Annotated in this window: 54 protein-coding genes (1 of these 54 running past the window's edge); 28 read left to right on the forward strand and 26 right to left on the reverse strand. The window is 59.7% G+C overall.

All coding sequences use genetic code 11. The features are described 5' to 3' along the window. The first annotated feature begins 236 nt into the window (after positions 1-236). The 4 genes from PMI11_RS04145 to PMI11_RS04160 all read left to right on the forward strand — a co-directional run bounded on the left by PMI11_RS04145 (position 237) and on the right by PMI11_RS04160 (position 5,728). Positions 237-1,184, forward strand: a complete 948-nt coding sequence (locus tag PMI11_RS04145; protein ID WP_007813694.1) for an ornithine cyclodeaminase family protein — start codon at positions 237-239, stop codon at positions 1,182-1,184. Next, entirely contained in the window at positions 1,181-3,646 is a 2,466-nt protein-coding gene (gene hrpB, locus PMI11_RS04150; protein WP_007813695.1) for an ATP-dependent helicase HrpB, read from the forward strand. The genes PMI11_RS04145 and hrpB overlap by 4 nt, the downstream gene beginning before the upstream one ends. 125 nt (positions 3,647-3,771) lie before the next feature. Then, complete coding sequence (locus PMI11_RS04155; RefSeq protein ID WP_007813698.1) at positions 3,772-5,082, forward strand: ActS/PrrB/RegB family redox-sensitive histidine kinase; 1,311 nt, start codon at positions 3,772-3,774, stop codon at positions 5,080-5,082. A 67-nt stretch (positions 5,083-5,149) separates the two neighbouring features. Beyond that, positions 5,150-5,728 carry an ActR/PrrA/RegA family redox response regulator transcription factor gene (locus PMI11_RS04160; protein ID WP_007813699.1) on the forward strand — a complete coding sequence of 193 codons (579 nt, stop codon included), beginning with the start codon at positions 5,150-5,152 and terminating at the stop codon, positions 5,726-5,728. On the opposite strand, the gene PMI11_RS04165 is transcribed toward PMI11_RS04160, so the two are convergent. Both PMI11_RS04165 and PMI11_RS37220 read right to left on the reverse strand, forming a co-directional pair. Continuing rightward, positions 5,729-6,223, reverse strand: a complete 495-nt coding sequence (locus PMI11_RS04165) for an MmcB family DNA repair protein (RefSeq protein WP_037070647.1) — start codon at positions 6,221-6,223, stop codon at positions 5,729-5,731. It lies immediately after the preceding gene. Between the two features lie 9 nt (positions 6,224-6,232). Then, positions 6,233-6,403, reverse strand: a complete 171-nt coding sequence (locus PMI11_RS37220) for a hypothetical protein (protein WP_157179592.1) — start codon at positions 6,401-6,403, stop codon at positions 6,233-6,235. A 2-nt stretch (positions 6,404-6,405) separates the two neighbouring features. Here PMI11_RS37220 and PMI11_RS04170 point away from each other — a divergent pair, with 2 nt between their 5' ends. Continuing rightward, positions 6,406-7,089, forward strand: coding sequence for a L,D-transpeptidase (locus PMI11_RS04170; protein ID WP_007813704.1), 684 nt, complete (start codon positions 6,406-6,408; stop codon positions 7,087-7,089). Positions 7,090-7,168: 79 nt separating this feature from the next. On the opposite strand, the gene PMI11_RS04175 is transcribed toward PMI11_RS04170, so the two are convergent. The 6 genes from PMI11_RS04175 to hslV all read right to left on the reverse strand — a co-directional run bounded on the left by PMI11_RS04175 (position 7,169) and on the right by hslV (position 14,355). Further along, positions 7,169-9,340, reverse strand: a complete 2,172-nt coding sequence (locus PMI11_RS04175) for a malate synthase G (protein WP_007813707.1) — start codon at positions 9,338-9,340, stop codon at positions 7,169-7,171. A gap of 89 nt (positions 9,341-9,429) precedes the next feature. Next, positions 9,430-10,842, reverse strand: coding sequence for a cytochrome P450 (locus tag PMI11_RS04180; RefSeq protein ID WP_037070662.1), 1,413 nt, complete (start codon positions 10,840-10,842; stop codon positions 9,430-9,432). A 47-nt stretch (positions 10,843-10,889) separates the two neighbouring features. Further along, positions 10,890-11,837: a DUF1402 family protein gene (locus PMI11_RS04185; protein WP_037070663.1), complete on the reverse strand. Its 948-nt coding sequence runs from the start codon at positions 11,835-11,837 to the stop codon at positions 10,890-10,892. A gap of 189 nt (positions 11,838-12,026) precedes the next feature. After that, complete coding sequence (gene hslU, locus PMI11_RS04190; protein WP_007813711.1) at positions 12,027-13,334, reverse strand: ATP-dependent protease ATPase subunit HslU; 1,308 nt, start codon at positions 13,332-13,334, stop codon at positions 12,027-12,029. Continuing rightward, positions 13,331-13,834: a GNAT family N-acetyltransferase gene (locus PMI11_RS04195; RefSeq protein WP_007813713.1), complete on the reverse strand. Its 504-nt coding sequence runs from the start codon at positions 13,832-13,834 to the stop codon at positions 13,331-13,333. The genes hslU and PMI11_RS04195 overlap by 4 nt, the downstream gene beginning before the upstream one ends. Then, entirely contained in the window at positions 13,831-14,355 is a 525-nt protein-coding gene (gene hslV / locus PMI11_RS04200) for an ATP-dependent protease subunit HslV (RefSeq protein WP_007813715.1), read from the reverse strand. The genes PMI11_RS04195 and hslV overlap by 4 nt, the downstream gene beginning before the upstream one ends. A 176-nt stretch (positions 14,356-14,531) precedes the next feature. Here hslV and hisB point away from each other — a divergent pair, with 176 nt between their 5' ends. From hisB to coaA, 9 genes are all read left to right on the forward strand, one after another. After that, positions 14,532-15,140, forward strand: coding sequence for an imidazoleglycerol-phosphate dehydratase HisB (hisB, locus tag PMI11_RS04205; RefSeq protein WP_007813716.1), 609 nt, complete (start codon positions 14,532-14,534; stop codon positions 15,138-15,140). Positions 15,141-15,160: 20 nt separating this feature from the next. Then, positions 15,161-15,631, forward strand: a complete 471-nt coding sequence (locus PMI11_RS04210; protein ID WP_007813719.1) for a DUF2628 domain-containing protein — start codon at positions 15,161-15,163, stop codon at positions 15,629-15,631. Continuing rightward, entirely contained in the window at positions 15,631-16,281 is a 651-nt protein-coding gene (hisH, locus tag PMI11_RS04215) for an imidazole glycerol phosphate synthase subunit HisH (protein WP_007813721.1), read from the forward strand. Before PMI11_RS04210 ends, hisH begins: the two co-directional genes overlap by 1 nt. Positions 16,282-16,350: 69 nt before the next feature. Continuing rightward, the gene (locus PMI11_RS04220; protein WP_007813723.1) at positions 16,351-16,533 is read left to right on the forward strand and encodes a hypothetical protein; all 183 of its coding nucleotides are present in this window, start codon (positions 16,351-16,353) and stop codon (positions 16,531-16,533) included. Beyond that, complete coding sequence (locus PMI11_RS04225; protein WP_037070649.1) at positions 16,530-17,087, forward strand: hypothetical protein; 558 nt, start codon at positions 16,530-16,532, stop codon at positions 17,085-17,087. Before PMI11_RS04220 ends, PMI11_RS04225 begins: the two co-directional genes overlap by 4 nt. A gap of 5 nt (positions 17,088-17,092) precedes the next feature. Next, entirely contained in the window at positions 17,093-17,839 is a 747-nt protein-coding gene (gene hisA, locus PMI11_RS04230) for a 1-(5-phosphoribosyl)-5-[(5-phosphoribosylamino)methylideneamino]imidazole-4-carboxamide isomerase (protein ID WP_007813727.1), read from the forward strand. Continuing rightward, a complete protein-coding gene (hisF, locus tag PMI11_RS04235; protein ID WP_007813729.1) occupies positions 17,839-18,627 on the forward strand; it encodes an imidazole glycerol phosphate synthase subunit HisF in 789 nt (262 codons plus the stop codon). Before hisA ends, hisF begins: the two co-directional genes overlap by 1 nt. Positions 18,628-18,643: 16 nt before the next feature. Then, positions 18,644-18,967: a phosphoribosyl-ATP diphosphatase gene (locus tag PMI11_RS04240; RefSeq protein ID WP_007813731.1), complete on the forward strand. Its 324-nt coding sequence runs from the start codon at positions 18,644-18,646 to the stop codon at positions 18,965-18,967. Beyond that, positions 18,964-19,959 (forward strand): type I pantothenate kinase, encoded by a 996-nt coding sequence (gene coaA, locus PMI11_RS04245; RefSeq protein WP_007813734.1) that lies wholly within the window; start codon positions 18,964-18,966, stop codon positions 19,957-19,959. Before PMI11_RS04240 ends, coaA begins: the two co-directional genes overlap by 4 nt. A gap of 9 nt (positions 19,960-19,968) precedes the next feature. Here the strand turns inward: coaA and PMI11_RS04250 are convergent, their stop codons facing one another. From PMI11_RS04250 to PMI11_RS04260, 3 genes are all read right to left on the reverse strand, one after another. After that, entirely contained in the window at positions 19,969-20,580 is a 612-nt protein-coding gene (locus PMI11_RS04250) for an alpha-ketoglutarate-dependent dioxygenase AlkB family protein (RefSeq protein WP_007813736.1), read from the reverse strand. Between the two features lies 1 nt (position 20,581). Then, complete coding sequence (gene arfB / locus PMI11_RS04255) at positions 20,582-21,019, reverse strand: alternative ribosome rescue aminoacyl-tRNA hydrolase ArfB (RefSeq protein ID WP_007813737.1); 438 nt, start codon at positions 21,017-21,019, stop codon at positions 20,582-20,584. A 99-nt stretch (positions 21,020-21,118) separates the two neighbouring features. Beyond that, complete coding sequence (locus PMI11_RS04260; RefSeq protein ID WP_007813738.1) at positions 21,119-22,729, reverse strand: phosphoenolpyruvate carboxykinase; 1,611 nt, start codon at positions 22,727-22,729, stop codon at positions 21,119-21,121. Positions 22,730-23,066: 337 nt separating this feature from the next. Between PMI11_RS04260 and PMI11_RS04265 the strand changes: the two genes are divergently transcribed. From PMI11_RS04265 to trxA, 12 genes are all read left to right on the forward strand, one after another. Next, complete coding sequence (locus PMI11_RS04265; RefSeq protein ID WP_007813739.1) at positions 23,067-23,804, forward strand: response regulator transcription factor; 738 nt, start codon at positions 23,067-23,069, stop codon at positions 23,802-23,804. Positions 23,805-23,879: 75 nt separating this feature from the next. After that, positions 23,880-25,670 (forward strand): sensor histidine kinase, encoded by a 1,791-nt coding sequence (locus PMI11_RS04270; protein ID WP_007813741.1) that lies wholly within the window; start codon positions 23,880-23,882, stop codon positions 25,668-25,670. Next, on the forward strand, positions 25,667-26,107 hold the full coding sequence (locus PMI11_RS04275) for an HPr kinase/phosphorylase (protein WP_007813743.1): 441 nt from the start codon (positions 25,667-25,669) through the stop codon (positions 26,105-26,107). The genes PMI11_RS04270 and PMI11_RS04275 overlap by 4 nt, the downstream gene beginning before the upstream one ends. A gap of 153 nt (positions 26,108-26,260) precedes the next feature. Beyond that, entirely contained in the window at positions 26,261-26,662 is a 402-nt protein-coding gene (locus PMI11_RS04280; protein ID WP_007813746.1) for a PTS sugar transporter subunit IIA, read from the forward strand. Between the two features lie 9 nt (positions 26,663-26,671). Next, positions 26,672-26,947 carry an HPr family phosphocarrier protein gene (locus tag PMI11_RS04285; protein WP_007813748.1) on the forward strand — a complete coding sequence of 92 codons (276 nt, stop codon included), beginning with the start codon at positions 26,672-26,674 and terminating at the stop codon, positions 26,945-26,947. Between the two features lie 168 nt (positions 26,948-27,115). Next, a complete protein-coding gene (gene ahcY, locus PMI11_RS04290) occupies positions 27,116-28,516 on the forward strand; it encodes an adenosylhomocysteinase (RefSeq protein ID WP_007813750.1) in 1,401 nt (466 codons plus the stop codon). Positions 28,517-28,718: 202 nt separating this feature from the next. Then, positions 28,719-31,304: a sensor histidine kinase gene (locus tag PMI11_RS04295; RefSeq protein ID WP_037070652.1), complete on the forward strand. Its 2,586-nt coding sequence runs from the start codon at positions 28,719-28,721 to the stop codon at positions 31,302-31,304. Further along, positions 31,301-32,812 (forward strand): bifunctional tRNA (adenosine(37)-N6)-threonylcarbamoyltransferase complex ATPase subunit type 1 TsaE/phosphotransferase, encoded by a 1,512-nt coding sequence (locus PMI11_RS04300; protein ID WP_007813754.1) that lies wholly within the window; start codon positions 31,301-31,303, stop codon positions 32,810-32,812. The genes PMI11_RS04295 and PMI11_RS04300 overlap by 4 nt, the downstream gene beginning before the upstream one ends. A 12-nt stretch (positions 32,813-32,824) precedes the next feature. After that, positions 32,825-33,556 (forward strand): nucleotidyltransferase family protein, encoded by a 732-nt coding sequence (locus PMI11_RS04305; RefSeq protein ID WP_007813756.1) that lies wholly within the window; start codon positions 32,825-32,827, stop codon positions 33,554-33,556. Between the two features lie 3 nt (positions 33,557-33,559). Continuing rightward, positions 33,560-36,739, forward strand: a complete 3,180-nt coding sequence (addB, locus tag PMI11_RS04310) for a double-strand break repair protein AddB (protein ID WP_007813757.1) — start codon at positions 33,560-33,562, stop codon at positions 36,737-36,739. Then, a complete protein-coding gene (gene addA, locus PMI11_RS04315; protein ID WP_007813759.1) occupies positions 36,732-40,277 on the forward strand; it encodes a double-strand break repair helicase AddA in 3,546 nt (1,181 codons plus the stop codon). The genes addB and addA overlap by 8 nt, the downstream gene beginning before the upstream one ends. 75 nt (positions 40,278-40,352) lie before the next feature. Then, positions 40,353-40,673, forward strand: a complete 321-nt coding sequence (gene trxA, locus PMI11_RS04320; protein ID WP_007813761.1) for a thioredoxin — start codon at positions 40,353-40,355, stop codon at positions 40,671-40,673. A gap of 47 nt (positions 40,674-40,720) precedes the next feature. On the opposite strand, the gene PMI11_RS04325 is transcribed toward trxA, so the two are convergent. The 10 genes from PMI11_RS04325 to PMI11_RS04370 all read right to left on the reverse strand — a co-directional run bounded on the left by PMI11_RS04325 (position 40,721) and on the right by PMI11_RS04370 (position 50,654). Continuing rightward, a complete protein-coding gene (locus PMI11_RS04325) occupies positions 40,721-42,073 on the reverse strand; it encodes a bifunctional folylpolyglutamate synthase/dihydrofolate synthase (RefSeq protein WP_007813763.1) in 1,353 nt (450 codons plus the stop codon). 30 nt (positions 42,074-42,103) lie between these two features. Continuing rightward, positions 42,104-43,006 (reverse strand): acetyl-CoA carboxylase, carboxyltransferase subunit beta, encoded by a 903-nt coding sequence (accD, locus tag PMI11_RS04330; RefSeq protein WP_007813765.1) that lies wholly within the window; start codon positions 43,004-43,006, stop codon positions 42,104-42,106. Between the two features lie 39 nt (positions 43,007-43,045). Continuing rightward, positions 43,046-43,885 (reverse strand): tryptophan synthase subunit alpha, encoded by an 840-nt coding sequence (gene trpA / locus PMI11_RS04335; protein WP_007813767.1) that lies wholly within the window; start codon positions 43,883-43,885, stop codon positions 43,046-43,048. Between the two features lie 6 nt (positions 43,886-43,891). Continuing rightward, positions 43,892-45,112, reverse strand: coding sequence for a tryptophan synthase subunit beta (gene trpB / locus PMI11_RS04340; protein WP_007813770.1), 1,221 nt, complete (start codon positions 45,110-45,112; stop codon positions 43,892-43,894). Continuing rightward, entirely contained in the window at positions 45,109-45,783 is a 675-nt protein-coding gene (locus PMI11_RS04345) for a phosphoribosylanthranilate isomerase (protein ID WP_007813772.1), read from the reverse strand. Before PMI11_RS04345 ends, trpB begins: the two co-directional genes overlap by 4 nt. Positions 45,784-45,855: 72 nt before the next feature. Further along, positions 45,856-46,614 carry a M48 family metallopeptidase gene (locus PMI11_RS04350; protein ID WP_007813775.1) on the reverse strand — a complete coding sequence of 253 codons (759 nt, stop codon included), beginning with the start codon at positions 46,612-46,614 and terminating at the stop codon, positions 45,856-45,858. 90 nt (positions 46,615-46,704) lie between these two features. Continuing rightward, positions 46,705-47,139 carry a DUF2852 domain-containing protein gene (locus tag PMI11_RS04355; protein WP_007813776.1) on the reverse strand — a complete coding sequence of 145 codons (435 nt, stop codon included), beginning with the start codon at positions 47,137-47,139 and terminating at the stop codon, positions 46,705-46,707. A 144-nt stretch (positions 47,140-47,283) separates the two neighbouring features. Beyond that, positions 47,284-48,558 (reverse strand): polyhydroxyalkanoate depolymerase, encoded by a 1,275-nt coding sequence (gene phaZ / locus PMI11_RS04360; protein ID WP_007813779.1) that lies wholly within the window; start codon positions 48,556-48,558, stop codon positions 47,284-47,286. A gap of 207 nt (positions 48,559-48,765) precedes the next feature. Beyond that, positions 48,766-49,608 carry a fumarylacetoacetate hydrolase family protein gene (locus PMI11_RS04365; RefSeq protein ID WP_007813781.1) on the reverse strand — a complete coding sequence of 281 codons (843 nt, stop codon included), beginning with the start codon at positions 49,606-49,608 and terminating at the stop codon, positions 48,766-48,768. A 92-nt stretch (positions 49,609-49,700) separates the two neighbouring features. After that, positions 49,701-50,654, reverse strand: coding sequence for a glutathione S-transferase family protein (locus PMI11_RS04370; protein WP_007813783.1), 954 nt, complete (start codon positions 50,652-50,654; stop codon positions 49,701-49,703). A gap of 195 nt (positions 50,655-50,849) precedes the next feature. On the opposite strand from PMI11_RS04370, the gene PMI11_RS04375 reads away from it, so the two are divergent. Beyond that, positions 50,850-51,446 carry a nitroreductase family protein gene (locus PMI11_RS04375; RefSeq protein WP_007813786.1) on the forward strand — a complete coding sequence of 199 codons (597 nt, stop codon included), beginning with the start codon at positions 50,850-50,852 and terminating at the stop codon, positions 51,444-51,446. 62 nt (positions 51,447-51,508) lie between these two features. Here PMI11_RS04375 and gyrB read toward each other — a convergent pair whose 3' ends face one another. From gyrB to PMI11_RS04400, 5 genes are all read right to left on the reverse strand, one after another. Next, on the reverse strand, positions 51,509-53,944 hold the full coding sequence (gene gyrB / locus PMI11_RS04380) for a DNA topoisomerase (ATP-hydrolyzing) subunit B (RefSeq protein ID WP_007813787.1): 2,436 nt from the start codon (positions 53,942-53,944) through the stop codon (positions 51,509-51,511). Between the two features lie 133 nt (positions 53,945-54,077). Further along, complete coding sequence (locus PMI11_RS04385) at positions 54,078-54,455, reverse strand: helix-turn-helix domain-containing protein (protein WP_007813789.1); 378 nt, start codon at positions 54,453-54,455, stop codon at positions 54,078-54,080. Beyond that, entirely contained in the window at positions 54,452-55,021 is a 570-nt protein-coding gene (locus tag PMI11_RS04390) for a Smr/MutS family protein (protein WP_007813791.1), read from the reverse strand. Before PMI11_RS04390 ends, PMI11_RS04385 begins: the two co-directional genes overlap by 4 nt. Further along, on the reverse strand, positions 55,021-56,136 hold the full coding sequence (locus PMI11_RS04395) for a murein transglycosylase A (RefSeq protein WP_007813793.1): 1,116 nt from the start codon (positions 56,134-56,136) through the stop codon (positions 55,021-55,023). The genes PMI11_RS04390 and PMI11_RS04395 overlap by 1 nt, the downstream gene beginning before the upstream one ends. Beyond that, a complete protein-coding gene (locus tag PMI11_RS04400) occupies positions 56,129-56,833 on the reverse strand; it encodes a Tim44/TimA family putative adaptor protein (protein WP_037070656.1) in 705 nt (234 codons plus the stop codon). Before PMI11_RS04400 ends, PMI11_RS04395 begins: the two co-directional genes overlap by 8 nt. A 126-nt stretch (positions 56,834-56,959) precedes the next feature. Here PMI11_RS04400 and PMI11_RS04405 point away from each other — a divergent pair, with 126 nt between their 5' ends. Continuing rightward, on the forward strand, positions 56,960-57,083 hold the 5' portion of the coding sequence (locus PMI11_RS04405; protein WP_037070658.1) for an FxsA family protein. It continues 395 nt past the right edge of the window; 124 of the gene's 519 nt are visible here — the first part of the coding sequence; it begins with the start codon at positions 56,960-56,962; its stop codon lies off the right edge, out of view.

The following is a 57,083-nucleotide window of genomic DNA, read 5'->3' on the forward strand; positions in this document are numbered from 1 at the left end:
ACATTTTTGTAACAGGTTGATTTTGTTGACAGTTTTACGGCATCCGGTCGAAGGGAGGAATTTTCCCGTCAAATCACCCCGTTTCGGATTGACTTTCGCCGATTCCGGCCAATCAGCGTCGGCTTCGTGTGCTGCCTTTATATGGGCCGGCGTGCAGGTGATTTCCAGGACGCTTGCCTCAACCGTCCCGATCGGTAGTTTGACACGGATATATCCATGCCTTTGGGGAGTTCGGAATGCTTGTCCTCGATGAAGACCAGACGCGGTCAGCGCTGCCTTGGGTGCAGCTCATCGATGCAATCGAAGCGATGTTTCGAAGTGATTGCGTCATGCCCGTCCGCCATCATCACGACATGGAGGTTCCAGGAGAAGAGAATGCCACCCTGCTGCTCATGCCGGCCTGGCTTCCCGGACAATATACGGGCATCAAGACGGTTTCGGTGTTTCCCGGCAATGTTCGTCGCAGCCTGCCTGCGATCTTCGGGAGCTATCTGCTTTCTTCTGCGGCAACCGGACAGATGCTGGCCGTCATCGAGGGCGGAGAATTGACGGCGCGGCGGACGGCAGCGACCTCGGCCTTGGCATCGCGCTATCTTTCCCGGACAGATGCAGAAGAAATGCTGGTCTGCGGCACCGGCCGACTTTCACTTAACCTCATGCAGGCACACGGGACAGTCAGGTCGATCCGGCGCTACCGTATCTGGGGACGCAATAGCGAGGCGGCGGAGAGGGCGGCGGAGGAAGCGCGGGCTCTTGGGCTACGGGCCGAGGCGGTGAGCGATATTGAAGCGGCCGCAAGAACAGCTGATATCATTTCCTGTGCGACACTCTCCAGTGAGCCACTTGTTCGTGGCGAATGGCTGAGGCCCGGCGCCCATCTCGATCTGGTCGGCGCCTTTAAGCCCAGCATGCGGGAGAGCGACGATGCGGCCGTGCTGCGCTCCGCCGTCTATGTTGACACGAGGGCAGGTGCGCTGAGCGAAGGCGGCGACATCGTCCAACCTTTGAGGAGCGGGCTGCTGAAAGAGAGCGATATACGCGGTGAACTGGCAGAGCTGATATCGGGTGCCTGTGACAGGCGGAAAGATGATCAGGAGATCACGCTCTTCAAATCCGTCGGTGCAGCGCTCGAGGATCTGGCTGCTGCCATCCTTGCCTATGAAATGGTGACGGGCCGAAAGTGAAGACGACGCCTTCTTTGCCGGAGCTTCCGGTTTCGCATGTGCTGCCTGATATCAGCGCGGCGCTTGGCAAGGAGAAGCGAGCCGTGCTTTCGGCTCCTCCAGGCGCCGGCAAAACGACGCTCGTGCCGCTTCATCTGCTTGGCCAGGCCTGGCGCGACGACGGGAAGATCATCCTGCTGGAGCCGCGCCGGCTGGCGGCGCGCGCCGCGGCGAGCCGCATGGCGTCCCTGCTTGGCGAGCAGGTGGGCGAAACGGTCGGCTACCGCATGCGCCTGGACAACAGGATATCGGCCAGGACGCGGATTGAGGTTGTCACCGAGGGCGTCTTCGCCCGCATGATTCTTGATGATCCCGAACTCTCCGGAGTCTCCACCGTCATCTTCGACGAATTCCACGAGCGGTCGCTGGATGCCGATTTCGGCCTTGCGCTGGCGCTCGACGTTCAATCGGCGCTTCGCGAGGACCTGCGTATCCTTGTCATGTCGGCCACGCTCGACATCGAACGGGTCGCTGCGCTGCTTAATCATCCGCCCGTCATCGAGAGTACGGGGCGAAGCTTTCCGGTTGATATCCACTATCAGGACCGGCCGGGCGGCGAGCGCATTGAAGACGCGATGGTGCGGGCGATCATCAGTTTTCATGCGAGCGAATCCGGATCGATTCTCGCCTTCCTCCCTGGCCAGGCGGAGATCACCCGGACGGCAGAGCGGCTCGAGGGGCGGTTCGGCGCCGAGACGCTGATTGCGCCGCTCTACGGCAATCTCAGCCAGAAGGAGCAGGATGCGGCGATCCGCCCTGCGGCACCGGGCACGCGCAAAATCGTGCTTGCGACTTCGATTGCCGAAACTTCGATCACTATCGACGGCGTACGGATCGTGATCGACAGCGGGCTGCAGCGACTACCGGTCTTCGAGGCATCGACGGGCATCACGCGGCTGGAAACCGTGCGGGTGTCGCGCGCTTCGGCCGACCAGCGCGCCGGCCGCGCGGGAAGGACAGAACCTGGCATCACAATCCGCCTGTGGCATCAGGGCCAGACGGCGGCACTTCCGGCCTTCACGCCACCACAGATTCTTTCGAGCGATCTTTCCGGTCTCGTGCTCGACCTCGCCCATTGGGGCGTACAGGATACGAAATCGCTCGCCTTTGTCGATCAGCCGCCGGAGACGACAATCAAAGAGGCACGCGCGCTATTGGTGCAGCTTGGCGCGCTGGACAAAGACGGCGCGTTGACCCCGCGAGGGAAGGTGATGCGCGACCTCGCCCTGCCGCCGCGGCTGGCTGCCATGGTGGTCTCGGCTGGCGAATCGGGTCATGCCAAGGATGCGGCGCTGATATCCGTGCTGCTGACCGAGCAGGGGCTCGGCGGCACCAGCATCGATCTGGAAGAGCGTCTGCGGCGGTTCAAAGGTGAAAAAGGCGAAAGGGCCGAGGCTTCGAGACGGCTCGCAGGAAGGCTCTCAGAAGGTTTCAATCGGGTTTCGAGCGCTGAACCTGCGCTCGCAGGAAGGCTTCTGCTGCATGCGTTCCCGGATCGAATCGCACTTCAGCGCGGGGCGCGCGGGCGGTATGTCATGGCGAACGGCCGAGGCGCCGAGCTTGCAGAGACCGAGCGGCTGGCCGGCAGCCAAATGCTGGTAATCGCCGATCTGACGGGTCGGGCCGCGCAGGGAAGAATTCTGGCAGCAGCGGACGTCTCCCGCGCCGACATCGAAGCCGAGCTGCCGGGCGAAATCCGGACGGACGATCAGACCTTTTTCGACAGGCAGAGCCGGCAGGTGCGGGCACGCCGGGCCACAAGACTCGGCGCGATCGTTTTCGAGGAAGCGCCGCTTCCACGCCCCTCGGGCGAGGCGGTAGTACGGGCGCTTGCGCAAGGATTGCAGGAGCTGGGGCTCGATCAGCTTCCCTTTTCCAAGGAGGCTCTGCAGCTTCGGGAGCGGATCGGCTTCCTGCACCGGACGATCGGTGAACCATGGCCCGATATGAGCGACGAAGCACTGCTTGACCGCATGGAAGACTGGTTCATCCCTTTCCAGATGGACGCGCGAGGGCTTTCGGATATTTCCGCCTCTGGGCTCTCCAGCGGACTGATGGCACTCGTGCCACACGACCTGCAGCGTGATCTCGCACGGCTCGCACCAACGCATTTCGAGGCGCCGACGGGGCAACGCCATCCGATACAATACGACGGCGAAGAGCCGACGCTGACGATCCGGGTACAGGAGCTCTTCGGTCTCAAGCAGCATCCGGCGGTCGCCGGTGGACGATTGCCTTTGCTGCTGGAGCTTACTTCGCCAGCCCACAGGCCGATCCAGACGACCCGCGACCTGCCAGGTTTCTGGGCGGGCTCGTGGAAGGATGTGCGCGCGGATATGCGGGGGCGCTATCCAAGACATCCCTGGCCGGAAAAGCCTGATGAAGCGGTGCCGACGACAAGGGCAAAGCCCCGTGGTACATAATCCGCCGGTGTTGGAGCGCCCTGCGTCCATTCGGACGCGCAAAGGACGCTCTAACTCTTTGAATCTACGCATCAGGCTTTCTGAAAATCGATTCTGATTTTCGGGCGATGCTGTAGGAGTGTGGCGTGATTGAGAAGACCGAAATCCAGACACGGGAAGACAGGCTAAGCAGCCGCAGGCTACGCCTGCAGACTTTGGTGCGATTACGATGGCTGGCGGTCACCGGCCAGGCGGTAACAGTCTTCATCGTCGCGTTCCTGTTGAAATTTCCCCTGCCGCTGGTTGCCAGCTGCTCGCTGATTGCGGCACTCGCCGCGGTGAATTTCTATCTGACGATTCGTTATCCGCCGACTCACCGGCTTGAGCCGCGTGCCGCTTTCGCGCTTTTGGGTTTCGACCTTCTACAGCTCTGCGCGCTGCTCTTCATTACTGGCGGCCTTGCCAATCCCTTTGCGGCATTGGTCTGCGTTCCCGTCATCATTTCCTTCGCCTCACAGCCGATCCGTTACAGTACGCCATTGATCGGCTTTGCAATGGTCTGCATTACCGTGCTTGCCTTCTCCCCTTTTCCGCTTCCGTGGTTCGACGGGATGGAAATCAACGTCCACAATGTCATGCAGTTCGGCGTCTGGTGTTCGATCGCCTCGACCATGGCCTTTGCCGCTTTCTATGCCTATCGGGTGTCGATGGAAGCGAGCCAGCTTGCCGACGCGCTGGCGGCGACAGAGCTGGTGCTGCAGCGGGAGAAGCATCTATCCCAGCTCGACGGGCTTGCAGCCGCTGCGGCCCATGAGCTCGGCACGCCGCTTGCCACGATCAGCGTCGTTGCCAAGGAGATGGAGCGCGAGCTCAAGAATGACGACCGGTTCCGCGAGGATGTGCAGCTTCTGCGTAGCCAGAGCGAGCGCTGCCGCGATATCCTTCGCCGGCTGACGACGCTCTCTGCCGAGGGCGAGGCGCATCTGCGGCGGCTACCCCTCTCCTCGATGATGGAAGAAATCGTGGCGCCACATCGGGAATTCGGCATCAAGCTGGAATTGGTAGAGAAGAGCCCGCGCAGGGGCGAGCCTGTTACCGACCGCAATGCCGGCATCATGTATGGGCTCGGCAACCTCGTCGAGAACGCTATCGACTATGCGCGGGAGAAGGTGACGGTCACGGTCGAGCACGATCACGAAAAGGTGCTCATCGTCATCGAGGACGACGGTAACGGCTACGCGCCCGATATTCTGACACGGATCGGCGAACCCTACGTCACCAAACGGCAGAGGGAAGATACGGCTGGAGGCCTGGGACTGGGGCTTTTCATCGCCAAAACGCTGCTGGAGCGATCCGGCGCATCTTTGATTTTCGAAAACCGCGATCCGGAAAACGCCGGCGCTCGCATTCGAATCGAATGGCCGCGCGTATTGATAGACGCAAATTCGACAAAATGACTTTGTGGGCATAAACAGAATAGAAGCGGTTGACGCATTCGGACATTCAACCGCCGGGACCGTAGCGATGACAGATCAGAACCACGAGATTTCCGCCGGCTCCAACGAGGAGCATATCGGGCCCGACCCGAGCCTGCTGATCGTCGACGATGACGGCCCCTTTCTGCGTCGTTTAGCACGGGCCATGGAGGCACGCGGCTTTCATGTGGAAACGGCCGAATCGGTGGCGGAAGGTGTGGCGAAGTCCCGGGGGCGGCCGCCGAAATATGCAGTGGTCGACTTAAGACTCGGTGACGGAAACGGTCTCGATGTCATCGAGGCGATTCGCCAGCGCCGCGACGACACGCGAATCATCGTGCTGACGGGCTACGGCAATATTGCCACTGCGGTGACGGCAGTGAAGCTCGGAGCTGTGGATTACCTGGCGAAGCCTGCCGACGCAGATGATGTGTTTGCGGCGCTCACGCAACGACCTGGGGAGAAGGCGGAACTGCCTGAGAACCCCATGTCGGCGGATCGCGTGCGCTGGGAGCATATCCAGCGTGTCTACGAAATGTGTGAGCGCAACGTGTCTGAGACGGCACGCCGGCTCAACATGCACCGCCGCACGCTGCAGCGCATCCTCGCCAAACGCGCGCCGAAATAGTCAGACATCATCCACGTTGAACGGCTTGCCGTTTGCCCATTCGGCCATCATCAGCCGCTGCGCGGCTGCGCGCGAAAAGTTGAGCGTTACAGCCTTGCGGGTCGCCGGCGGCAGACGGTGTTCAGGTGCCTCGCGCAGCATATGCGCCCCGTAACCATCTGAAAGAAAAAGGCCGCACTCCTCTGGGAAGATATCGACAGGCACATCCTTGTGTGTTGCAAAGAATAGCCGGTCGCAATGCAGACGGTAATCCGGCCATTTGCGATCGACCTTGAAGTCCTCGATCGACGTCTTGATCTCGATGATCCAGACCTCTCCCTTTTCAGAGATCGTAATCAGATCGGCCCGGCGGCCGCTCGCCAGCGGCAGTTCCGGCAGCACCGCATGGCGCATATCGTGGAGCAAAATCTGCATGCCACGGCGCACCATCATGGCCCTGTCCGATTGCCGGCCATCGATTAACGGATTGTTATTATAAACGCTCAAAATCGTCATGGATAAGTGTCAGGGGGCCTTGGTTATTGTTGCAAAAAAGCCATGCGCTTTTAATTTGCGGCGCAGATGGATTTTGTCGCACCGCAGCAGCCTTGCAAAGGCAAAGTTAATCGAAAATAAACCATAAGCAACGATGGTCGAAAGACTATCCTCCCTTGCCCCAAAACCTTCACGAGTCATCCATGCGCATCCGCAATGCATTCCCTGTATTTGGCCTGCTGGCGACCCTGGCACTGGCCGGCTGCTCCACGACGTCCGAATCCGCGTCCGTCGATGAAAAGGGCGCAGGTCCGACCGTTCAGACGGCACAAATCTTCAATGACGCCTACGGCGTAACCTCGGATGCCGGATACTCCCTGCCGGCAATTCCGATCGACCGCGTCAAGCCGGAATTCCGCCGACAGATCGTCAGCTACCAGAGCGACGAGCGTCCGGGCACGATCATCGTCAACACGCGCGAGCGTCACCTCTATTACATCCTGCCCAACGGCAAAGCCGTCCGTTACGGGATCGGCGTCGGCAAGCAGGGCTTCGCATGGTCCGGCACGGCCTATGTTGCCTGGAAGCAGGAATGGCCAAACTGGCATCCGCCGAAGGAAATGGCCGTCCGTCGTCCTGAAATCGCCAAGTATGTCGAAGACGGCATGGGTCCGGGCCTCACCAACCCGCTCGGCGCACGCGCCATGTATCTCTTCAACGAGAAGGGCCAGGACACGCTCTTCCGCCTGCATGGTACCCCGGAATGGGCCTCGATCGGCACTGCCGCTTCGTCGGGCTGCATCCGCCTGATGAACCAGGACGTGATCGATCTCTACAGCCGCGTCCGTCCGGGCAAGACCACTTCCAAGGTCATTGTTATCCAGTAAGCTAAAAGCTGAATTCGGTATAAAAAAGGCCGCCGGACTTTTGGGTCCGGCGTCCTTTTTGTATCTGGCATGCTCAGGCTCAGGCGGTCAGCTTTGCCTTGAGTTCGATGCGGCGGCGATGCAGGACCGGCTCGGTGTAGCCATTCGGCTGTTCCCTGCCCTTCAGGACCAGATCGAGTGCTGCCTGGAAGGCGATCGAATCATCGAAATTTCCGGCCATCTGGATATAGGCCGAATCGCCGGCATTCTGCTGGTCGACGACGGCGGCCATACGCTTCATCGTTTCGACGACCTGCTCCTTCGTGACGATTTTGTGGTGCAGCCAGTTCGCCATGTGCTGGGCGGAAATCCGCAGTGTCGCGCGGTCTTCCATGAGGCCGACATTGTTGATGTCTGGCACTTTCGAGCAGCCGATGCCCTGGTCGACCCAGCGTACGACGTAACCCAGAATGCCCTGGGCATTGTTGTCGAGTTCGCGCTGGACCTCTTCCGGCGTCCAGTTCGGCCGCACAACGACCGGCACCGAGAGAATATCGGAGAGCTTGGCGCGAGTACGATCCTTCAGGCCTTCCTGCACCTTGGCGACATTGATCTGGTGATAATGCGTGGCATGCAGAGTGGCGGCCGTCGGCGACGGCACCCAGGCGGTGTTAGCCCCGGCCTTCGGATGGGCGATCTTCTGCTCCAGCATTGCGGCCATCAGATCGGGCATGGCCCACATGCCCTTGCCGATCTGCGCATGGCGGGAGAGGCCGCATTCGAGGCCGATATCGACGTTCCAGTTTTCGTAGGCTCCAATCCAGGCGGCCTGCTTCATGTCGCCTTTACGGATCATCGGGCCGGCTTCCATCGAGGTATGGATTTCATCGCCTGTGCGATCGAGGAAGCCCGTGTTGATGAAGACGACCCGTTCGCGGGCAGCGCGGATGCACTCCTTGAGATTGACCGTCGTGCGGCGCTCCTCGTCCATGATGCCCATCTTCATGGTGTTGCGCGCCATGCCGAGGACATCCTCGACGCGCGAGAAGATCTCTACTGCGAAGGCGACCTCTTCGGGGCCATGCATCTTCGGCTTGACGACATACATGGAGCCGGCATGCGAATTCTTGCGGCGTCCGGATGGGCCGATGTCGTAGAGCGCTATCAGGCCGGTGATCACGGCATCCATGATGCCTTCCGGAACCTCGTTGCCATCGCGATCGACGATCGCCGGATTGGTCATGAGGTGGCCGACATTGCGCACCAGCATCAGCGAGCGGCGATGCAGTTCGAAGCTTTGCCCGCCGGGCGCCGTGTAGGCGATATCCGGATTGAGCTTGCGAACGAATGTCGAACCGGCCTTGGCCACTTCCTCCTGCAGGTCGCCCTTCATCAGGCCGAGCCAATTGCGGTAGACGACGACCTTGTCCTCGGCGTCGACGGCGGCAATGGAATCTTCGCAGTCCATGATCGTGGTGATGGCCGATTCCAGCCAGACGTCGGAAATATGGGCCGGATCGGTCTTGCCGATCGCGGTCGAGGCATCGAGCACGATTTCGATATGGACGCCATTATTCTTCAGGAGAATATGGGACGGCGCATTGGCATCGCCGCGATAGCCGGCCAAATGTCCGGCATCTTTCAGCGCCATTGCTTTGCCATCGACGGCAGCAATCGCCAGAACACCATTCTTGACGGCGAAGGAGCCGACATTCTTCCAGGAGCTGCCATCGAGGGGAACGGCGGAATCGAGGAAATTGCGTACCCAGGCAATGACCCTTTCGCCGCGCTTGGGGTTGTAACCCTTGCCCTTTTCGGCACCGTCCGTTTCCGGGATGGCATCGGTGCCATAGAGCGCGTCATAGAGCGAGCCCCAGCGGGCATTGGCGGCATTCAGCGCGTAGCGGGCGTTCATGACGGGAACCACGAGCTGCGGGCCGGCAAGAGAGGCGATCTCGGCATCGACATTGGCAGTCGAAACCTGAAAATCCGGCCCCTCGGGCAGGAGATAGCCGATCTCTTTCAGGAAGGACTGATAGGCGTCCATATCCGTCGGTGCGCCATTTTGGCGATACCAGTCGTCGATCCTTGCCTGCAGCTGGTCGCGCTTCAAAAGCAGCGCGCGGTTCTTCGGCGCCAGATCATGTACGATCGCCGAGAAATCGGCGAAGAACTTGTCCGCATCGATTGCGAGGCCCGGCAATGCCTCCTTCACGAGGAAATCATGAAGGACGGCTTCGATGAAGAGACCATTCTTTTCAATGCGGCTCATGCGGTGTCTCCCTTGCAGTGGCAGCTTTTTTCATGCTGCCACTTTGCCCGGCTTTCATTCACAGTCAATTCAGCAACAATTCGAAAGATTTATGCAGGCTTGGAAACAGTCCGGCGGGTCACGCGCATCGGAAGGCCGTTTTGCGGCTGCGTCGTCAGCTTCTGTACCGGCCAGGGATTCGTCTGATCGGTCGAATCGAAACGGTGGCGCTGCATCAGGACGGCCAGCGCGATAACGGCCTCCTGAAGCGCAAAGGTAGCGCCGATGCAGACGCGCGGACCGGCGCCGAACGGCAGGAACTGGAAACGGCCGATGGAAGCACGGTTTTCCGGCAGGAATCGTTCCGGCATATAGGCGCGCGGCCGATCCCAATGGAGCTCGTGGCGATGCAGCGTCCAGGGCATGACGAGCACGGTGACGCCGGCCTCGATCTCGACACGCTCGCCCTTGGGGCTGGTCCAGGAATCATCTGCAATGGCAGCGCGATTGATCGAAGGAGCTGGCGGATAAAGGCGGAGTGCCTCCTCGAAGGCGGCGCGGGTCTGCGGCATCAGATCCGGCCATTCGACCGGTTCCGCGCCTGACGCGAGGATCCTGTCGATCTCCTCTTCCATCGCCTCGCGGATATGCGGGCTGTTGGAGACACAATAGAGCGTCCAGGCGAGCGCGCGGGCGGTTGTCTCGTGACCCGCACCGATGAAGGTCAGGATATTGTCCTCGATCTCCTCCTTCGTCAGGCCATCGGGACCGGCCTGCTCCAACAGCAGGGTCAGGAAATCGTTCGGCGCCGTGCTGCGGTCGGCTTTCATCTTGGCGAGCCGCATATCCATGGTGTTGCGGACGATGGCGCGGAATTTCTCCAGGACCTTCTGGCCGCCGATGCGTGTCACACGTGGAACCCAGGACGGGGCCCGCAGCAGATCCATCGGATCGACGCGGCCCATGCGATGCAGCAGCTCGTTGACATCATCGGCGAAGTGGCCGCTCGATGTGACGATCTCACCGGAAAACAACGTATCTGCGAGAATGGCGAAGGTCAGTTCCGTCATGTCGGTGCTGATATCGAAAATCGTGCCGGCGTCGCCGACATCTGCATATTTGCGGGCATAGTCTTCCGACTGACGCAGCATCTGGCTGGCAAAGCCCTTGGCATGCCGAGGCGTGAAGACAGGGGCGACAGCCTTGCGCGAGCGCTTCCAGACGGGGCCTTCCGCGGTCAGAAGCCCATCGCGCAGGATCGGGCGCAGGACGAGCTGACGGACATCGGACATGCGGTAGTTGTTGGCGTTATCGACCAGCACATGTTTGATAAGGCCGGGATCGTTGACGATCAGCGTTCTCTGACCGAAGAAATTGGTGCGGATCCAGGGCAGCGTATAGGACTGTTCGCCCCAGAGCTCGAGCGGGTTGCGGAAAATCGTCCTGATGATCTCGAGCCGCGACGGCGGCACGGTGCGCGGCAGCGGTGCCGGCGGTACGAATGGTTCCGGACGCATGTCCATCAGCATAGCCTTTCCCGGGAGATATCGTCTTCCCGGCAGGCCTGAAGTTAGAGCAGGCCCTTGAGCTGGTCCAGTTTGTCGTTGATCAGCCAGCCGTAATAATTCTCTTCCGGCCAAACCGCCGTGCCGGAGGAACGATTCTTGGCGGCAAGGGCTGCGGCGCGCTGGCGGGAATTGCCGACATTATAAAGCGTGGCTGTCACCCCTGGATTGCCGGAGATATCCATGCCGGCGATCTCCTTGTAGTCGTCGATCGACCTGCGGATCGAGGCGGCGACGAAGGCGAGCGAGATGTCTGGGTCCATGATTGCCTTGTAAACCGAGCCGGCATTCTTCTCGTTCAGCTTCGGATAGCCGGAAACGCGGGATACGAGGTCAGACAGCATCAACGCCGTCAGCGGATTGACCTGGCCAAGGCCGAAGGTCTGGCCTGCATAGAAGGGCTGGAAGAAGACGGCGCTGAAGCGGTTGTTCGGGAAGCTCTTGCCACCGACGGTCTTTCCACGAAAATCACTTTCCCAGACATCCTCGCGGCAAGTCCAGAGCGTGTAGGAATCGCTCTTGCCGTTGCAGGCGGCAAATTGCGGCCGGTCGACAAAATCGTCGACGTTCTCGCCATCATAGGCAAAGCGGAAGCTCTCACCGGCATAGGAAGCGGCCTTCACGTAATAGGCCTGCAGGCGGTCATAGGCATCGACATTATAAGTATGTTCGCCAACGATCGCGCCGATCACATGAATGGGATTGATGCCGTAAGCGTTTGAGACCTTCTTTATCTTGCCCAGGAGCTCGTGGTCGGTCGACAGGAGGTCGTACACCTTCTCATATTTGATATCGAAGGTCGTCTTGGTGCCCTTGGTGCGGCGGACCGAAGCGCCTGGAATATCCGGCTGCTCGGCATGACGGTTGCCGGGCGGAACGACCTGCGCCGCAAAGGCAGGTACCGAGCCCGCAAGGGTCATGGCAATCACAAGGCTTGTCAAAAGGCGTCGCACGATCTGCTTTCCCGTCTTTCCCTGTCGTCTTTGTGTCGCGGCTGACTGGACCAGAATCTTGTCCGAATAAAGCCGTACAAAAAACAAAGCAGGCCTTTCACTAAAAAGTAAAAGGCCTGCTGTCGAGAGTTCAGATCGTCAAAGTTTTTGCATTATCTGCGCAAAGACAGGAAACGATGTTTCCCCCTATCACAGGATGAAGCGCGACAGGTCGGTATTCTGCGCGAGATCGCCGACATGCTCACGCACGTAAGCGGCGTCGATCTTCACATCCGTGCCGGCGCGATCCGGTGCGTTATAAGAGATGTCGTCCAGGACCCGCTCCATGACCGTCTGCAGGCGGCGCGCGCCGATATTTTCGACGGAGGAGTTCAGATGGACAGCGACATCGGCGAGTGCATCGATCGCGTCATCGGTGAAATCGAGCGTCAGGCTTTCGGTTTCCATCAGCGCCTTGTACTGGCGAATGAGGCTTGCCTCGGTTTCCGTCAGGATGCGGCGGAAGTCTTCCTTGTTCAGCGGACGAAGCTCGACACGGATCGGCAAGCGGCCCTGCAATTCCGGCAGCAGATCCGACGGCTTGGAAACATGGAAGGCGCCGGAGGCGATGAAGAGGATGTGATCCGTCTTCACCGGGCCGTATTTGGTGGAAACCGTCGTGCCTTCGACGAGCGGCAGCAGGTCGCGTTGGACGCCTTCGCGGGAAACGCCGGCGCCGACACCGCCATCGCGGGCCGCGATCTTGTCGATTTCGTCGAGGAAGACGATGCCGTCATTCTCGACCGAGCGCACAGCCTCACGCTGAATGACTTCATTGTCGATCAGTTTGTCGGACTCGTCGCGGACCAGGTCGGTGTAGGAGGCCTTGACCGTGGTGCGCACCTTCTTGGTGCGGCCGCCCATCGCCTTGCCGAACATTTCCGACAGATTCAGCACGCCGATATTGGCGCCCGGCATGCCCGGGATATCGAAACCGCCCATGCCGGAGCCGGTATCGGCCACTTCGATATCGATTTCCTTGTCGTCGAGCTCGCCGTTGCGCAGTTTCTTGCGGAAGCTTTCACGTGTGGCGGGCGAGGCGGTCGCACCGACCAGCGCATCGAGAACGCGCTCTTCGGCGCTCATATGGGCCTTGGCCTGAACCTCAGTACGCTTCTTTTCGCGCACCAGGCCGATGCCGACCTCGACGAGATCGCGGATGATCTGCTCGACGTCGCGGCCGACATAACCGACTTCGGTGAACTTCGTGGCCTCGACCTTGATGAAAGGTGCACCGGCGAGCTTGGCGAGGCGACGGGAGATTTCCGTCTTGCCGACGCCGGTCGGGCCAATCATCAGAATATTCTTCGGCATGACTTCGTCACGCAGGCTCGGATCGAGCTGATGACGGCGCCAACGATTGCGCAGCGCAATCGCCACGGCGCGCTTGGCCTCATGCTGGCCGATAATGTAGCGGTCGAGCTCGGAAACGATCTCGCGGGGAGAAAAGGTGGTCATTGTCTGTCATTCTCCTGGCGGTCCAGGGCCATCAGAAGCGCCCGGCCGTAATTCGTAGTAGTTTCGCCAAGTCTTTGGAAGCCTGCCTTGGCATAAGCTCTGATTGCGAAGATGTTGTCCGGGTGCGGATCGACCAGGACGCGGTTCTTGCCCCTATCAAAAAGCGTCCGGCAGAAATGCGCCATGAAGGCTGGGCCATGACCCTTTCCCAGAAGTGTTTCGGTGCCGATGAACTGATCGATGCCACAGGTGCCTTCGGGCTGACCGTCCAGCGCGGCATCGTCTTCATCATCGAGATCCGCCACCTGAATGAAGGCAAAATCCCTGCCGTCAAGTGTCACTATGTAGGGTTCGACCGCCGGATCACGCAGATGCTCCTCAATCGAAACCAGCGCCTCCTCCGGCTCGCCCCACCAGCGGCGGACATGCTGTTGCTCCAGCCATTCGGCCAGAAGCGGCAGGTCAGCCACCGTGACGGAACGGAAGGCATAATCCGTCATTCCGCGTCCAGCGTTTCCACGATGACATTGTGGTTTGTATAGACGCAGATATCGGCAGCGATATCGAGCGCGCGACGGGCGATCTCTTCGGCAGACTTATCGGTGTCGGCAAGCGCAAGAGCTGCGGCAAGCGCGAAATTGCCGCCCGAACCGATGGCCATGACGCCATGCTCGGGCTCCAGCACGTCGCCATTGCCGGTGATGGCCAGCGTCACCGACTTGTCGGCGACCAGCATCATGGCTTCGAGATTGCGCAGGTAACGGTCGGTACGCCAGTCCTTGGCGAGCTCGACGGCGGCGCGCATCAGCTGACCCGGATATTGCTCGAGCTTCTTCTCAAGTCTTTCCAGAAGGGTGAAGGCGTCAGCCGTCGCACCGGCGAAACCGGCGATCACCTCGCCCTTGCCGATACGGCGCACCTTGCGGGCGTTGCCCTTCATGACAGTCTGGCCAAGGCTGACCTGGCCATCGCCAGCTACTATGACCTTGCCGCCTTTTCGAACTGTTATAATTGTCGTCATCTAACACCTGTTGCCCCAACTCACGGGCTGTTTCAGCGCCGAATATCGGCGCCGTTGAACCCTATGTAAGAGGGTCCGCCGCGATTGCAAATGGCCTGGCTTTTCTGCCCTTGCGCTTCTGGATATTTCGCAATGCGCCTGATAAGGAACCACCTTGATTTCAAGGAGAAAGCCATATGGCCGAGACCGCAGTAACCCGCACGGGCAGCGTTTCCCGCAAGACCAACGAGACGTCCATTTCCGTTTCCGTCAATCTCGACGGCACCGGCAAATCGACGATTTCGACGGGCGTCGGCTTCTTCGATCATATGCTGGAACAGCTTTCGCGACATTCGCTGATCGACATGGAAATCGAGGCCAAAGGCGACCTGCATATCGACGACCATCACACGGTCGAGGATACCGGCATCGCAATCGGCCAGGCGATTTCGAAGGCGCTCGGCGACCGCCGCGGCATCACGCGTTACGCCTCGATCGATCTCGCCATGGACGAGACGATGACGAAGGCGGCTGTCGATCTCTCCGGCCGTCCCTTCCTCGTCTGGAACGTCTCGTTCAGCGCGCCGAAAATCGGTACTTTCGATACCGAACTCGTGCGCGAGTTTTTCCACGCGCTTGCGCAAAATGCCGGGATCACCCTGCATATTCTCAACCACTATGGTGCCAACAACCACCATATTGCAGAGACATGCTTCAAGGCCGTCGCCCGCGTCCTGCGCACGGCGACAGAGATCGATCCGAGACAGGCGGGCCGTGTTCCCTCGACGAAGGGCACGCTCGTCTGAGCCCCAGCAGGGAGCGTCAGATGACATCCAGCTACGTTTTTCTTGTTCCGCCTGATGGTCAGCGCGAGGATACCCTCACGATCCGCGATGGTTTCTCGTGGCTTGCCTTCCTCTTCCCCTGGATCTGGCTGCTTGCGCATCGCCTCTGGCTTCATGCGATCATTGCCTTCGCGCTGCAGGCGATCGGCGGCGTGTTGGCAGAGGAATCGGGCTTCGGGCCGGCGGGCATGGCACTCGCTTTCGCCGTCAACCTGTTCGTCGGGTTCGAAGGACAAAATTTCCGCATCCGCAATCTCGCCTCCCGTGGCTGGCGGGAAGAGGCGGCCATCGGCGCTTCCTCGATCGACCTTGCGGAAGAGATCTATTTTTCCAATATCGAGACCGGCGCCGATCTGAAAGCGCCCGAATGGAACCAGGCTTCCGGCCCGCAGGCATGGCAGAGCCATTCCACTTCCCTCGGTCTCTTCGGTTTTGATGGAGGACGCAAATAATGCGCGTCGCAATTATCGACTACGGCTCTGGCAATCTGCGCTCGGCCACCAAGGCTTTCGAACGCGCGGCCCGTGAAGCTGGTATCGAGGCGGAGATCAATCTGACCGACAAGGCGGAGATCGTTGCCGCGGCCGACCGTATCGTGCTGCCGGGCGTCGGCGCCTACGCCGATTGCCGTCGCGGGCTCGATGCCGTGCCCGGCATGACGGAAGCCCTGCTCGAAGGCGTCGAGCGGAAGGCGCGCCCGTTCCTCGGTATTTGCGTCGGCATGCAGCTCATGTCCTCACGCGGTCTTGAGAAGACGACGACCAAAGGTTTCGGCTGGATTCCGGGCGATGTCGTGGAGATGACGCCTGCTGATCCGGAGCTGAAGATCCCACAGATCGGCTGGAACACACTCGACCTGAAACATGAACATCCGCTTTTCGACGGCATCCCAACCGGGCCAGATGGCCTGCACGCCTATTTCGTGCACTCCTACCATCTCGCCGCCGAAAATGCCGGCGACGTCATTGCCACCACCGACTATGGCGGGCCGATGACGGCCTTTGTCGGGCGGGACAATATGGCCGGTTCCCAGTTCCACCCGGAAAAAAGCCAGAAGCTTGGGCTGGCGCTGATCGCGAATTTCCTGCGCTGGGCGCCGTAAAGGCTGGCTTTTAATACGCGCGCCTTATTTCCCCTGTAGTTGAAAAGAGCAGTTACAGGAGCGCGCCCAATGCCGGCTTCGCGGAAATCAGGCAAGATATTCTACAGGCTGCGGCCCTCCAGAGAGGGGCAGCCGCCTTTTGTCGATATCAGGTTGCCCGGCGGGACGATCATCCGCCAGGTCGATGAGACCCTGCATCGCAAAGCACTCGCGAACGCGGCCAGGGCACTCAAAGAGAGGCTCGGCGGCTGATGCAGGAGAGCTTTCCAGGGAACGAGAATTCACGGCTGCGATCAGGCGAAATAAGCGCCGGCGATCTCGCCGAAGCGGTGCTGGAATTCTATATCGAAGGCGAGGATGATCTGATCGGCCTGCTTGCCTATGCGCTTTACGAGCGCCAGAAGCGCGACTTCATCGTCAGCCATCGCAAGCGCAATGCCGGCCGCTCGCCGAACGAGGCGGAAATCGCAGCAGTGACGAGCAACTACCTCTCCGCCGATCTACGCAACACGTTGCGCGACCGCGCCTCGCAAATCCTTTCGAGCTACGCCGAGACCTATGTCGAGGCCATGGAGCCGCAGATTCAGCTTGTGGCCACCAACAGCGAGGCGCTGCGGCAGGCGCGCGATATTGAAAAGTCCGTGAAGAAGCGCACCGGCTTCTGGCGCCAGGTCCGGGTGGCCTTCACCGTGACCCTGCTGCTGATCGTGCTTTTTGCCGCGCTCGCCATTGCCGCTGTCTTTTTTCGTTTGGATATCGTAGATGCGTGGAATGCACTGATGGTGCCAACGACGCTACGGACCTGAGACGAATGATCCTTTTTCCCGCGATCGACCTGAAGGGTGGACAATGCGTTCGCCTGAAGCTCGGCGACATGCAACAGGCAACGGTCTACAACAGCGATCCGGCTGCCCAGGCAAAATCCTTCGAAGAGCAGGGTTTCGAATGGCTGCACGTGGTCGATCTCGACGGTGCCTTTGCAGGACATTCGGCCAATGGCGATGCGGTTGAAGCGATCCTCAAGGCCACGAAAAACCCGGTTCAGCTTGGCGGCGGCATCCGCACGCTCGAGCATATCGAGAATTGGCTGTCGCGCGGGCTGCGCCGCGTGATCCTCGGCACCGTTGCCGTCCGTGACCCGGCGCTCGTCATCGAAGCCTGCAAGACATTTCCGGGCCATGTCGCCGTCGGCATCGATGCCAAAGGCGGCAAGGTGGCCGTCGAAGGCTGGGCGGAAGCTTCCGAACTCGGCATCATCGAACTCGCAAAGAAATTCGAGGGCGCCGGCGTTGCCGCGATCATCTATACTGATATCGATCGCGACGGCATCCTGACCGGCATCAACTGGACATCGACGCTGGAACTGGCGGACGCTGTTTCGATCCCCGTCATCGCATCGGGCGGCCTCGCCTCGATCGAAGACGTCAAGCGCATGCTGCAGCCGGATGCGCGCAAGCTTGAAGGCGCCATTTCCGGCCGGGCCCTCTATGACGGCCGGATCGACCCCAAGGAAGCGCTCGATCTCATCAAGGCCGCGCGGGCAAAGGAGACTGCATAATGACCCTGAAAGCCCGCGTGATCCCCTGCCTCGACGTCAAGGATGGCCGCGTCGTCAAGGGCGTCAACTTCCTCAATCTCGTCGATGCCGGCGACCCCGTCGAAGCGGCCAAGGCCTATGATGCGGCCGGTGCCGATGAACTCTGCTTTCTCGACATCACTGCCTCTTCGGACAATCGCGAGACAATCTTCGATGTGGTGGCGCGTACGGCCGAACAATGCTTCATGCCGCTCACCGTCGGCGGCGGCGTACGGACCATTGCCGATATCCGCAAGCTGCTGCTTTGCGGTGCTGACAAAGTCTCTATCAATTCGGCTGCGGTCAACAATCCGGATTTCGTTGCCGAAGCGGCTGACAAGTTCGGCGACCAGTGCATCGTCGTATCGATCGATGCCAAGCGCCGTCTCACGCAGCGGGTTGGCGGCGATAATCTCAGCGCCTGGGAGATCTATACGCATGGCGGGCGCAACGCGACCGGCATCGATGCGGTGGAATTCGCCCGGAAGATGGTCGCCCGCGGCGCTGGCGAACTGCTCGTCACCTCCATGGACCGCGACGGCACGAAGATCGGCTACGATCTGGAGCTAACGCGGGCGATTGCCGATTCCGTCCGTGTGCCCGTCATTGCGTCGGGCGGTGTGGGTGATCTCGACGACCTGGTGGCCGGCGTGAAGGAAGGCCATGCCAATGCGGTGCTTGCCGCATCAATCTTCCATTTCGGCACCTATTCCGTCGGCGAAGCGAAGCACTATATGTCTGAGCGCGGCATCGCGATGCGCCTCGACTGAGTTTGAAAGCAGTATCATGAGCGGATTTTCCCTTTCCGACCTTGAGCGGATCGTCGAAGAACGGGCGAAGGCCTCTCCGGACGAATCCTGGACCGCCAAGCTGGTGGCCAGCGGGCAGCAGAAAGCAGCCAAGAAACTCGGCGAGGAAGCGATCGAAGCTGTCATGGCGGCCATCACCAACGACCGCGATAACCTCACCTATGAGGCAGCCGACGTTCTCTATCACCTAATGGTCGTATTGAAGATTGCTGAAATACCGCTAGAGAATGTCATGACCGAACTTGCGCGGAGGACCGCGCAATCCGGCCTCAAAGAAAAGGCCAGCCGGCAGAGTTCATGAGCATCGCGACACAGATTATCGGAGTGGCGGAAAAGCTGGATCACTTCCAGACTGCATCCTTTTCCCCCTATCACTTCTTCACATCGAAACAGTGGGCGAAGTTTCGTGCCGACACTCCGATGACGTTGACGGCCGACGAGGTCAAACGGCTTCGCTCCATGGGCGACCCGATCGACCTCGACGAAGTCAGGCGCATCTACCTGTCGCTCTCACGCCTGCTTTCCGCGCATGTGGAATCCTCACAACTGCTGTTCGAGCAGCGCAACCGTTTCCTCAGCCTGTCGGACGTGACGAAGACGCCATTCGTGATCGGCATTGCCGGTTCTGTGGCCGTCGGCAAATCCACGACGGCGCGTATCCTGAAAGAGCTGCTCGGCCGGTGGCCTTCCAGCCCGAAGGTCGACCTCGTCACTACGGACGGTTTCCTCTATCCCAATGCCGTGCTGAAGCGCGAGAACCTGATGCAGCGCAAGGGTTTTCCGGAAAGCTACGATACGGGCGCGATCCTGCGTTTCCTGTCGGCGATCAAAGCTGGTCTGCCGGATGTGAAGGCGCCCTCCTATTCGCACCTCGTCTATGACGTGCTGCCGGACGAATATAAGATCGTCGACCGGCCTGACATCCTGATCTTCGAGGGTATCAATGTTCTGCAATCGCGCGATCTGCCAGCCGACGGCAAGATCGTCCCGATGGTGTCCGACTTCTTCGACTTCTCGATCTATATCGATGCCGAGGAAACGCAGATTCACAACTGGTATGTGACGCGCTTCATGCGGCTCAGGGAAACGGCCTTCCGGGATCCGAATTCCTACTTCCACCGTTACGCATCGATCAGCGACGAGGAAGCGATCGCGATCGCCGAAGACCTCTGGGCGAATATCAACCTCAAGAACCTGCGCCAGAATATCCTGCCGACGCGGCCGCGTGCTGATCTCATCCTGCGCAAAGGCAAGGATCACCTGATCGAGCAGGTCGCGTTGCGCAAGCTCTAAGGTACCTAGTTAGGGATTAACGCGGCGGAGCGTCAGGTTGATGCGGCCGCCGTTCTTCAGGAGCGTCGAGGTGGCCGGATAGATGCGGTCGACGCCGTGGAAGAAGAGCCGTCCCTCCCCACCCAGGATGACGAGATCCCCACTCGACAGCTTGAACGACATGGTCTTGTCGTTGCGGTTCAGGCCACCGACGCGGAAGAGGCAGGCATTGCCGAGGGAAATCGAAACGACCGGCGCCTTCCGGTCGTTCTCATCCTTATCCTGATGCAGGCCCATGCGCGCTTCATCGGAATAGAAATTGACGAGACAGGCCTCCGGCGGCTTGTCATAGCTCGAAACATCATTCCAGATTTCCAGCAATTCCGAAGGGATTGACGGCCATGGCCTGCCGGTCGCCGGATGCATCGGCTGGTAGCGGTAGCCGCGCTCCTTGTCCGTGACCCAACCGAGCGAGCCGCAATTGGTCATTCGGACCGACATAGGCTTGCCGGTGCCGGGCATGACCGGCACGTAGAGTGGCGCTTCAGCGACGATAGTCCTGATAATGCCTACTAGCGCTTCCTGACGGGTGCGATCCAGATATTCGGGAAGGTGGCGAATGCCGCTCGAGAGTTCGGGCATATCACTCTCCGCCGCCGGGCCGGCCGCGCATCTTCTTGACTTCCGAGCGCCCGGATTTTTCCTTCAGGCGCCTCTCGACCGAGCCTTTGGTCGGTTTGGTCTTCTTGCGTGGCGGTGGTGGCGGCTTGGCTGCTTCGAGGATCAGTTCTTTGAGCCGCTCACGCGCATCCTCGCGATTGCGGTCCTGGCTGCGGAAACGGCTTGCCTCGATCATCAGCACGCCATCCTTCGACATGCGTCTGCCGGCAAGCTTTATGGCGTTGGCCTTCACCCGCTCGTTGAGCGAGGGGGAATTTGGAATGTTGAAGAAGAGCTGGACGGCGGTCGAGACCTTGTTGACGTTCTGACCGCCCGGGCCGCCTGCCAGAACGAACTGTTCCGTCAGCTCCCATCCGGCGATGGTGATCCTGTCATCGATGTAGAGCGCGTCGCTGGCCATACCGCCTTCTATCCCAGATCGGCAGGTATTGTGAAGCGGGTGAAACCCGGCGCTGGGAACGCCGGGTTTCACGTGAATCGTCAAGAGTTTATTGGCGAATTACTCGGCAGCGACCTTGATGCCGGGCGCTGCATCACGCACGCCGCCGTCGACATGGTTTTCGAACTTGGCGAAGTTGGCGATGAACATGGAGACTAGCTTTTCAGCCTGCGCGTCATATGCCTGCTTGTCGGCCCAGGTCGAACGCGGATCGAGGATGCTGGTATCAACGCCTTCGACTGCGACCGGAACGGCAAAACCGAAATTCGGATCGGCGCGAAGCTCGACCTTGGCAAGTTCGCCGGAGAGGGCGGCTGTCAGCAATGCGCGGGTTGCCTTGATCGGCATGCGCTTGCCGATGCCATAGGCACCACCAGTCCAGCCGGTGTTGACGAGCCAACATTCGACGCCGTGGCGGCCGATCAGCTCCTTCAGCAGATTGCCGTATTCAGCGGGATGACGCGGCATGAAGGGTGCGCCGAAGCAGGTCGAGAAGGTTGCTTCCGGCTCCGTGACACCCTTTTCGGTGCCTGCCACCTTGGCGGTGTAACCGGAGAGGAAGTGGTACATGGCCTGCTCGGGCGTCAGCTTTGCGATCGGAGGCATGACACCGAAAGCATCGGCCGTCAGCATGATGATCGTCTTCGGATGAGGCGCGAGACCGGTTTCCGATGCATTCGGAATGAAATCCATCGGGTAGGCGCAGCGCGTGTTTTCGGTCAGCGACGCATCATCGAAATCCGGTTCGCGGTTTTCGTTGAGAACGACGTTTTCAAGCACGGTGCCGAAGCGCTGGGTGGTGGCGTAGATTTCCGGCTCGGCCTCTGCCGAAAGACGAATGGTCTTGGCGTAGCAGCCGCCTTCGAAATTGAAGATGCCGTTTTCGCTCCAGCCGTGCTCGTCGTCGCCGATCAACGTGCGGGCCGGATCGGCCGAGAGCGTCGTCTTGCCGGTGCCCGAGAGGCCGAAGAAGACAGCGGCATCGCCGGCGGGACCGACATTGGCCGAGCAGTGCATCGGCATGACGCCCTTGGCGGGCAGCAGGTAGTTCAGCACGGTGAAGACCGATTTCTTCATCTCGCCAGCATAAGAAGTGCCGGCAATCAGAACGATACCGTTCGTCAGATCGCAGGCGATCACCGTTTCGGTGCGGCAGCCATAACGCTCCGGATCGGCCTTGAAGCTCGGCAGGTCGATGATCGTCAGCTTCGGCGCAAAGCTTGCGAGCGCATCGGCCTTCGGGCGGATCAGCAGGTTGCGGATGAAGAGCGAGTGCCAGGCGAATTCGGTCACAACGCGGGTCGGCAGCGCCTGCTCTGCATCGGCGCCGCCAATGAGATCCTGCACGAAGAGATCCTTGCCGACGGCGTGAGCGAGCATGTCCTTATGCAGCAGGGCGAAATGCTCCGGCGACAACGGCTTGTTGTTGTCCCACCAGATCTGGCCATCAGTGTTTTCATCGCGGACGACGAACTTGTCGCGCGGCGACCGGCCCGTGTGCTGGCCAGTGGTCGCGCGAAGGGCGCCTTGGGCTGTCAGTTCGGCCTCTCCCCGGCGAATCGATTCCTCATAGAGAAGAGCGGCGGAGAGGTTGTAACGTACGCTCCGTACGTTGCTGAAACCGATCGTCGCCAGCTCGATTGCCTGGTTATGAACTCCGAACGTCTCCATAGCTTTTCCCTTCGCTGAAGCGCCTTGGCCGTTAAAATCAACGCGAAAATAAGAGGAGAAATTTTAAATGGCAATAGCCATAATCCTGGAAAATACAATGATATCAAATAATTAATCGATTTAAATTCTCGAAGTTCATTTTAAATCGTTTGAAGACCGCCTGTTGAAACAACTTGTCGCACCACTTCCGATTGCTGCTTATATGAGTGGGCAATCTACCCCTTTATCTTTGCCACAATTTGTTCCACCTTTATCCTCCATAAGCGCAACCGGTCACGAAGACCGCCTGGGGACGACCAATCCGGGAGATTGCGCACTGATGACGGAGACCAACACCATGCCGACAATCGCGCTCGTTGACGACGACCGCAACATCCTCACTTCCGTGTCGATTGCACTGGAAGCAGAAGGATATAAGGTCGAGACCTACACGGACGGCGCTTCCGCGCTGGATGGCCTGCTCGCGCGTCCGCCGCAGCTGGCGATCTTCGACATCAAGATGCCGCGCATGGATGGCATGGAGCTGCTTCGCCGGCTACGCCAGAAGTCGGACATTCCGGTTATCTTCCTGACTTCCAAAGATGAGGAGATCGACGAGCTCTTCGGCCTGAAGATGGGCGCCGACGATTTCATCACCAAACCTTTCTCCCAGCGTCTGCTGGTCGAGCGCGTTCGAGCTGTGCTGCGCCGCGCCTCGAGCCGCGAGGCAGCTGCTACCGGCGGCGTTGCCACAGCCGGCGCGCCGAAGGCGGGTGCGGTTCAGCAGGCCCGTTCGCTCGAGCGCGGCCAGCTGGTCATGGACCAGGAACGCCACACCTGCACCTGGAAGGGTGAAGCAGTCACCCTTACCGTCACCGAATTCCTGATCCTGCATTCGCTGGCCCAGCGCCCGGGTGTGGTGAAAAGCCGCGACGCCCTGATGGATGCCGCCTATGACGAACAGGTGTATGTTGATGACCGCACCATCGACAGCCATATCAAGCGGCTGCGCAAGAAGTTCAAGATGGTCGATACTGACTTTGATATGATTGAAACGCTTTACGGTGTGGGTTATCGCTTCCGCGAAGCAGCCTGACGCCTTAAGGCGCGGCGAGACGATTGAGGGCGGCGGGCCGGTCAAGCTGGCCCCGCCCTCCGAAAGGGCCTGTCATTGGCACAGTTGGTGCAGGAAAGGGATCTGGATGATGCGGAGGGCGTGAGCACCCGACGCGTCAGGGGTCGGCGTTGGTCGCATCCCTTCACCCTGATCCGCCGCATCTTCGGCAATGCCGTCTTTTCGAGCCTGACGCGCCGCATCGTCTTCTTCAACCTTGCGGCCCTGCTCGTCCTCGTCGGTGGCATTCTCTATCTCAACCAGTTCCGCGAAGGCCTAATCGACGCGCGCGTCGAGAGCCTGCTGACACAGGGTGAAATCATCGCCGGCGCGGTTTCGGCATCGGCCTCCGTCGATACGAACTCGATCACCATCGATCCGCAGAAACTGCTTGAACTGCAGGCCGGCCAGAGCATTACGCCAGTGCCGAACGATGAGGACCTCGAATTCCCGATCGATCCGGAAAAGGTGGCCCCCGTTCTTCGGCGGCTGATCTCGCCGACCCGCACCCGCGCCCGCATCTTCGATGCCGATGCCAATCTGCTGCTCGATTCCCGGCATCTCTATTCGCGTGGCCAGGTCCTGCGTTTCGACCTGCCGCCGGTGGAGGAAGAAAAACAGACCTGGAGCGAATGGTTCACAGCCCTCTTCAACAAGGCGCTGCAGCCGGGCAATCTTCCGGTCTACAAGGAAGCGCCTGGTGGCGACGGCTCGATCTATCCCGAAGTGATGAACGCGCTGACGGGTGTACGCGGCGCAGTCGTGCGCACGACGGAAAAGGGCGAGCTCATCGTTTCGGTTGCCGTTCCGATCCAGCGCTTCCGGGCCGTGCTCGGCGTGCTGCTGCTGTCGACGCAGGCCGGCGATATCGACAATATCGTGCATGCCGAGCGTCTCGCCATCATGCGGGTCTTCGGCGTAGCGACGCTCGTCAACGTGCTGATGGCGCTCGTGCTTTCCTCGACCATCGCCAATCCGCTGCGCCGGCTTTCGGCGGCGGCGATCCGGGTGCGCCGCGGTGCCAAGGAGCGCGAGGAAATTCCAGACTTTTCGGCGCGTCAGGACGAAATCGGTAACCTTTCCATAGCACTGCGCGAAATGACGACGGCCCTCTACGACCGGATCGATGCGATCGAGAGCTTTGCGGCCGATGTCAGCCATGAGCTGAAGAACCCGCTGACCTCGCTGCGCAGCGCCGTCGAAACACTGCCGCTCGCCAAATCCGACGATTCCAAGAAGCGGCTGATGGATGTCATCCAGCACGATGTCCGCCGTCTCGACCGTCTGATCAGCGATATCTCGGATGCATCCCGCCTCGATGCCGAGCTTGCGCGCGTCGATGCCGGATCTGTCGATCTGGAGGTATTTCTGCGCGACCTCATCGACGTATCGCGCCAGATCCGCAGCACCAAGAAGAAGGTCGAGATCGACTATGCCGTCGATCGCAAGCCGAACGTCAAGACGCGTTTTGTCGTCAAAGGACATGACCTGCGTATCGGCCAGATCATCACCAACCTGATTGAAAATGCCCGTTCCTTCGTACCGGAGCAGAACGGCAAGATCACGGTGCGTCTGGTCCGTACCCGTTCCCGTTGCGTCGTCTATATCGAAGACAACGGCCCGGGCATCCAGGCAGAGAATATCGACCGCATCTTTGAACGCTTTTATACAGACCGGCCGGAATCCGAAGGCTTCGGCCAGAATTCCGGCCTCGGGCTTTCGATCAGCCGGCAGATCGCCGAGGCGCATGGCGGTTCATTGCGGGCCGAAAACATCGTCGACGACGAGAGTGGCAAGCTGCTCGGCGCTCGCTTCATCCTTGCCCTTCCCGCCGATGCCGCGGCATGATCAACATCCACGCCACCGCAATCGTCATCGGAAAGACCGGCCTGCTGTTCACCGGCCCCTCTGGCTGGGGCAAGTCGATGACCGCTTTTACCTGCATGGCGGAGGCACGGCGGCAGGGGGTTTTTTCTGCTCTCGTGGCCGATGATCAGGTACTTCTTTCGAAACAGGACGGAGCAATCATTGCCGCCTGTCCGCCCGCTATTGCCGGGCTCATCGAGTTGCGCGGCACCGGGATCGTAAAGCACGACCATATCGCTGAGGCGGCGATGCATTTTGCTGTCCTGCCAGCCAGCGCCACGGGCGAAAACCGGCTCCCTGCGGAAGGAGAAACCGTCGTTCTTGCCGGGGGGGTCGAGCTGCCTGTACTGCGACTGTTGCCCAATCTTCCCCTGCCTCTTGCCGTGTTGATGGCAAAAGCGCCCGAAATCGGAAGTTGAGGCCTTCCGGACGGCCGGATACGGCCTATATATTTATATTTTTATCTTGCACTTCGGCTTTTGATCGCCAAGATGTGCCCCCACCGGTGGACGTAATTGCTGCGTTGCGATATTGGGGCCACGGTTTGCGTATGCCATGGGAGCAGTAATATCATGATCGGACTTGTGCTTGTCACTCATGGCAAGCTGGCTGAAGAGTTTCGTCATGCCGTAGAGCACGTCGTCGGTCCTCAGAAATTCATCGAAACGGTCTGCATCGGACCGGAAGACGATATGGACCAAAGACGACAGGACATTCTCGAAGCCGTTTCCGGCGCAGACGACGGCCATGGCGTCGTCATTCTCACCGACATGTTCGGCGGTACCCCTTCCAATCTCGCAATCTCGGTGATGAGCAGCGGCCACACCGAAGTCATCGCCGGCGTCAACCTGCCGATGCTGATCAAGCTCGCCGGCGTACGCGGCGAGAACAATATGGAAAAGGCGCTTGCCGAGGCTTCCGAGGCAGGCCGTAAATACATCAACGTCGCGAGCCGGGTCCTGAGCGGAAAGTAAGAAGCCTCCATGACACCGCTCTCCCGGGAACTCCTTATTATCAACAAGCGCGGCCTGCATGCGCGCGCTTCGGCAAAGTTCGTCCAGACGGTCGATGCCTTCGATGCAACGATCACCGTTTCCAAAGACGGCATGACGGTTGGGGGAACCTCCATCATGGGCCTTATGATGCTTGCAGCAAGCCCCGGCTCCAGCGTCATCGTCTCGGCGACCGGCAACCAGGCTGCCGAAGCACTGAATGCCCTCGATCAGCTCATCCAGAACAAGTTCGGCGAAGAAATCTAATCTTCAGCGCCATATAAAGATATAAAGACTTCTTTATATCCCCGTTGCCTTCCCGGCTGAAGCCTGCTAAACGGCGAGCATGACGTGCATTCCGCACGTGTTCGATCCGTTGCGGTCATCGTCGCGTCCTTGCGATGTTTTTGAGACGTTTTCAGCCTGGAGAGTCCTATGAGCACTGAAAAAGATTATGTTGTCGCCGATATCGGTCTTGCAGATTTCGGCCGCAAGGAAATCACCATCGCCGAAACCGAAATGCCCGGCCTCATGTCCTGCCGCGCCGAATTCGGTGATTCCAAGCCGCTGAAGGGCGCGCGCATTACCGGCTCGCTGCACATGACGATCCAGACGGCCGTTCTCATCGAGACGCTGGTCGCGCTCGGCGCCGAAGTCCGCTGGGCTTCGTGCAACATCTTCTCGACGCAGGACCATGCCGCTGCGGCGATCGCCGCTTCCGGCGTTCCGGTCTTCGCCATCAAGGGCGAGTCTCTCGAGGATTATTGGGTTTACACCGACAAGATTTTCCAGTGGGCCGATGGCGGCTTCTCCAACATGATCCTCGATGATGGCGGCGATGCCACCATGTACATCCTTCTCGGCGCCCGCGCCGAAGCCGGTGAGGACGTTCTCTCCAACCCGCATTCCGAAGAAGAGGAAATCCTCTTCGCGCAGATCAAGAAGCGCCTCGCCGCTTCGCCCGGCTGGTTCACCAAGCAGCGTGAAGCCATCAAGGGTGTCACCGAAGAAACCACGACGGGCGTCAACCGTCTTTACCAGCTCAGCCAGAAGGGCCTCCTGCCGTTCCCAGCGATCAACGTCAACGATTCCGTCACCAAGTCGAAGTTCGACAACAAGTATGGTTGCAAGGAATCGCTGGTTGACGGCATCCGCCGCGGCACCGACGTGATGATGGCCGGCAAGGTTGCCGTCGTCTGCGGTTACGGCGATGTTGGCAAGGGTTCTGCCGCTTCGCTTTCCGGCGCTGGCGCCCGCGTCAAGGTCACGGAAGCCGATCCGATCTGCGCCCTGCAGGCCGCCATGGACGGTTACGAAGTCGTTCTGCTCGAGGACGTCGTTTCCTCCGCCGATATCTTCATCACCACCACCGGCAACAAGGACGTCATCCGCATCGACCATATGCGTCAGATGAAGGACATGGCGATCGTCGGCAATATCGGACACTTCGACAATGAGATCGAAGTCGCCGCGCTGCGTAACCTGAAGTGGACGAACGTCAAGCCGCAGGTCGACCTGATCGAGTTCCCGAAGGGCAATCGCATCATCCTTCTCTCCGAAGGCCGCCTGTTGAACCTCGGCAACGCAACCGGCCATCCGTCCTTCGTCATGTCGGCCTCCTTCACCAACCAGACGCTGGCACAGATCGAGCTCTTCACCAAGCCCGGCCAGTACGAGAACAAGGTCTACATCCTGCCGAAGCATCTCGACGAGAAGGTTGCGCGCCTGCACCTCGACAAGCTCGGCGTAAAGCTTACCCAGCTCAGCGAAGAGCAGGCTGCCTATATCGGCGTGAAGCCGCAGGGTCCGTTCAAGTCCGACCACTACAGGTACTGATTTCGTCTTCGATATCCACAAGATGTGGTGGCCCCGGCATTGACAAATGCCGGGGCTTATTTTTTGGGCGCTCTCTTTCCGACGATTCCCTTCCGAAGTATTGTTTTGAGACTTGATTCGTGGCTTCGGAGCTCTCCGTGTTCCACGAAAATGGGATGTCTTGTCGTGATGCGGCACATTAAAGGACGGAGACATACCGAGGATGTCGGAAATGAAACACAACCTGCCCAGCCAGGTGGAGGGTCGCGCATATGCCGCTGACCGCCCGCTTCAGGCAGGCCAAAAATATAGGTTTGCCGCGGTCCCTGTGACCGCAAGGCAAAGGCATTGGTCTTTGGCACGTATTGCAAAGCTGTGCGCTGCGAGCACTGCAGTCGTCGTACCGGCTTGGCCGGTTCTGGCGCAGGCGCAGCCAGGTATTGGTGCGTCGGCACATCTTTTCACCTCCTCGCAGGTTGTCGGCCTTTCCGTCGTCATTGGCGTCATTTCGGCCGCCCTGCTTTCGACGCTCTGGCTGGTGCGCCAGCGCGGTAATCTCGAAAATGAAAGCCGCGAAATCCGCTCGGCGCTTTCGGACGCGCAGCAGCGCATCTCCCAATATGAGGCGCTCATTGCCGACAAGAACCGGCGCATCGTCATCTGGGATGGCGTCGCCCGGCCAGAACTGCTCGGCCAGCTTCCGCCGGAAACCGGCGCTCCACAGGACAATGAATTCCTTGCCTTCGGTCTCTGGCTGAAGGCGCGATCGGCTTCTGAGCTGGAGCGGGCGGTCGGCCGTCTCCGTGAACAGGCCGAAAGTTTCGACATGGTGATCGAGACTATCAGAGACGAGGTAATCGAAGCACAAGGCCGGGTTTCCGGCGGTCGTGCCTTCGTACGCTTCGTGGCGCTCAACAATCTGCGCGCCGAGCTGGCTGAACTGAAGATCGAGCGCGATCGGCTGATGACGTCGATCTCCGCCTTCCAGAGCATGCTCGACGCCATCGACATGCCGGCCTGGCAACGCGATACCGCCGGTCGTCTGACATGGGTAAACCATGCCTATGGCGATGCCGTGGAAGCGCAATCACCGCAGCAGGCCGTCAATGAAGGCCGTGAAATCCTGACGACCATTGCCCGCGAGCGCATCCACGCCGCGGCAACGCCGGAATCGCCTTTCCATGACACGATTTCAACAGTCGTGCGCGGCAACCGCACGTTCTTTGATGTGGTCGACGTAAAGGTCCCCAGCGGCTCGGCCGGCCTTGCCGTCGATGTTTCCGATATCGAAGCGGTTCGCGCCGAACTGGAGCGGACGCTTAAAAGCCATGCTGAAACACTCGATCATCTGGCGACACCCGTCGCCATTTTCGACGGCGACCGCCGGCTGCAATTCTACAATCAGGCCTTCGTCTCGCTTTGGGAGCTCGATATCGCGTTCCTCGAAAGCAAGCCTGACAATAGCGAACTTCTGGAACGCCTTCGTGCAGCCAAGAAACTGCCGGACCAGCTGAACTGGAAATCGTGGAAGGAAACGGCGCTTTCCGTCTATCGTTCGCTCGATACGCAATCTGACCTATGGCACCTGCCGAACGGGCAGACACTGCGCGTCTTTGCGACCGCGCATCCGCAGGGTGGCGCGACATGGGTCTTCGAGAACCTGACCGAGCAGGTCGATCTCGAAACGCGCTACAATACGCTGGTGAAGGTACAGGGCGAGACGATTGATCACCTTTCGGAAGGCGTTGCCGTCTTCGGGCCTGACGGCCGTATCCGCCTCTCCAACCCGGCATTCCGGGCGCTCTGGGGCATCACGGAGACTGAAGCCAAGCCCGGCACGCATATCCGCGGCATCGGTGAGGCTTGCGCCCCGTCCTATGACCAGCCCGACGGCTGGAAGACCTTTGCAGAGCTGATCACCAGCTTCGACGACGAGCGCCGTTCCAGCCAGGGAACGCTTGAACTATTGTCCGGCCTCGTGCTCGACTTTGCTGTCATCCCGCTGCCCAACGCTCAGACCATGCTGACCTTCGTCAACATGACCGACAGCGTACGGGCCGAACGGGCGCTGACGGAAAAGAACGAAGCGCTTCGCAAGGCGGACGAGCTGAAGAATGACTTCGTGCAGCATGTCTCATATGAGCTGCGCTCGCCGCTGACGAACATCATCGGCTTTACCGATCTGCTGCGCACGCCGGGCGTGGGGCCGCTGAACGAGCGGCAGGCCGAATATATCGACCATATCGCCACCTCGTCCTCGGTGCTCTTGACGCTCGTCAATGACATCCTCGATCTCGCGACCGTCGATGCCGGCATCATGCGGCTGAACTATGCAGAAATCGATCTCGCCGACCTTCTCGACGACGTTTCCATGCAGATCGCCGACCGGTTGCAGGAGAGCGGCGTCTCGCTGGAGATCACCGCGCCGGCCTATCTGGGCTCGATCGTTGCCGATCCGCAGCGGCTGAAGCAGATCCTGCTGAAACTTCTCGCCAATGCTGCGAACTTCTCTCCCGAGGGCGCATCGATCGCACTGGAATGCCGTCGCGAGGGCACGGATTTCGTCTTCTCCGTCCGGGATCGCGGCCCCGGCATTTCGCCCGACATGATCGCTACCGTCTTCGACCGTTTCGCAACCGGTGCGAAGAGCGGAAAACGCGGCGGTGCGGGGCTTGGCCTCTCGATCGTCGACAGCTTCGTCAGCCTGCATAATGGCGAAGTCAGCATCGACAGCGAGCCTGGCAGGGGAACAACGGTGACCTGCCGCATCCCTTCCATCAACCTGCCGCATTCCGTCGCTGCCGAATGACGCAAGGCGACGTCATCTCGCTTTTTCTGGAAGACGATGCGGCAACCCTCCGCCTCGGCAATGATCTGGCGCTGGCGCTGAAGGCCGGTGATTGCTTGGCGCTCTCGGGCGATCTCGGCGCCGGAAAATCCTCGCTGGCGCGGGCTTTCCTGCGCACCATGGCTGATGATGACGGGCTGGAAGTTCCGAGCCCCACCTTCACGCTGGTGCAATCCTACGATCTGCGCATTCCCGTCTCCCATTTCGATCTCTATCGGCTCGGCGACCCCTCGGAACTGACGGAGCTCGGCTTCGACGAAGCGCTTGAAAACGGCATCTGCATCATCGAATGGCCCGAGATGGCGGAAGCTGAGCTGCCCGTGTCGCGCATCTCCTTGCGGCTGGAACATGAGGGTGCCGGTCGTCGCGTGACGATCAATGCACCAGAGAAGGCGGCGGCCCGCATCCATCGTGTTCTCGCAATCCGGAGATTCCTGACAGATGCAGGTTATGGCGATTCCCAGCGGCGATTCCTGACAGGAGACGCTTCGCTTCGGGCCTATGAATATTTCCATCTGAGCGACGGCACACGGAAAATCCTTATGGATTGGAGGCCCCCTCCGGAAGGCCCGCCGATCTATGACGGCAAGCCCTATCCCAAGGTTGCGCATCTGGCGGTCGACGCCTATCCATTCGTCGCGATCGCCGATGCGTTGCGCGAACGTGGTTTTGCTACGCCGATGATCGAAAAGGTCGATTACGAGCAGGGCATCCTGCTGATCGAGGATCTCGGCACTGAAGGCGTTCTGGACGAAAACGGCCAGCCGATTGCCGAGCGTTACCGCGCGAGTGTCGCCTGCCTTGCCCATCTTCATTCGATACAGATCCCGCAGGATATCCCGGTTACGGCCACACATACGCATCACATTCCGGATTTCGATCGCACCGCCATGAAGATGGAAGTGCGGCTCGTGCTCGACTGGCATATCGCCTGGAAACGGGGCACGGCGCCGACGGATGCCGAGCGTGACGATTATCTGGCGATCTGGGACAATCTGATCGACGAGTTGCAATCGGCCGAGAAGAACCTGCTGCTGCGCGATTTCCATTCGCCGAATATCATCTGGCGCGAAGGGGAGAGCGGCATCCGCAAGATCGGCATCATCGACTTTCAGGATGCTATGATCGGGCCAACCGCCTATGATCTTGCTTCCATCGTTCAGGACGCGCGCGTGACGATCGAACCGGATCTCTTCCAGCAGTTGATGGATGACTATCTTTCGCTCCGACGCACCCAAGGCGGCTTCGACGAAGCTGGATTCATGAAGGCGTGGGCTATCATGTCGGCGCAACGCAACTGCAAACTTGCCGGCCTGTGGGTGCGGCTCTTGCAGCGGGACGGCAAACCCGGCTATCTGCAACATATGCCGCGTACGCTGTCTTATCTGAAGGTGGCGCTGGAACACGAGGCGCTTGCCCCCTTGCGCGAATGGTGCGCAAGGGCTGGAATAGTCCCAGTCGAATCATAAGACCGGATTAGTATGACCATCAGACAAGCCATGGTACTGGCCGCGGGGCTCGGAACCCGCATGCGCCCGATTACCAACACGATTCCGAAGCCTCTGGTGAAGATCGGCGGAAAGCCGATGATCGACTACGCGCTGGATTCGCTTGTCGAAGCCGGCGTAGAGCGAGCTGCCGTCAATGTCCATCATTTCGCCGACCAGATGGAAGCTCACCTTAAGAGCTATCCCGGGCTTGATATCCTCGTTTCCGACGAGCGCGAGGCGCTGATGGATTCCGGCGGCGGGCTGGCAAAGGGGCTGAAGCTGCTTGGCCGCGAACCGGTCTTCGTCATGAATGCCGATCTTTTCTGGATCGGCGAACCTGCGGGTCGCCCGAGCAATCTAAGTCGATTAGCCGGATTCTTCGATGCTGAGCGCATGGATATGGCATTGCTGTGCGTACGCATCAAGGACACGACGGGTCATAACGGCAAGAACGACTTCAGCCTGGGGCCCGACGGTCGATTGACGCGCTATCGCGACGATCCCTCCAATCCGGTTGTCTATGCCGGTGCGATCGTCATGCGCCCCGCGCTGCTGGACGACGCATCCGAAGAACCCTTCAACCTCAATATCTATTTCGACAAGGCGATCGCCCGCGGCCGGCTTTTCGGCATGATGATGGAAGGTCATTGGCTGACGGTCGGCACGCCTGATGCGATTGACGATGCGGAGGAGACGATCCGGCGGTACCGGACGTTTGCGTGACGCATGACCGAGCGGCACCAGCCACGCATTCTGACGATCCCATCCGGGCTTCCCTTCCTGAAGACGCTGGCAAGTTCGCTTTGTGACGGACGACTAACACCGCTTTTCCGGCATGATCCCGCCGATCCGCTATCGCTTGCCAAGGTGACGATCTATCTACCGACCCGGCGCGCGGTACGCGTGCTGCGTTCGGAATTCGTCGATCTGCTCGGCGGCTGTTCGGCGATCCTGCCGGTCATCCGGCCACTGGGAGAGACAGATGACGACAGCGGCTATTTTGACGAGGCGCTGCCCACGACGATCGATCTTGCACAGCCGCTTTCCAATACCGCGCGCCTTCTGGAACTGGCGCGGCTGATCCTTGCCTGGCGCAACAAGCTGCCGGAGATCGTCCGACACATCCATTCGGAATCGCCTCTCGTCGCACCGGCAAGCCCGGCGGATGCCATCTGGCTTGCCCGCAATCTGGCGGAACTGATCGATTCGATCGAAACCGAGGATCTTGCATGGTCCGAGCTCGGCAAGCTCGATACGGGCGACTATGCCGCCTGGTGGCAATTGACGGCGGAATTCCTGCAGATCGCCAGTGCCTTCTGGCCGGACCGTTTGATCGAACTTGGCCGATCGTCGCCGGCCCGCCACCGCAATGCCATTCTGCGCGCCGAGGCCGGCCGGCTCTCGATGATGAAGCCTGCCGGTCCGATCATCATTGCCGGTTCGACGGGTTCGCTTCCTGCCACGGCTGATCTCATTGGCGCCGTGGCAAACCTTCCGGAAGGCGTGATCGTGTTGCCTGGCCTCGACCTTTCCATGCCGGAGGAGCACTGGTCTCTGGTCGCTCCTGATCTCCTGCCGGGTCAACGGGCCAACCCAGCAAGCCGCACACATCCGCAGTATGGTCTTTCCCTTCTGCTTAAGCGGCTGAAACTCACCCGCGAGGACGTTCAGCCGATCGAGGAAGCGGAAGCCGATCTGCGCTCTCGCGCGGAGGTCCTCTCGCGGGCGCTTACTCCATCGGAGGCGACGAGCGGCTGGGGCGACTGGAAGAAGAACCTGCCGGAAGGAACGGTTGCCGCGGCATTCGCGGACGTATCGATGATCGAAGCCGCCAACGAGCGCGAAGAGGCGACGGCGATTGCCGTTGCTCTGCGGCTTTCGCTGGAACAGCCGGGCAGAGATGGCGAAAGCAGGGCTGCGCTTATTACGCCAGACCGCAATCTGGCGCGCCGTGTTATGGCGGAGCTTTCCCGCTTCGGCATTCTCGCCGACGATTCAGCCGGTACGCCACTTGCGGCAACGCCGCAGGGGACGCTGCTGCAATTGCTCCTGGAATCGACGCTGCGTCCCGGCGATCCGGTCGCCATCGTTTCGCTGCTCAAACATCCGCTTGCCCGTTTCGGGCTGGAGCGCAGCTTTCTGACCGGGGCTGTCGAGGCATTGGAGTTGCTCGCGCTGCGCGGCGGCGTGACAGAAGTGGATATCGGATCGCTCGAACGGCTGCTCGACCATCAGCTTTCGGAGCAGGCGCTCGACAGGCACACGCCGGCGTGGCGCAAATCGCTGCCATCTGAAGCGGCGGAGATGGCCCGCAGGTTGGCCCAGAAAGTTGAACATGCCGTGGAGCCACTGGTATCGGCGCTCGTGCGGCATCGTGGGGACCTGACGACGGGCATCTCGCTCTCGCAATGGGCCGAACGGACGGGCCGCACCTTGGAGGGTATCGCTGCCGATGAACATGGCAATCTGGCAAGCCTCTGGTCTGGTGAAGCGGGCGATGCCCTGGCAAGCCTGCTTGGCGAAGTCATCGATACCGACGGCCAGATGGAAGCGGATGGGCCGCAATGGATCGATATCATGGTGGCACTCTCCGCCGGCCATGCCGTCAAGCCCGGTGCTCTCAGCCACCCTCGCCTCTTTATTTTCGGTACGCTGGAAGCGCGCCTGCAGAATGTCGATACACTGATCCTCGGCAGTCTCAACGAAGGATCATGGCCTGGACAGACCGCCAACAATCCCTTCGTCTCCCGTATGATGAAAACAGAAATCGGGCTGGAGCCGCCGGAACGGCGCATCGGCCAGCTGGCGCATGACTTCGAGATGGCGAACGGCACGCGCCATCTGATCTATTCACGCGCCTTGCGCCAGGGTTCGACGCCAACGGTCGCCTCCCGGTGGCTGCAACGGCTGCTGGCGCTTGGCGGCGAGGATTTTGAGGAACAAATGCGCGAACGGGGCGAGCGCTTCGTTCACTGGGCAAACCAGATCGACCTCGGCGACAATCAGGCGCCAGCGCAAAGACCCTCTCCGAAGCCGCCGCGCGAACTGCAGCCGAAATCCTATTCATTCAGTGAGGTTGGTCGGCTACGCCGCGATCCCTATTCCATCTACGCGCGACGCGTGCTGCGGCTCAATCCTGTCGATCCGTTCAATCGCGATCCGGGCGCGGCGGAACGCGGAACGCTTTACCACAAGATCATCGACCGCTTCGTCCGCGAAGCTCATCTCGCCGGAACTTCTGAAGCGGCAGCGGCGATGGAAGTCATCCTGACTGAACTCTTCGATATGGAAAGCCTGCCGCCGCATATCGATGCCGTCTGGCGGCCGCGCTTCCGCGAAGTCGCGCGCGCTTTCCTCAAATGGGAAGCCGGGCGGCAGTCCGAAGTGCAGAAGAGGCTGACGGAAGTGAGAGGCGGCGTCGAACTCGAGGGTATCGATATCCGGCTCACCGGCGTTGCCGACCGTATCGATATCAAGGGGCCAAACAGCGCCGATATCATCGATTACAAGACTGGCTACAACCCCTCTCCGACACAGGCCCGCGCCTTGCTCGACCCGCAGCTCGCGCTTGAGGCCGCGGCCCTTCAGGCCGGCGCCTTTCGCGATGCCGGCAGCCTCGTACCGAACGACCTCCTTTATGTCCGCTTGCGGCCGGGCAGCCGCTTCCTGGTGGACAAAGTCAATAATGAGGAGGCCAACAGCGACAAGGCAAAATCGGCAATGCAGCTTGCCGAGGAATCCATCGACCAGCTAGTGAAATTCGTCACCCTGCTGCAATCAGGCGAAAGGGGTTTTACCTCGCGGCTGATCCCCGCCCAACAATTCGATTTCGGCGGCGATTACGATCATCTTGCCCGCGTTGCGGAATGGGCAACCGCTGACCCGGAAGGAGGAGGCGATGAATGATCCGACGGCGCTTCCCGAGGGCGATGATCCGGGTACCTGGATCGGCTGGACGACGATCCAGCAGGCGATCGCTTCTGATCCGGCCCGTTCTGCATGGGTATCTGCGAATGCCGGCTCCGGCAAGACACATGTTCTGACCCAGCGGGTGATCCGGCTGCTACTTGCCGGTGCACGGCCTTCCGCCATTCTCTGCCTCACCTATACGAAGGCTGCCGCCTCCGAAATGTCGAACCGCGTCTTCGAGCGGCTGGCGGAATGGGCGATTTTTTCCGATGAGGAACTCGCCAAGCGCATCACCCAGATCGAAGGTCGTGAGCCGGATTCCCTAAAGCTTGCGGAAGCGAGACGACTGTTCGCCAAGGCACTGGAAACACCGGGTGGGCTGAAGATCCAGACGATCCACGCCTTTTGCGAAGCGTTGCTGCATCAGTTTCCACTGGAAGCAAACGTCGCCGGGCATTTCTCGGTTCTCGATGATCGAGCGGCAGAGACGCTGCTTGCCGATGCACGACGCTCGCTCCTGACGGCAACGGGACCCGAGAAAGATCGAGAGCTCGCCGATGCGTTCACCTATGCGCTGAATCTCGGTGATGAATCCGGGCTTGAAAATCTGCTCGGCGAGATCGTTGCCAACAGAAATGCCATACGCCGCTTCATGCTCGCAGCCGAGCAATATGGAAACGTCGATCGCCTGCTTCGCAAGAAGCTCGGCCTTATGCCTGATGATACGGAAGAGGGACTGGCCGAACGATACTGGCCCTTGCCTGGGCTCTCGGGTGCGATGCTGGAACTTTACCTATCGCTTGCCGCAACAAAGGGGGGAGCGAAAGCCCAGGATGTTGCCGAAGGCCTGCGCCGTATCGTCCGCGAACGGGATTTAACGGCGCGCTCGCAGATTCTGGAAAAGATTTTCCTGACATCGAAGGGCGAGCCGAAGACGGACGGGCAATTCTTCGTCAAGGCGATGCTCGCCGAAGCGCCGCAGCTTGGTGATGCTATCGCCTCTGCGCGTGCACATGTCGTCGCGTGTCGAGACCGGCTGAAGATGATGCGGATGTATACGGCAACTCATGCCGCTCTCGTGCTCGCGGATCGTTTGAACCGGGATTACGAGGAGCTGAAAAAGCAGCGCAGCCATCTCGACTTCGAGGATCTGATCACCCGCACTGCCGACCTGCTCACCAAGAGCGGCGTCGGTCCGTGGATCCACTACAAGCTCGATCAGGGTATCGACCATATCCTTGTCGACGAGGCGCAGGATACGAGCCCTATTCAATGGAGCGTCATCCAGTCACTGGCAGAGGATTTCTTCTCGGGAGAAAGTTCGCGGCCTGTCGTCCGGACACTGTTTGCCGTCGGTGACGAGAAACAGTCCATCTATTCCTTCCAGGGCGCGCGGCCGGAGCGGTTTTCCGAGGAGAAGGAACGAACGCAGCGTCGCGTGCAGAATAGCGGCCTCGCCTTCTCGACTGTTCGCCTGCCGCTGTCCTTCCGCTCCACCTCCGACGTGCTGCTCGCCGTCGATCACATCTTCACCCCACCGGAGAATGCGCGCGGCCTCGGCACCGAGCCGGTCGTTCATCGCTCCAGCCGTATCGGCCATCCTGGTGCCGTCGATCTCTGGGAAATGGTCGTGCCCGATGTCGTGATAAAGGATGAGGATTGGACCGCTCCTTTCGACGCGACGCCCGAGAGCGCGCCAGCCGCCGTTCTTGCACGGCGCATCGCTCACACGATCGGTACTCTCGTGGGACGCGAAACGATCGTCGAAAAAGGCAAGGAACGCTTCATAGAAGCCGGCGATATCCTCGTTCTCGTCCGCAAACGCGACGCCTTCGTCAATGCGCTGACGCGTGAACTGAAGCGGCGCGGCGACATTCCCGTCGCCGGCGCGGACCGTCTGGTGCTGACCAGTCATATCGCCGTACAGGATCTGCTGGCGCTCGGCCGTTTTCTGCTCCTGCCGGAAGACGATCTTTCGCTCTCCGCTCTCCTGAAGAGCCCGCTCTTCAATCTTTCGGAGGAGGATATTTTTGCGGTTGCGGCGCTGCGCGGCGACCATGAAAGCGTCTGGAACCACCTTCGCAAATATGCCGCTGACGGCAATGAGAGACTTGGCGCGGCCGTCGCAAGGCTGGAACTCTTTCTTGCCCAGTCCCGAAGCCTTTCGGTCCATGATTTCTATGCCCGTGTCCTCGGCAGTCATGGCGGCCGGCGGCAGTTTCTGTCGCGGCTCGGTACCGAAGTCAGCGATATCCTCGACGAATTCCTGACCTTTGCGCTCGACCATGAGACGTCGGGTCTCCCCGGCCTGCAATCCTTCATCTCGACGCTTGAGCTCGAAGCGCCGGAAGTGAAGCGCGAACAGGACAAGGGCCGCAACGAGGTGCGCATCATGACTGTGCATGCCTCCAAAGGTCTCGAAGCGCCAATCGTCTTTCTGGTCGATGGCGGCTCCAAGGCTTTTACCCACACTCACCTGCCAAAGCTCCGGCTGCTTGATGCCGGGCCGGACGAGCCGCCGATACCGGTGTGGATTCCCGTCAGTGATCTCGGCAATTCGCTGACGTTGACCGATGCAGCGCGCATCCAGCTTCTTGCCGAAGAGGAATACCGGCGCCTGCTCTATGTGGCGATGACACGCGCCGCCGACCGGCTGATCGTCTGCGGTTATCGCGGCGTGCGGCTGAACAACGACACCTGGCATATGATGATTTCTACCGCGCTCGATGCAGAGCATCCGCATGTGGAAAACGCGACTTTCGCAGGTCCGGACGGAGAGTGGGAGGGCATGCGCTGGCGTGTGCCGCAGGTCGAGCGCAGCTTCGAGCGAATGGATCGTGCGCCTGAGCAGGCAACGGTCGAAACGGTTCCCCCGGACCTGTTCCGCCCTCTGCCGCCGCAGAAGCAATTGCCGCGGCCACTCAGCCCTTCCGGTGCCGGAACGATCATTGACGAGGAGGCCGATGATCTTCTGGTGACCTCACCGCTCTTCGGCGATCAAGAGGGCAGCGATCGTTCCCTGGAAAAGGGCCGTCTTATCCATCGGATGCTTCAGGCTCTTCCCGATATTCCGGCGGAGGAGCGAACCGATGCAGCGAAGCGTTATGCTGAACGCGCGGCACGATTCTGGCCGGCTATAGAGCGGCAGGCTTTAGTCGATTCGGTTGTGAAACTTTTGCATGATGAAAGGCTTCAAGCCGTCTTCAACGTTCATGCCCAGGCGGAAATCTCGATCATGGGAACCTTGACGCTGGAAGGCCGGGAGTATGCCGTCTCCGGTCGGATTGACCGGCTTGCTGTCCTGCCAGACAGCGTCGTCATTCTGGACTACAAGACAAATCGCGTTCCACCGATAGGCGAAGATAAAATCCCTTTTGCGCACAAGGCGCAGCTTGCGATCTATCGGGAAATACTGAAGCCGCTCTATCCTGCCAAACGGATCGATTGCATGCTGGTCTATACAGAAAATGCGACCATCCATACTCTTGGCGAACAGGCTTTGGCTTCGGCACTTGCAGGACTCAACACAAAGTGAAATATCGGACATTGAAATTCCGGCACCGCACCCTCACATCTTATGCAACAGCAAATTCCGGTAAAGGAGCAGCCTATGGCTACCGTTAAGGTCGATATCAACAACTTCCAGTCCGAAGTTCTGGAGTCCGCAGAACCAGTCGTCGTCGATTTCTGGGCTGAATGGTGCGGTCCGTGCAAAATGATTGCTCCGAGCCTCGAAGAAATCGCCACGGAACTGGCCGGCAAGGTCAAGGTCGCCAAGCTCAACATCGATGAAAACCCGGAATTGGCCGCCCAGTTCGGCGTTCGCTCGATCCCGACGCTTGCAATCTTCAAGGGCGGCGAAGTTGCCGACATCTCCATCGGCGCAAAGCCGAAGACGGCGCTTTCCAACTGGATTTCCAGCGCAGCCTGATGATATCGATAGTTCGATGCAAAAAGCCCGGCAAATGCCGGGCTTTTTCATTTAGGGGGTGTGCCGTTTTCCGCCAGCACGTCGCCGACGAGATAAAGAGAGCCGCCGATGAGAATACGCGGCGGCGGCGCCTCCGGGTCGACGCTCGACGCGATGGCGTCCAGGGCGTCGATGACCGATGACACCGGTTCGGCCACGAGACCGGCATCATAGGCGGCGTGGGCCAAAATCACCGGATCGATCATTGCCTCGCTGCCGCGGATCGGCACGCAATAGATCTTCTCCGCCAGATCGGCAAAGGCCTTGAAATAGCCGACCGGATCCTTGGTGTTGATCATGCCCGATATCAGGAACAGCGGACGGGACTGGCGCTCTTCGAAATTCGCCATGGCTTCGGCAATCACTTCACCGGCACCCGGATTGTGACCGCCATCGACCCAGATTTCCGACCGGGCCGGCGCGTGGCTCAGAAGCCTGCCTTCCGTCAATTTCTGCAGGCGGCCAGGCCACTCCACCGTTTCCATCGCCTTTTCCATCATCGGTTCGGTGACGGTAAAGCCTGCAGCCTTGACAGCCCTAATGGCGGCTGCGGCATTGGCATATTGATGGCGACCGGGAAGGCGCGGCAAAGGCAGATCCGCGAGGCCGAAATCATCCTGATAGATCAGCCGGCCATATTCCTCATGCGCGATGAAATCCTGGCCGAAAACGGCGCTCGGGCAGTGCAATCGCTCGGCCGTCGACATCAGCACGTCAAGGGCTGCGTCATACTCCTGATGGCCGATGACGACGGAGTGGCCGCGCTTCATGATGCCGGCTTTTTCCGCAGCAATCAGTTCCACCCGGTCGCCGAGATAGGGCTGATGATCGAGCGAAATCGGCATGATGACCGAAACTGCGGGATCCTCGATGACGTTCGTCGCATCGAAACGACCGCCGAGACCGACCTCGATGATTACGGCATCGGCTGGATGTTCAGAAAAAAGGATGAAAGTGACGGCCGTCAGGATTTCAAAGACGGTGATCTTCTCCCCACCATTGGCCTTCGCCACGCGTCGCAAAGCTTCTGCGAAAACGGCATCATCAACCAGTTGACCACGCCCGCCTGGAACACCCAAACGGTAACGTTCATGCCAGTTTACGAGATGCGGAGAGGTATGGACATGGACGCTGTACCCGCCCGCTTCCAGAAGCGCGCGGCAGAAAGCCGATGCCGAGCCCTTGCCGTTGGTGCCGGCGATATGGATGACGGGGGGAAGGTTGCGCTCCGGATTGCCAAGCGCCTCCAGAAGGCGCTTGATGCGGTCCAATGACAAATCGTAGCCCTTGGGATGCAATCCCATGAGCTTTTCGATTTCCTGCGCCGCCTCACTCACCACGATCTGGCCTCTGTCTGTCATCGGCCCGCCCTATTCTGTGAGATCTGCTGCTCAGGCGCTCGCCGCCAGAGCAATCACTCCATTGGCATCATTTGCCGCCGTAGCCGGCTTCTTGGTCAGGATTTTCAACAGACGCGCCAGCGTCTCCGGAATATCATGACGCTTGACGACCATGTCGACCACGCCGTGTTCCAGCAGATATTCCGAGGTCTGGAAGCCCTCGGGGAGCTTTTCACGGAGCGTCTGTTCGATGACGCGCTTGCCGGCAAAGCCGATTTCGGCACCCGGTTCCGCCAGATGAATATCGCCAAGCATGGCGTAGGATGCTGTTACGCCGCCAGTGGTCGGGTTTGTGAGAACCACGATGTAGGGCTGGCCTGCTTCCTTGAGCATGTCGACGGCCACCGTCGTGCGCGGCAGCTGCATCAAGGATAGAATGCCTTCCTGCATGCGCGCGCCACCCGAAGCCGGGAACATGACGAGCGGGCACTTCTCCGCAATCGCGCGTTCGAAGGCTTTGACGATCGCTTCGCCGGCAGCCATGCCGAGCGAACCACCGATGAAGTTGAATTCATGAACGACCGCGACGAGCTTCAGTCCCTGCACGCTGCCGAGACCGGCGAGGATCGTATCTTCCTGCTCGGTCTTGAGGCGGCTGTCGCGCAGACGGTCGCTGTACTTCTTGGAATCGCGGAACTTCAGCGGATCCTGGGCGACCTTCGGCTGCGGCAAAGCTTCGTATTCGCCGTTGTCGAACAGGTCGATAAGGCGCGCCTTTGCCGGCATCTTCATGTGGTAGCCGGAAGCGGGAATGACCCACTTGTTGCTTTCGAGGTCCTTATGAAAGACCATCTCGCCCGTTTCCGGGCATTTGATCCAGAGGTTCTCCGGCACTTCGCGACGGCCCAGCATGGAATTGATCCGCGGGCGAACGTAGTTAGTGATCCAGTTCAACTCGAATACTCCTGATTGACTAGTGCCAATGTGGGGAAACTATTCGGCAGCAACAAGGCGCGCCGAACGCGTTCCTGTGGAAAGACCGCGAACCAGCGTCGCAACGGCCTGAACCGTGTCGGCCGTCGCCCTTCCATCTGCCGCCAGGGTGTTGGCCACCTGATTGACGATCGCAGTGCCGACCACCACACCATCGGCAGAGGCGCCGATGACCTTTGCGTGCTCCGCCGTCTTGACGCCGAAGCCGACGCAAACGGGCAGATCGGTGTGATCCTTGATACGCTTGACCGCACCCGAAATCCGCGACGGATCCGGCAGGGCCGAACCCGTGATGCCGTTCATTGAAACATAATAGACGAAGCCAGACGTGTTCTTCAGCACGGTCGGCAGGCGCTTTTCATCGGTCGTCGGTGTTGCCAGACGAATGAAATTGATGCCCTTCTTCAGCGCCGGGATGCAGAGCTCGTCATCCATTTCCGGCGGCAGGTCGACGATGATCAGGCCGTCGATGCCGGATGCCAGCGCGTCATCGAGGAACTTCTCGACGCCGTAGATATAGATCGGGTTGTAGTAGCCCATCATGACGATCGGCGTCGTGTCGTTGGTCTTGCGGAAGTCGGCAGCGAGCTGCAGCGTCTTCTTCAGCGTTTGACCACCCTTCAGGGCGCGTTGGCCGGCCAACTGGATCGCCGGGCCATCGGCCATCGGATCGGAAAAGGGCATGCCGAGCTCGATGACATCGGAGCCGGCTTCCGGCAGCGCCTTCATGATGCCGAGCGAGGTCTCGTAATCAGGGTCACCACCCATGAAATAGGTTACGAGCGCCGGGCGGCCTTCCGCCTTCAGGTCGGCGAAACGTTTATCCATACGTGCTGTCATGTCTCTTTACTCACCCATTCCCAGGATCTTGCCGACGGTGAAGATGTCCTTGTCGCCACGGCCGGAGAGGTTCATCAGGATGATCTCGTCCTTGCCCATCTTGGGCGCGCGCTTGATGACTTCGGCAAGCGCATGCGAAGGCTCGAGCGCGGGAATGATGCCTTCGAGGCGCGTCAGTATCTGGAAAGCTTCCAGCGCCTCATGGTCCATGATCGGCACGTATTCGGCGCGGCCGATATCATTCAGCCATGAATGTTCAGGGCCGATGCCGGGATAGTCGAGGCCGGCCGAGATCGAATGGCCCTCCTTGATCTGCCCGTCATTGTCTTGCAGCAGATAGGTGCGGTTGCCATGCAGCACGCCCGGTGAGCCGGCTGTGATCGAAGCGCAGTGCTCGTCGCCCTGCAGGCCTTTGCCGCCCGCTTCGACGCCGACGATCTTGACGTCCTTGTCATCAAGGAAAGGATGGAAGATGCCGATCGCATTCGAACCGCCGCCGACGGCAGCAATGACGAGATCCGGCAGGCGGCCTTCGGCCTCAAGGATCTGCTGCTTGGCTTCCGTGCCGATGACGGCCTGGAAATCCCGCACCATTTCCGGATAGGGATGCGGGCCGGCGGCCGTGCCGATCAGGTAATAGGTGTCATCGACGTTGGTAACCCAGTCGCGCAGCGCCTCGTTCATCGCATCCTTCAGCGTGCCGCTACCGGCCGTGACAGGCTTTACCTCGGCACCCAACAGCTTCATGCGAAAAACGTTCGGAGCCTGACGCTCGACGTCGGTGGCACCCATATAGACGACACAGGGGAAGCCGAAGCGGGCGGCGACGGTGGCGGACGCCACGCCATGCTGGCCGGCACCGGTCTCGGCGATAATACGCGTCTTGCCCATGCGCTTGGCGAGCAGGATCTGGCCGATGCAGTTGTTGATCTTGTGCGAGCCGGTATGGTTCAGCTCTTCACGCTTGAAATAGATCTTTGCGCCGCCGAGATGCTGGGTCAGGCGCTCGGCGTAATAGAGCGGGCTCGGGCGGCCGATATAGTGGGTGCCGAGTTGCTTCAATTCCGCCTGAAATTCCGGATCGTCCTTCGCCTTGTTCCACTCCTCCTGCAAATCGAGGATCAAAGGCATCAGGGTTTCGGCCACGAAGCGGCCCCCATAAATGCCGAAGCGTCCGTCTTCGTCCGGACCGGCGCGGAAAGAATTCGGTTTAGGCGTCTCGTTCAATTTACACTCCCTGTGGCCGTTTCAGGCAGGCATGCCTGTTCAACCGCATCGAAAAACTCATCGATCATGTCCAGGCTCTTCACCCCAGGCGCACTCTCGACACCGGAGGCGGTATCAACACCCGGCGCCTTCGTCATTGCAAGCGCCTGCCCGACATTGGCCTTGTTGAGCCCACCGGAAAGCATGTAGTCGACATTGCCGTCAAGCCAGGTGAGCAGACCCCAATCAAAGGAAACGCCGTTGCCACCCGGTAGTTCAGATCCTTTTGGCGGCTTGGCATCGAAGAGGAAGCGGTCGGCGATGCCAATATAGGCCTCTACCCTCTTCAGGTCGTCGGTGCTGCGGACCGACAAAGCCTTGATCACGGGGATGCCATACATCGCCTTGATGGTCAGAACGCGCTCGGGGCTTTCGCTGCCGTGGAGCTGCAGCATATCCGGGCGCAAAAGTGCAACGATTTCATCAAGATCATCATTGCTCGGATCGACCACGACAGCGACGATCTTCGCCTTGCCGCGCGCAGGTTCCGCGAGCTTGCCGGCAATGTCCGGCTCGACGTAACGCGGGCTTTTCTGGAAAAAATTGAAGCCGATATGCGTCGCTCCGCGCTTCAATGCGCGCTCGACAGTCTCAGGCGTCTTCAAACCGCAGATCTTGATATCCGGTCTCATGGCAGCGAAGTGACACGAAACGGGCGAAGAGTCGAGCCAATTTGCAATGGCGGCCGCATTTAACGGGGGCGCTTAATCGAACTCTATTGCGTGCAACTGACTGCCGTGACGCTTCAGCCAGGACTTCGCCTCTTCCATATGCGGGCAGAGCTTCTTGCAGAGCGCCCAGAAGTGTGGACCGTGGTTCATTTCCTTCAGATGCGCGACCTCATGGGCGGCGAGATAATCAATCACCGAAGGCGGTGCCATGACGATGCGCCAGGAGAAGCTCAGATTTCCTTCCGAGGAGCAGGAACCCCAGCGGCTGCGGGTATCCTTCATCGAAATCGAGCGGATCGGCGCCTTGATGGAACCGGCATGCAGCCGCGACAATCTCTCAAGATCGCTACGCGCCTCCTTCTTGAGGAAGGTTGCGATACGCCGGCCGATATGTTCCGGCATGCCGCTGACGCGAAGTACCGGTTTGCCGTCCATCACGACAGCCTCAGTCAACCCACGCAGGCTGCCCGTATGCTCGATGCGATGTCTGACACCGCGAAAGAGAATTTCGCCGCCGTCGCGCAGGCCCGCATCTGTCGAGAATTTCGCAAGCTTGGTCAGCAGCCAGCCCTGATGCCGATCAAGGAAGGCATTGACTTCGCGGGCGGCAAGCCCCTTCGGCACCGTCATCTTCAATGCACGGCCGCCCGGCTCGATACGGAGCGTGATCCGGGTTGCTCGATCATGCTGCTTGATCGTCAAGGGCATCAGACGGCCAGCAACATCCAGCGTCCGCTTTTCGGGCGGCGACGGTTTTTTCGTCGTACGGCGGATCTTCGGAAGCGGAAACATAGGGGTTTTCTATACGATTCGGGGGAAATCCGGGCAAAGAAAAACCGGCATCGTATCCGATGCCGGCCGTAGATTCTTTGTGATCATGCCTTACGGCGTCTGGTATTCGGCGACTGGACCATTGTCGTCGCGTCTGCCGTTCTTGCGCTCGCGCATGAAGCGGTCGAATTCTCCCTGATCCTTGGCGCGGCGAAGCTCGCGCAGGTAGGAATCGAATTCCTCACGCATTTCATCGAGCTTGCGGCGCTCCTCCTCGATGCGATCGAGCTCGGCCTTGCGCCAATCGTCAAAAGCGACGTTGCCCGTCGAGAAATGCGGGCGGTGACGGCCGTGCGAACGGCGGCAGCCTGCAAAGAAGCCATCCGTTGCCTGGTTGACGTCACGCTTGAAGCCACGCAGCCGCTCGCCGAAGATGATATAGGCAAGCATGGCCAGCCCCAGAGGCCAGAAAACCATGAAGCCGAGGATCATCAAGGCAACGGTAGCCGGAGTCCAATCCGGGCGAAGCAATGCTGACTGGTTCATCGTGCGGTATCCTCGCGTTCAGCACCCGACAGGATGCCGAGTGCTGAAAAAACAGATGGTTACCGCGGAACCGGCCTTCAAGACGATTTCAGGTTAAATCGAACAAGATCTTGAATCGATGGCATTAAATCAGCGCTTTCTAACTCAGGCCGATTTGCCGCCCTTGATGACACGCTGGACCGGCGGCTTCTTGGCGCGGGAATGCTGGCGCTTGAAGCTAATGATGCGGGGCGCGATCTCGCGGCGGAAGCGGGAACCGTTGAAGACGCCATAGTGGCCGACATCAGGCTGCAGGTAATGCATGCGCATCTCCTCAGGGATGTTTACACAGATGGTCTGCGCCGCGTGCGTCTGGCCAACACCGGAAATATCGTCGTTTTCGCCTTCGACCGTCAACAAGGCCACGTTGCGGATTGCAGCGGGATCGACGCGCTTGCCACGATGCATCAGCTCGCCTTTCGGCAGCGCATGCTTCATGAAGACCTGCTCGACGGTCTGCAGGTAAAATTCCGCGGTGAGGTCCATGACAGCAAGATATTCGTCGTAGAAATCGCGGTGTTTTTCCGGTTCGCCGTCGTTCTTCACCAGATGCATGAAGAATTCTTTGTGGGCGATCAGGTGCCGGTCGAGGTTCATCGACATGAAGCCGGAAAGCTGCAGGAAGCCCGGATAGACGGGGCGCATGAAGCCCGGCTGCGGCCAGGGCACGTTCATGACGACATTATCGGCAAACCATTCGAGCGGGCGCTCCTTGGCAAGCTTGTTGACGGCCGTCGGATTGATACGGGTATCGATCGGACCGCCCATCAGCGTCATGGACGACGGGGCGAGCGGATCCTTGGCCTCTTCCATGATTGCTGCAGCGGCCAGCACCGGCACGGAAGGCTGACAGACGGCGATGACATGGGTGTCATGGCCGAGGAAATGCAGCATCTCGATGACGTAGTCGATATAATCGGAAAGGTCGAAGGTGCCTTCGGTCATCGGCACCATGCGCGCATCGATCCAGTCCGTGATGTAGATATCGGCGCTGGGCAGAAGGGCCTCGACAGTGCCGCGCAGCAGCGTCGCATAGTGGCCGGACATTGGCGCGACGATGAGGATGCGCGGGTCGTCGCTGTGGCCGGCCGGAACATCGCGAGAGAAATGCAGGAGATTGCAGAAGGAGCGCGCCCAGACGACTTCCTCACGCACAGCAACCTTCTTGCCGCCGATGACGGTTTCATTGAGCCCGAATTCCGGCTTGCCGTAACGGCGCGTCGTGCGCTCGAACATTTCGAGACTGGCCGAAATGGTGCGCCCTAGCGGGGTCTGTGAGAAGGGGTTCAGCGGATTGGAATAGGCAAAACGCATAATATCTGCTGCAGCGCGGAAGGGAGCCAGCGCTGCATGGTTCAATTCATAAAGCTGGTAGAACATGGAGGGCGCCACCTTTCTCTATCCGGCAAAGACGACGCCAATTGAAGGGCACCGGACTCTTTCCGTTAACGCTGGCACATCAACGTAGGCTAACAGGTTTTTGTTGCACAGCAACATAACATTACAGTTTGAAAGAAAAATGCCGGAAAATTGATCTCCGGCATTATCTTGGCGCATAAAGTTTAAGCTTTTCAGCAAGAAAAGTCGTTAACGGTCTGCTACGAAGAGCTGCTTCTGGGTGCCGAGACCTTCAATACCGAGTTCGACGACGTCGCCGTCCTTCAGGTAACGCGGCGGCTTCATGCCCATGCCGACACCCGGAGGCGTGCCCGTCGAGATAACGTCGCCCGGATGCAGGGACATGAACTGGCTGAGATAGGACACGACGAAAGCCACGCCATAAACCATGGTTTTAGTGGAACCGTTCTGCATCGTCTGGCCGTTGACCTTGAGCCACATGCCGAGGTTCTGCGGATCGGCAACTTCATCTTTGGTGACGAGCCAGGGGCCGATCGGTCCGAAGGTGTCGCAGGATTTACCCTTGGTCCATTGGCCCGAGCGCTCGGTCTGGAACGCGCGCTCGGAGACGTCGTCGGAAACGCAGTAACCAGCAACGTAGTCCAGCGCTTCGGCCTCGCCTACGTATTTCGCGGTTTTGCCGATAATCACGCCAAGTTCGACTTCCCAGTCGGTTTTTTCAGAACCGCGCGGGATCAGCACATTGTCGTTGGGACCAACGATCGCCGATGTCGCCTTCATGAAAATAACGGGTTCAGGCGGAACGGTTGCACCGGTTTCGGCCGCATGGTCGGAGTAGTTCAGGCCGATGCAGATGAATTTGCCGGTGCCGGCAACACAAGCGCCGATGCGGCCGGGCGCCAGTTCCGGCAGGCTCTTCGGGTCAAGGGCTGCGATTTTCGCAAGACCTGCCGGCGTGATCGCCTCGCCGCCGATATCGGCCACGTGAGCGGAAAGATCACGGATCTTGCCATCGGCATCGAGCAGTGCCGGCTTTTCGCGGCCCGCTTCTCCAACGCGCATCAGCTTCATGAATGTCCTCCTCAATGGAAAGTAGATGCGCCACCTATGAACGAATTATTCATCGGTGTCATTATGACTTGCCACGGAAGCGGTACGCCCGCTTAGAAAATTTCCGCCAGTGATGGACCAACCGGGACGATGCGTGTGGGGTTGAGGCTCTCGATCGAATAATAGCCACGCTTGATATGATCGAAATTCACCGTCTCGGCGATACCGGGCCAGTCCAGCATCCGGCGGCAGAAAACCCTGAGGTTGGCGTAATCGGAAAGTCGCCGCAGATTGCATTTGAAGAGACCGTGATAGGCGACATCGAAACGCGCCAACGTGACGAACAGGCGGATATCGGCTTCCGTCGGATGGTCGGCAAACAAGAAGCTGCGCCCTTCAAGCTGAGGTTCGATCCAGTCGAGGCAAGCGAAAACCTCCGCAAAAGCCTCCTCATAGGCGATCTGGGTCGTCGCAAAGCCGGTGCGGTAAACACCGTTGTTCAGTGACGGATAGATACGGTCGTTGAAAGCGTCGATTTCGTTCCGCCGGGCGACCGGATAGAGATCGATATCGCCGCGGGCGAGATCGCCAAAGCCGCTGTTCAGCATGCGCAGAATGTCGGAGGATTCATTGTTGACGATCGTTGCACGTTTCTTGTCCCATAGGACGGGCACAGTCGCGCGCCCGGTGAAATTGGGATCCGCCTTCGTATAAATCTCGTGCATGTAGGTTACGCCGTTTAGCTCGTCCGCAGTCGCGCCGGGATAGTCGCCAAAACGCCAGCCCTGTTTGCTGAGCGCCGGTTCGACGATCGAAACCGAGATGACGTCTTCGAGCCGCTTGAGCTTGCGGCCGACCAGCGTGCGCGAAGCCCAGGGGCAGATATAGGCGACGTAAAGATGATAACGCCCGGCTTCCGCGGCAAAACCACCCTCACCCGTCGGACCCGCGCTGCCGTCAGGTGTCACCCAGTTGCGGAAGCTCGATATCTGGCGGACGAAACCACCCTTCTCATCCTTCGCCTGGACCGGCTGCCAGTCCTCGGTCCATTTCCCATTCACCAGCATGCCGCATCTCCTCATCGACCGGAATTGACGCTGCTTTACCGAGAGTTCCTCGCGCGCGTAAGGCCAGTTTCTGGAAACAGATTGTGCACTGGCTGCGACCAAACTGTGCTTGCCAAGCAAGAGAACACGGAAATATCACTTAAATGATCTCCGCAATGGAATCCCCCATCCATCGTCAACTTCCGGGAAGCCAGCATGACGAAAGCCAATAGCCGCGAATCCGAATATCCAATCGATCCGATGTTTCTCGACCGTTGGTCGCCTCGTGCCTTTACCGGCGAGATTATCGAGGAAGCGCAGCTTCTGACGCTTCTCGACGCCGCACACTGGGCGCCGTCCTCCGCAAATATGCAGCCTTGGCGGTTCCTCTACGCATTGAAAGGCTCCGAGCACTGGGAAGAATTCGTGAGCCTGCTTGTCGAAGCCAATCAGGAATGGGCGAAGAACGCCTCAGCGCTGATCTTCGTGGTCTCGCGCAGCTTCAACGGCGCTCGCAGCGAGGGACGGTCAAGCTATACGCACTCTTTCGATGCCGGCACAGCCTGGGGCCATCTTGCCATGCAGGCCCGCATTTCCGGCTTCTATGCCCATGGCATGGGCGGCATCAAGCATGACGAGATCAAGGAAAAGCTTGAAGTCCCCGATGGTTACCGCGTCGAAGCCGGCATTGCCGTCGGCCGCATCGCCGACAAGAGCATCCTTTCCGAGCGCAACCGGGAGCGCGAATTCCCGAGTCAGCGCAAGCCACTCTCGGAGGTCGCCTTCAACGGCCATTTCATCGGCAACGATTGATCGCAAAATAAAAAGTCCCGCAAGCCAGATGGCTGCGGGGCTTTTTCGCGACTGATGTTTGGTCAGATATCGAGGTTTGCGACGCTCAGCGCATTGTCCTGGATGAATTCGCGCCGTGGCTCGACTTCATCGCCCATCAGGCGGGCAAAGAGGCCGTCGGCATCGGTCGCATCGTTGACCTTGACCTGCAGCAGCGAGCGAACGTTCGGATCAAGTGTCGTTTCCCAGAGCTGCTCGGCATTCATTTCGCCGAGGCCTTTATAGCGCTGCATCGTCAGCCCCTTGCGGCCGCTGGCGAAGACCGCATCGAGAAGAGCACGCGGGCCGGAAATTTCGGCATCGCCATCACGCCGGCTCAGTGCTGGCGGCGTCTGATAGATCTCCTTCATGCGCGGTGTGAGCTGATCGATAAGACGGGCATCCTGGGAGCCGATCAGCGCCATGTCGAGCACGATAACTTCCTTGACGCCGCGAACCATGCGCTCGAGGCGGATACCGCCCTCGCTGGTGAGGCTGCCTTCCCAACCGCGCTCGGTTTCCTCGGCGATGATGTCGAGACGCTTGGCCACCTCGGTTGCCAGCTCCTGGGCGCGCTCGGCATTGCTGACGGTTTCGGCATTGAGCGCCCCGGCGATTGCCGCCTGTTCGACGACAGCACGATTGTAGCGCGAATGCAGGTTGTCGAGCAGCGCGCGCAGGCGCAGGGCATCGTGAATGACCTCATTCAGATCCTGCCCGACACGGACTTCGCCGCTGGTGAGCTTCAGCGCCGCATCTTCCAGACCCTGGCCGATCAGATAATCTTCCAGCGCTTTTTCGTTCTTGACGTACTGGACCGACTTGCCGCGCGAAACCTTATAGAGCGGCGGCTGGGCGATATAGAGATGGCCGCGCTCGATCAGTTCCGGCATCTGGCGGAAGAAGAAGGTGAGCAGCAGCGTACGGATGTGGGCGCCGTCGACGTCGGCATCCGTCATGATGATAATCTTGTGGTAGCGCAGCTTCTCGGCATTGAACTCGTCCTTGCCGATACCGGTGCCGAGCGCAGTGATCAGCGTGCCGATTTCCTGGCTGGACAACATCTTGTCGAAGCGGGCACGCTCGACATTCAGGATCTTGCCGCGCAGCGGCAGGATCGCCTGATTTTCACGCGAGCGCCCCTGCTTTGCGGAACCACCTGCCGAGTCACCTTCGACGAGGAAGACTTCAGACTTGGCCGGATCGCGCTCCGAGCAGTCGGCGAGCTTGCCGGGCAGCGAGGCGATATCGAGCGCACCCTTGCGGCGCGTCAGTTCGCGCGCCTTGCGGGCGGCTTCACGGGCGGCGGCGGCTTCAACGACCTTGCCGACGAGAATCTTGGCTTCGCTCGGATGTTCCTCGAACCAGGTATTCAAAGCCTCATTGACGAGGCTTTCGACGACAGGTCGAACTTCCGACGAAACTAGTTTGTCTTTCGTCTGCGATGAGAATTTTGGATCCGGTACCTTGACCGACAGGACTGCGGTCAGACCTTCGCGGCAATCTTCGCCCTGCAGCGTCACCTTTTCCTTTTTCGTAATGCCGGAATTATCGGCATAGGAAACGACCTGACGCGTCAGTGCGGCACGGAAGCCAGCCATATGCGTGCCGCCATCGCGCTGGGGGATGTTGTTGGTGAAGCAAAGCACGTTCTCGTGATAGCTGTCGTTCCACCACATGGCTACCTCGACGGTGATGCCATCCTTCTCGCCGCGGATCGCAACGGGCTTTTCGACGAGCGGCTTCTTGGCGCGGTCGAGATAGGAAACGAAGGCTTCCAGACCTCCGTCATAGACCATCTCTTCCTGCTTGATGTCGGAGTGGCGCTTATCCGTCAGCAGAATGCGGACGCCGGAGTTGAGGAAGGCCAGTTCGCGCAGACGGTGCTCAAGTGTGCCGTAGTCGAACTCCGTCATGGTGAAGGTTCCGGTGCTCGGCATGAAGCTGACTTCCGTGCCGGTCTCGTTGCCCGCTTCGCCGGTCACTTTCAACGGAGCATCCGCTACGCCGTGGGTGAAGCTCATCTCATGAATCTTGCCCTGGCGACGGATCTTCAGCTTCAGCCAGACGGACAGTGCATTGACGACCGAAACGCCGACGCCGTGCAGACCGCCAGAAACCTTATATGAATTCTGGTCGAACTTACCGCCGGCATGGAGCTGGGTCATGATGACCTCGGCTGCCGACACGCCTTCGCCGCTGTGAATATCGGTCGGGATGCCGCGGCCGTTATCCGTCACCGTCACAGAGCCATCGGGATTGAGCGTAACGGTAACGATGTCGGCATGGCCGGCCAACGCTTCATCGATCGCGTTATCGACGACTTCATAGACCATGTGGTGGAGGCCCGAGCCGTCGTCGGTATCGCCGATATACATGCCGGGGCGCTTGCGCACGGCATCGAGGCCCTTCAGGACCTTGATGGAGTCTGCGCCATATTCGGTGTTTACGCCGTTTTCCGTCGCGGGTGCATCGGTCATTCTGTCGAGGTTTTCCCTGTTGTCATAAGCAACGGCGCGCCTTGCGAATCACCGGCTTTTTCAATGTCGAATATAGGTTTTTTGCAGCGAGTTCCCAATGGCAAGGCCCTAAAACAAGGCATAAATCAGGGGATTATGACGCTTTTCCGTCCCCTTTGCCGTCATTTTCAAGAAGCGCCGATAACCGGGCGATATCGGCGGTGTCAAGGCTGCGAATTCGCTTGGCCAGACAATTGGCAAATTCGGTATATTCGGGCGGCAGGCCCGAGGTATCGACGACTACGCGCGGATCGGAAGAGCCGGCAACGAGGAAGAGCTCTTCGGCCTCGTCCCAGATGATGTTGAAGTAGCCGGCGATGCGCTGCAGCAGATCGAAGCTCGGCACGCCGCGCTTTCCATGCTCGAGCGCCGAGAGATAGGCAGGCGAAACATTGAGCGCCGCCGCCATCTGTTTCTGCGTCACGCCCTTGCGCGCACGCAGCTTGCGAACTGCTTCCGCAAACGGCGTCACGATGTTTCCCCGGCCCGCCGCGAGAGGCGGATATAGAGGGCGCCCGCACCACCATGATGTTGGGCCGCTGGCTCATAAGACGAAATCAGAAAACGGAATTCGGGCTTGGAGAACCAGAGCGGCACCGCGCGCTTCAAGGCGCCTTCGCTGCCCATGGAGCTGCCCTTGCCTGTAATGACGAGGACGTGCCGCATGCCGCGTTCATGCGCGCGGATCAGGAAATCGAGCAGGAAGGAATGCGCTTCGCTCTGGACCATGCCGTGAAGATCGATCCGAGCTTCCAGCGCCAGCTTGCCCTTGGCGATCTTGCGCTTGACCGGCCGCTCCAGCGGATAGTGGACGCCCGAGGGCTGTTTTGCGGGCGTCTGAGCTACCGGTTGCTGTGGAAGCGGTGTGGCCATCTTCTGCTTTTCCGCCTTTTCCTGTTCGGCTGCCGCTTCGGCCTCCGCCAGGAAGGCGTCAAGCGCGGTCAGTTCATCCGTCTTGCCGGGCATGGGTCGGGTACTGCGGGCGACCCTGCCCCAGAGGATTCTCTCGTCTGAGCTGAGCTTGCGGTCCTTCGCCATCAGAGGAACCTCGCTGCAGCGGCATTGGGAATGAGAATTGCGAAATCGGCATCATTGCGTACCGTTCCCGCCAACTCGCCTGCAGCATGGCCCGAACCGGTGAAAATGTCACCGCGCGCGGGACCGACAATTGCCGAACCGGTGTCCAACGCCAGCATCAGCCGTTGAAACGGCTTACCAGCATCGAGATGCGTCAGACTTTCGGAGCGGATGAAGAATGGAAAACCGAAAGTATGGATCAGGCGGTCGACGGCGAGCGAACGCCCCGCAAGCAGCGGCACCTTCGCGGCGGCGATCGGTCCGGCATTCGGATTATCCACCGGTGCTTCCCGGAAGAAAATATAGGATCGGTTATGCCAGAGGACTTCGTCGACTTGGTCCGGATGGGTGGCAAGCCATGCGCGGACCGACTGCATGGAAATTTTCGCGCGGTCGATCTCGCCACGGTCGATCAGCAGCTTGCCGATCGCCGAAAATGGATGGCCGGCCTTTGCGGCGTAGGTGATGCGGCCGATCCTGCCATCCGGATAGCGCAGACGGGCAGCGCCCTGCACATGGACGAAGAAAAGATCGACCTTCGATTTCGCCCAGGCGATCTCAAGACCACGGCCCTCAAGATAGCCCTGATCGATGTCGCGGCGATCCGGATAGGCATCGATCAGCCCATCACGCAAGCGTCCAAATACGTAGGAGCCATCAAACTGCGCGGGACGATTTTGATCATCGAGATCGATGAGATCATCCGGGCGCCGGTAGATCGGAAAACGGAAGGTCGCATCCTGTCTGTCGGAAACTTCGATTTCGGGCTCGTAGAAGGCGGTGACAAAACCACTGATGCCATCGGTCCGGACAATCCGGAATGGCTGACAGTGCTTTTCAAAAAAGGTACGCGCTTCCTTCGCCGAAGACGGACGAAATGTTTCTGCTTCCTCCAGCAATGGAAGGAGATCGGCTGAACTCAGCCCCAGCGAACCGGTACGATAAGGTTTGGTTTCGGAAATATGTCGGCGACAGGTAGCCATGACTTCAAAAAGGCTGGAGGGATCGTCATCCCTCCAGCCTTCCATCGCGTCGAAACTGACTGCCTGAAGGGCAAAGCCGGCTGCGTCACTCATGTTCCGATTCAGTCGCGACGAGTTTCCAGTTGGGGTCGCGCGATCGCGTATCGCGAGCGAACGTCCAGAGATCGTTGACCTCCGCGACATTCTCGGCATCGCCGTCAATCAGCGCGTCGCTCTTGTCGTAGGTGGCAGAGATCAGCTGACTGATGATGCGCACGGTGATCTGCGCCTCGCTGCCCTTGGTCTCGGCATGGGTGATCTCAGCCTTGTCGATGCCCACGAAGGTGGACTTCATCTTCTCGCCCTTGTTTTCACGATCGCTGATCGCTGCGTCGAAGCCGTCATAGACTTCTCGGGAGAGAAGGTTCTTCAGCGATTTGCGGTCACCATCAGCAAAGGCCATGACGATCATCTCGTAGGCCATACGGGCGCCATTCAAGAATTCCTTCGGGTCGAAGGAGGGATCGGCCCTGTTGAGCGCACGCAGCGATTCATTCAGCGGCGTGCCAGCCGGTGCGAAAGCGTCGATGGCGGAAAAGCGGTCTTCCTCTTCCCCGTTCACATCGCGCCGCGGCAGGGTTACGACCTTGCCGGCATCGGCGCTGTCGTTCTGCACAGCATCCCGTGGCGTATAGAGATCACGCGGCGGCTTCTCATTTCCCGTACGGCGTCCGAGAACGGATCGAAGCTGAAAGAAAATCAGCACCGCCGCCACCAAGAAAAATAATGTGATGAAGTCGTTTGAACTCATATCCCGCCGTTCACTGTTAACATGCCTGATTTCTACCCCCATATAGTCCGGCTATACGAATGATTCAAATCATGGCTGGTATCTTCGCCAGTGCCAAGAGGAGCCCGAGCCACTCGGGGTAAAGAGATGCGTTTTTCCATGCTGCCGGTTTTCGTGTTGCTTCTGCCGCTTGCCGAGATCGCTGGCTTTGTAATTGTCGGCCGCGCAATCGGACTTGCCGCGACGCTGGCGCTTGTCGTGCTGGGCTTTG

Origin of the sequence: Rhizobium sp. CF142, assembly GCF_000281145.1 — a bacterium.
GTDB lineage: Bacteria > Pseudomonadota > Alphaproteobacteria > Rhizobiales > Rhizobiaceae > Rhizobium.

Excerpts from the sequence above, each read along its gene's own strand:
- PMI11_RS04145 (WP_007813694.1), top strand. The coding sequence starts at position 237 with ATGCTTGTCCTCGATGAAGACCAGACGCGGTCAGCGCTGCCTTGGGTG.
- PMI11_RS04160 (WP_007813699.1), top strand. The coding sequence starts at position 5,150 with ATGACAGATCAGAACCACGAGATTTCCGCCGGCTCCAACGAGGAGCAT.
- PMI11_RS04165 (WP_037070647.1), bottom strand. The coding sequence starts at position 6,223 with ATGACGATTTTGAGCGTTTATAATAACAATCCGTTAATCGATGGCCGG.
- PMI11_RS37220 (WP_157179592.1), bottom strand. The coding sequence starts at position 6,403 with ATGACTCGTGAAGGTTTTGGGGCAAGGGAGGATAGTCTTTCGACCATC.
- PMI11_RS04170 (WP_007813704.1), top strand. The coding sequence starts at position 6,406 with ATGCGCATCCGCAATGCATTCCCTGTATTTGGCCTGCTGGCGACCCTG.
- PMI11_RS04175 (WP_007813707.1), bottom strand. The coding sequence starts at position 9,340 with ATGAGCCGCATTGAAAAGAATGGTCTCTTCATCGAAGCCGTCCTTCAT.
- PMI11_RS04180 (WP_037070662.1), bottom strand. The coding sequence starts at position 10,842 with ATGGACATGCGTCCGGAACCATTCGTACCGCCGGCACCGCTGCCGCGC.
- hslU (WP_007813711.1), bottom strand. The coding sequence starts at position 13,334 with ATGACCACCTTTTCTCCCCGCGAGATCGTTTCCGAGCTCGACCGCTAC.
- PMI11_RS04195 (WP_007813713.1), bottom strand. The coding sequence starts at position 13,834 with ATGACGGATTATGCCTTCCGTTCCGTCACGGTGGCTGACCTGCCGCTT.
- hslV (WP_007813715.1), bottom strand. The coding sequence starts at position 14,355 with ATGACGACAATTATAACAGTTCGAAAAGGCGGCAAGGTCATAGTAGCT.
- hisB (WP_007813716.1), top strand. The coding sequence starts at position 14,532 with ATGGCCGAGACCGCAGTAACCCGCACGGGCAGCGTTTCCCGCAAGACC.
- PMI11_RS04210 (WP_007813719.1), top strand. The coding sequence starts at position 15,161 with ATGACATCCAGCTACGTTTTTCTTGTTCCGCCTGATGGTCAGCGCGAG.
- hisH (WP_007813721.1), top strand. The coding sequence starts at position 15,631 with ATGCGCGTCGCAATTATCGACTACGGCTCTGGCAATCTGCGCTCGGCC.
- PMI11_RS04220 (WP_007813723.1), top strand. The coding sequence starts at position 16,351 with ATGCCGGCTTCGCGGAAATCAGGCAAGATATTCTACAGGCTGCGGCCC.
- hisA (WP_007813727.1), top strand. The coding sequence starts at position 17,093 with ATGATCCTTTTTCCCGCGATCGACCTGAAGGGTGGACAATGCGTTCGC.
- hisF (WP_007813729.1), top strand. The coding sequence starts at position 17,839 with ATGACCCTGAAAGCCCGCGTGATCCCCTGCCTCGACGTCAAGGATGGC.
- PMI11_RS04240 (WP_007813731.1), top strand. The coding sequence starts at position 18,644 with ATGAGCGGATTTTCCCTTTCCGACCTTGAGCGGATCGTCGAAGAACGG.
- coaA (WP_007813734.1), top strand. The coding sequence starts at position 18,964 with ATGAGCATCGCGACACAGATTATCGGAGTGGCGGAAAAGCTGGATCAC.
- PMI11_RS04250 (WP_007813736.1), bottom strand. The coding sequence starts at position 20,580 with ATGCCCGAACTCTCGAGCGGCATTCGCCACCTTCCCGAATATCTGGAT.
- arfB (WP_007813737.1), bottom strand. The coding sequence starts at position 21,019 with ATGGCCAGCGACGCGCTCTACATCGATGACAGGATCACCATCGCCGGA.
- PMI11_RS04260 (WP_007813738.1), bottom strand. The coding sequence starts at position 22,729 with ATGGAGACGTTCGGAGTTCATAACCAGGCAATCGAGCTGGCGACGATC.
- PMI11_RS04265 (WP_007813739.1), top strand. The coding sequence starts at position 23,067 with ATGCCGACAATCGCGCTCGTTGACGACGACCGCAACATCCTCACTTCC.
- PMI11_RS04275 (WP_007813743.1), top strand. The coding sequence starts at position 25,667 with ATGATCAACATCCACGCCACCGCAATCGTCATCGGAAAGACCGGCCTG.
- PMI11_RS04280 (WP_007813746.1), top strand. The coding sequence starts at position 26,261 with ATGATCGGACTTGTGCTTGTCACTCATGGCAAGCTGGCTGAAGAGTTT.
- PMI11_RS04285 (WP_007813748.1), top strand. The coding sequence starts at position 26,672 with ATGACACCGCTCTCCCGGGAACTCCTTATTATCAACAAGCGCGGCCTG.
- ahcY (WP_007813750.1), top strand. The coding sequence starts at position 27,116 with ATGAGCACTGAAAAAGATTATGTTGTCGCCGATATCGGTCTTGCAGAT.
- PMI11_RS04295 (WP_037070652.1), top strand. The coding sequence starts at position 28,719 with ATGTCGGAAATGAAACACAACCTGCCCAGCCAGGTGGAGGGTCGCGCA.
- PMI11_RS04300 (WP_007813754.1), top strand. The coding sequence starts at position 31,301 with ATGACGCAAGGCGACGTCATCTCGCTTTTTCTGGAAGACGATGCGGCA.
- PMI11_RS04305 (WP_007813756.1), top strand. The coding sequence starts at position 32,825 with ATGACCATCAGACAAGCCATGGTACTGGCCGCGGGGCTCGGAACCCGC.
- addB (WP_007813757.1), top strand. The coding sequence starts at position 33,560 with ATGACCGAGCGGCACCAGCCACGCATTCTGACGATCCCATCCGGGCTT.
- addA (WP_007813759.1), top strand. The coding sequence starts at position 36,732 with ATGAATGATCCGACGGCGCTTCCCGAGGGCGATGATCCGGGTACCTGG.
- trxA (WP_007813761.1), top strand. The coding sequence starts at position 40,353 with ATGGCTACCGTTAAGGTCGATATCAACAACTTCCAGTCCGAAGTTCTG.
- PMI11_RS04325 (WP_007813763.1), bottom strand. The coding sequence starts at position 42,073 with ATGACAGACAGAGGCCAGATCGTGGTGAGTGAGGCGGCGCAGGAAATC.
- trpA (WP_007813767.1), bottom strand. The coding sequence starts at position 43,885 with ATGACAGCACGTATGGATAAACGTTTCGCCGACCTGAAGGCGGAAGGC.
- PMI11_RS04345 (WP_007813772.1), bottom strand. The coding sequence starts at position 45,783 with ATGAGACCGGATATCAAGATCTGCGGTTTGAAGACGCCTGAGACTGTC.
- PMI11_RS04350 (WP_007813775.1), bottom strand. The coding sequence starts at position 46,614 with ATGTTTCCGCTTCCGAAGATCCGCCGTACGACGAAAAAACCGTCGCCG.
- PMI11_RS04355 (WP_007813776.1), bottom strand. The coding sequence starts at position 47,139 with ATGAACCAGTCAGCATTGCTTCGCCCGGATTGGACTCCGGCTACCGTT.
- phaZ (WP_007813779.1), bottom strand. The coding sequence starts at position 48,558 with ATGTTCTACCAGCTTTATGAATTGAACCATGCAGCGCTGGCTCCCTTC.
- PMI11_RS04365 (WP_007813781.1), bottom strand. The coding sequence starts at position 49,608 with ATGAAGCTGATGCGCGTTGGAGAAGCGGGCCGCGAAAAGCCGGCACTG.
- PMI11_RS04370 (WP_007813783.1), bottom strand. The coding sequence starts at position 50,654 with ATGCTGGTGAATGGGAAATGGACCGAGGACTGGCAGCCGGTCCAGGCG.
- PMI11_RS04375 (WP_007813786.1), top strand. The coding sequence starts at position 50,850 with ATGACGAAAGCCAATAGCCGCGAATCCGAATATCCAATCGATCCGATG.
- gyrB (WP_007813787.1), bottom strand. The coding sequence starts at position 53,944 with ATGACCGATGCACCCGCGACGGAAAACGGCGTAAACACCGAATATGGC.
- PMI11_RS04390 (WP_007813791.1), bottom strand. The coding sequence starts at position 55,021 with ATGGCGAAGGACCGCAAGCTCAGCTCAGACGAGAGAATCCTCTGGGGC.
- PMI11_RS04395 (WP_007813793.1), bottom strand. The coding sequence starts at position 56,136 with ATGAGTGACGCAGCCGGCTTTGCCCTTCAGGCAGTCAGTTTCGACGCG.
- PMI11_RS04400 (WP_037070656.1), bottom strand. The coding sequence starts at position 56,833 with ATGAGTTCAAACGACTTCATCACATTATTTTTCTTGGTGGCGGCGGTG.